Below are 57671 nucleotides of genomic sequence, written 5' to 3'. Positions count from 1 at the left end.
TATAGAGAATGCACGCTGTACACCACCCTTTCTCCGTGTATCATGTGTTCCGGCGCGATCGTCCTGTACGGGATCCCGGAAGTCGTTATCGGTGAGGATGTGAATTATCCGGGCGAGGTCGATTTTTTGCGTTCACGGGGCGTGAAGGTCACGATCCTGAATGATCCGGAGCTGATTGGTATGATGAAGGAGTATGTCGAGGAGAATCCTGCTGTCTGGAATGAGGATATCTCAGTAGAGCTCTGAGATATGGTTGAGATGGTTTACCGGTTTGACCGCACATGCCTGTTTGTCGACTTGTCAGATACTTGTCGAATCGTTTGACAACACAACAAACCTCATATCATCCTTTAAATCCAAAAATACCTTTAATTATAATAATAATTATTATATTTTACTATTTTACGCAAAAGAGAGAGAAAGGCCCGCAGTGTCTCTCTCCCGGCAAACCTGACCATCCGTTCCTCTCTCTTTCCACACCTTTGTCAAATGGGGCAAATTGACAAATACTAAAATCAAACTGAGAATGTTGCTTCGATTGCCAAAATACGCCCGCAGACACTTGACAACCCGTTTGTCAACAACTCGCTCTTTTCGGCAAGTCCGCCTCCCTCCTTTCCAGCCTGCCTTTTTGGCAAAGCTCTTTGGTCCTCCCTGTCCGGAAAATCCAACGATCTGTAAGGAGACCTGCGTATATCTTAGATCAAAAAAGAGGATCCGGGGATCCCTTGCTGACTCCTCAGCGGTTTTACCGGCGTCGTGCACCAAGGCAGGCGGCAGCTCCGAATAGGCCGATGATGCCTCCTGCCAACGGAACCGGGCTCGATGCAGCCGAGCCGTCGGTGAGACCCGCCAGATATCCGTCAGCAGAACCGGTCAAAAAACTCCAGCCGGCCAGGACCGCACTGCCGGACGAGGTCTTTGCGACCGCGTTGAACTGACCGGGAACCTCTTCAGGATACACGATATCCAGTAATGCTCCGGACGGGGTAAGGGTCATCCATAATGGCGAATTCCATCCGGTGCCGGCGATCAGATACTCATCTCCAAGTTTTGCAACGCCGTACGGGACCGCGCCGCGCAGTTCTTTTTCCCAGACGACCTTACCGTCGGAAGTGACCATCGATGCCCAGATTATACCAAACGCAGTTGAGAGATTATACGGAGCAGCCGTGCCGGCAACGAAGTATCCGCCGTCTTCTCCTTCACAGAGAGCATATGCGGTACTTCCGGGACCGTAGTATTCTGTCTGCAGGCTGTCGGTTTTTATAACCGTGTTCCAGACCACCGTTCCGCCGTCTTTTATCTGCATGATCCATGCCTCGCTGCTGGTGGAAGACGTATTGGAAGTTGCTCCGCCGACAAGAACATAGGCTCCGTCATCATTCTTCATCATGGAAACCGGGATCCTGCCCTCCGGAAGGGACAGCTGATCGTTTGCAGGTGTGCCGTCGCTCAACAGAAAACTCTGGGTAAATCCGGTGTCGGTCTCCCAGAACCAGCCGGCAAATTTGATCGTACTGCCGGATACCACAACAGGCTGAACACCTGCGCCGATACCGGGCAGCGGAAGTTCATACATGATCGTTCCCGTCTGATCAGCACGGCAAAGATAAGTGTCGGTTCCAAGAGCTGTGACATAGACACAGCCCCCGTCTGACAGGAGCGTGATCGACCGGAATTCAGAACCGGTGACATTGGCCGACCAGAGCTCTTTTCCTTTGGCATCGGTCTTTATCAAAGATAAAACGCCGTCATGGAGGATACCAAGATAATACCCTCCGTCGCCGGTACCTGACACGGCCATGATGTCAGTGTACAGATCACCAATATGATACGTCTGATTCAGATTTTCGGTGACCGCCGCCTGACCTGCGCCAGAGAAGAGAACAGCCGCAAGAAGGAGGAGGAGAACCGCATGTATTCGTCGGGACATAGAAGTATATTTCACGTTCCTTGTTAGTATCTTTTGTCGTTCTCCCTGACACACACCCCCCTCATTAATGATAATAGAGAACAAACCTTAACTCCGCGTGAAAGCAGAATTCGACGGAACCCAGGTAATCGCCCCATCCGAAGCCCTCTCCCTTTATGAGCAGAGCGGCTACGGCCGGCCGGACAAATCAGGAACCCTCCGTCTCGATCCCAAAGAGGCCCTCTATCTGATGGCACGGGGAAAAATCGAGATCCCCGGCCTCTCATTTGACGAACTCCTTGCGGAATGTGCAAAAACACCTGGCTTTTTACGAAACTTCGTTGTCTACCGGGACATCAGGGAACGCGGCTACGTGGTGACCACCGGGCCTCAGGACTTCCGTGTCTTTCCCCGGGGCCTTCGACCCGGAAAAGGTCAGTCCAGATATCTGATGCGCGTGCTCTCGGAAAGAGATATGGTCGACCTTGCGGCGATCATCAGCGATGCGGTCACCTCGGCAAACATGCGCAAACAGTTTGTCCTGGCAGTATTGGACGACGAGCATGAACTCACGTATTATGAGATCAGGATCGGGAAGCCGAAAGCCGATGAACGGTTAGAGCTCCCTGCATTGATCCATGCTAAGATCGCCGGGATCCCCTCATACGTGACTGAGGATGGAAGCGGTATCACCGAGACACTGAAAACTCTCTGGCTCGGCACGATGCTGGACGGGGTCAGACTTTTCCTTTCACCTCTGGAAACCGCGTGGCTTCTGGAAACCGGACATCTTAAAACGGAACCTTCCATGACCGCTGAAGAATACATCAGCCTCGCGGCGTCAGCCGACGGCGAGTTCATGGACAAACTCACCCTGTACCGGTACCTGAAGGGTCTCGGATTTTTCCCGCGGTCAGGGTACAAGTATGGTCACCACTTCCGCGTGTACACCCAAAGCGGCAAACACTCCGAGATGCTGGCCCACGCGGTACCTTTGGAGACGCTCATGTCGATGAGTACGATCTCAAGGTCGGTACGTCTCGCTCACAGCGTACGGAAAAAAATGCTGTTTGCTTCCATCTCCGGAACAGAGATCACCGAAGTCGAATTCGCCAGAATGAAAATGTGATGTGAAAATATATGGCAGAACAAATAAACCCCTGGTCAAGCGCCCCGAAAGTCGACATCAACCGGCTCTTTGAAGAGTTCGGGATCGAATCGTTTGCTGCCCAGAAACCACTCCTAAAAGATCAGCCGGTCTTTATCAGAAGAGATATCGTCGCCGGCCACCGCGGATACGAGGCGATATCCGAAGCAATACGAATGAAAAAACCGTTCCATGTCCTGACCGGATTCATGCCCTCAGGTCATCCGCACTTTGGGCACCTGATGGTGATGAAAGAGGTCGTCTGGCACATCGATCAGGGCGGACGCGGGTTCATTTCGATGGCGGACAGAGAAGCCCACGCGGTTCGAGGCCTCTCATGGGACGTCTGTGACAAATACGCCCGGGAATATATGGAGTGCCTCTATGCACTCGGATTCAAAGGAGAGATCTACTCCCAGCGGAAAAATAATCTCCTCAAAGATCTTGCATTCGAAGCGGCGACGAAGATAAACTTCTCCGAACTCTCGGCAATATACGGATTTGGTCCGGATACAGAGTTGGCACACGCGATGAGTGTCGCGATGCAAGTGGGAGATATCCTCTACCCGCAGCTTGTCGGGGGAGCAGCCCCTACGATCGTTCCGGTCGGGATCGATCAGGATCCGCATATCAGACTGACCCGCGATGTCACCAAAGCCCTGCGGATGTTCCTTGTCGAAGACAGAGGTTCGCATATCAGCATCCGGGCGAAAAAAGCGACGCCGGAGGCAATAGATGCGGTCGCAAAACGCTTCAAGGGAGCGAAAAAATACGAAGGACACATCGATCTTCCGGCAGGACACAACGCGGCCGAGGTCGATGAGATCGTCCGGTCCATCGAGCAGGAGTTCGGCGGATTTGGATTCATGCTGCCTTCTTCGACGTATCACAGTTTCCTGCAGGGTCTGCAGGGCGGAAAGATGTCCTCATCGGTCCCGGAAAGTCTTGTCTGGTTCGATGACACGGAAAAGGATGCAAAGAAAAAGATCATGGGCGCTCTCACAGGCGGCAGACAGACCCTTGAAGAGCAGAAAAAACTCGGCGGCGAGCCGGAGAAGTGCTCGATCTATCAGCTGAACAAATTCCATATGCAGGAAGACGATAAGGAGCTCGCAAAGATGTGCGAAGCCTGCAAAGCAGGTGAGCTGATGTGCGGGACCTGTAAGAAGGAAACACTGGAACGTGTTCTCACCTTCCTCAAAGAATTCAAAGAAAAACGTGATGAAGTATCTCACATGGCGGAGTGGTAATGTATGGATCTTACAATAAATGAAAAACGGGTTCTTGCAGCCCTGACCGGCTCCGGGCCGACGAACGCGGAGGCTCTCGCAGAAAAGATGGACGCTGCGCTTGAATCGGTGATCCAGTGGGCCCATCTCTGCGCGGACAAGGGTCTTGTGACCCTCGAAAAAACCGTCACCGAACAGGCAAAACTCACAGAGGAAGGAGAGAAATATGCGAAAGAGGGACTGCCGGAACGACAGATCCTTGCAGGCATAGACGGCTCCATTCCGCTTGCCGAGCTGACCAAGAATCCTCTTTCCAAAATCGCGATCGGCTGGCTGAGAAAGAAGAACTGGGTCACGATCAAAGACGGTATCGTTTTCGTTAACGAAAATACCGCCGTCGGCGAGGACGAACTGGCGCTGAAAAACCCGGTTCCCGGTACACCGGCCTGTAAAGAACTCGTAAAACGCGGACTCGCCGAGATCGTGGAAAATACCGAATGGAAGATCGCGCTGACGCCGGAAGGCGAAAAAATCGCCAAAGGCGGTCTTGATCTGCGTGAAGAGGTAGCTACCCTCACCCGCGAACAGATCCTTTCGGGCGAGTGGAAGAGTCTGCCGCTTCGAAAATACAGCATCGCAAAGCTCCCGAAAAAGATCTTCGGAGGCCGGATCCACCCGAACCAGCAGATCCTCGATGAGATCCGCGATCTCCTCTTCGAGATGGGATTCACCGAGTTCCACGGATCGATCGTCCAGAACTCATTCTGGAACTTTGATTCGCTGTACCAGCCGCAGGATCACCCGGCACGTGAGATGCAGGATACGTTCCATCTCGCCGAGGAACTGCCGCTCCCGGACGGATGGGAAAAGATCAGAGATATCCACAAGTTCGGCGGAGACACCGGTTCGACCGGCTGGGGCGGGGAGTGGAGCCCGGAGGTTGGAAAGAAGTGTGTTCTGAGAACCCACTCCACCTCGCTTTCGATCCAGTACCTTGCCGAGCACCCGAACCCGCCGCTGAAGGCGTTCTCGATCTCCCGTGTCTACCGCAGGGAGACGATCGATCCGACCCATCTGCCTGAGTTCGAACAGCTGGAAGGTATCGTGATGGACAAGGATCTGCACTTCGGCCACCTGCTCGGGTTCTTTAAGGAGTTCTTCGGCAGGATGGGATTCGAAGAAGTCAGGTTCCGTCCGGGCTACTTCCCCTACACCGAGCCGTCGGTCGAACCTGAGGTATGGGTCGACGGGCTCGGCTGGGTCGAGCTTGGCGGAGCCGGTATTTTCCGAAAGGAAGTTACTGCTCCCTGGGGAATCGACTGCCCGGTCCTCGCCTGGGGACTCGGGGTTTCCCGTGTCTCCATGCTCAGAATGGGTCTCAAAGACCTGCGTCAGCTGTATAAGAGCGATATTGACTGGATACGCGCAAGCCCGGTAAGGAGGTGCTGAAGATGCCGATCGTAAAACTCAACAATGCATATCTGACCCGCCTGACGGGTACTGATATCGAAAGGATCCGTGCGAGCCTCCCCATGATGGGATCCGAGGTGGAACGCGAGGAGGAGGAGCAGACTGATGTCCAGTTCTTCCCGAACCGTCCTGATCTGTACAGCGCTGAAGGCACGGCGCGTGCTCTCCGGGGATATCTCGGCATAGAAACGGGTCTGCCGAAGTATGAAGTGAAGCCGTCAGGCATTTCTTTCTCAGTCGATCCGAAGCTTGCAAATATCCGCCCGTATCTTGGATCGGCGGTCATCAGAAATGTCCATATGGACAATGCGATGATCGAATCCCTGATGGGTCTGCAGGAGTCTCTTCACTGGGCAGTCGGCCGCGGCCGCAAAAAGGTGGCGATCGGCGTGCACGATCTCGACCGGATCGAAGCACCGTTCTCGTACATCGCAGCGGACCGTAAGACAAAATTCGTGCCGCTCGATTACGAGAGGGAAATGACGATGGAAGAGATCCTTCTCGAGCATCCGAAAGGAAAAGCCTACGCAAAGATCGTTGAGGAGTTCGAAAGGTTCCCGCTGATCACCGATGCAAAGGGCAGGGTCTGTTCCTTCCCGCCGATCATCAACGGGGAACTGACGAGAGTTACGGAAAACACGCACAACATCCTTCTGGATGTCACGGGCATCGAGCCGCGTGCCGTCGGCGTTGCAGTGAAAATCCTCTGCGCCGCATTCGTCGAGATGGGCGCTTCAGTCGAGTCAGTAAACATCGACGGTGTCGTCTCGCCCGACCTCAGTCCTGACAAGCGGATCGTTTCCGTCTCCGCATGCAGTAAACTGACCGGCATTCCGATGACCGCTCCGCAGATGACCGAACTTCTTATGAAGATGAGGTTTGGCGCCGAGGTTATCGATGAGGACAGGGTCGCCGTCGAGATACCCTGTTATCGTGCCGACATCATGCATGATCATGATGTGTATGAAGATGCGGCAATTGCCTTCGGGTATGATAAGATCGAGACGAGTCTGCCGCCGAGTTTCACTGTAGGAAAGCCGCACCCGGTGCAGAAACTCTACAGCCTTGTCAGAAATATCATGGTCGGGCTGTCGTATATCGAGAACACGCCGTTCACCCTTACGAGCGGGGAACTCTCCTACAAGATGATGCACAGACCGGAAAACCCGGCGGCGCTCCATGTTCTTCACCCGATCAGCGAAGACCAGACGATCATCAGGACCGACATCCTGCCGCTTCTGATGGAGTCGCTCTCGATCAACCGTTCACGCGAACTTCCCCAGAGGATCTTTGCCTGCGGGGATGTGGTGGAGGATCTGGTCACCTCCCCGAAGATGGCAGCGGCTTCTATCCATACGGCTGCGGACTTCTCGGAGATATACGCCGTAATGGATGCATTCTCGCAGATGATGTCGATCGAATACGAGGTCCGGGAGTCGTCGGATGATGCGTTCATTCCCGGAAGACGCGGCGATATTTACGTCTCCGGAGAGAAGGTCGGCGTTTTTGGCGAGATCAATCCGGATGTTCTTGTCGGGTTCGGACTCGAACATCAGGCAGTTGCTTTTGAGATGGACCTGAGAGGGTTTGTCGAAGGAAAGTGAGCTTCTGCGGAATTTTTTTCATCTTTTTTTCTCAAAGGAGTTACGCGGCGGGATATCCTGTTTTCCTGGACCCCTATCTGGTTCCGGATACGATTTACAGCTGTCAAAGTCAGGCACTGACCTCATTACTTACTCTGATATAGTATGGAGCGATCGGCATTATGAACATATTTGCTAAAAACAGGGTTCAAAAATCAGGTCTGAGTTATAATATTTGTTATTGAGGACCTTACCAGTTACATAACTAATATATACTTATCCCCACAACGATAGTACGTTGGTGCGCCGGTTTCCAAAATAAGGAGATCTATTGCATCATTTTTGGAGAATGTGAATAGTTTATGGACCATATCGAAGAAAAGAACAGAAACAATCTCTTCCTGATGGACAATACCGCCAATCCTGCACCATTCGGTCTTTGTGCATTTGGGACGACCACGATTCTGCTCAGTCTCCACAATGCCGGAATAACTGATCTGACAAGTCCCATCATCGCGATGGCGCTGTTCTATGGCGGACTTGCCCAGCTCATCGTTGGCATCATGGAGTGGAAGAAGAACAATACCTTCGGGATGGTCACCTTCGGGAGCTTCGGGCTCTTCTGGATATCCTTTGCGGCCATCTCGATTCTGCCGGCGCTTGGTCTTGCAGCGGCACCAACCGCAGTGGATCTCGCAGCATTTCTCTCCGTCTGGGGTCTTTTGATTTTCGGGCTGTTTATCTGCACTCTGAAGATGCACCGGCTCCTGCAGGTCACCTTCGCAGCGGTCCTCCTTCTGGTGGTGCTGCTTGTGGCTGCAAACCTGACCGGTATTCACCTGATCCATACCCTGGCAGGCGTAACCGGTATCGTGGCAGGCGCCCTTGCGCTCTATATGGGTGTCGGAGCCATCATCAATGACGTCTTCGGCCGCCGGGTACTCCCGGTTTAACCAATTCCTTTTTTTTCTCCCGGAAGCGGACGCAGATCACTTCGTTCAGGACGATGCGATTCTTCGTGACGGCATTTACTCGCGAATGTTTCGAACTTGCTCAGCTGAGGTCGTCCGCGTCCAACCCGCCCACTCGCAAAGCTTCACTTTGCTCAGCTAAGGTCGTCGACTTGTTCACAAACCTTCGGTTTGCTCTCCGCTTCAGGCTTACAGCCCTCGCTTGTTCTCCGACCCGCCAACTAAAATCACGAAAAGGGGGACAGGGGCGGAAGGATTAGGTTGGTGTGTGAGATTCGGTAAGGGTAAGGTTGGGTGTGGAAACATGAGATGAAAAAAACCGCGTTCGCAAATCAGAGATTTGCTCTCCGACTCGCTTCGCTCGCTTGAATCGGCGCGAATCCAATTCGGGAAGGGTAAGGTCGGGTGTGGAAACATGAGAAAGCCCACCGCGAATAATCGCGAATCTCCGCGAATCGCATTTTCCTTACGCTGTCTTCTTGTCCTCGTCGTTTCACTCCTCGGCCGCGTTCCTACGCTGCGCCTCATCGGCTCCGCGTGGCCGGAACGTCAGCGTGGAAAATGCTGGAAAACCCGCGTCGCGGGTTTTCTCGGAAATAAAAAACTCATAGTTCTTGAAAAATCAGGAATAACGAATGCTCTTTAAGAAAACCCGCGACGCGGGTTTTCCAGCATTTTTCGTTCCGCCGTCCCGGTCACGCGGAGCCGATGAGGCGCAGCGTAGGGACGCGACCGAAGGTCAAGAGGGCGGAACAGGAAAAATGCGATTCGCGGAGATTCGCGATTATTCGCGGTGGGATTCTCATGTGTCCACACTCAGCAAACCTCTTTCCGAATTGGGCCCGGGATGTCAGGGTCGTCTTTGGGATGATCTCTCACAACGAAATTTTCTTCATTTTTCCATTCGCAAATAGGTGTTTCGATTCCAAAATCACCCTCCGCCGATCAATTTTGACCATTTTTTAATGATGATTTTTCGTGGGTAAAAATCAAAATCGGCAGGATTCGGCGTATTTTCTCCTTCATGCAGTCATAGTATATAAATCAATAGGGAGGCGCCTGGAAAAAACGATACCCCCGGAATAACTACCTACCTAGTGCGTTACTAATTTATATAGTAGTAATTTTCATTTTGGTTTTTTTCTTTCCTTCTCTCTCTCTCTCTCTCTCTTCTGTACTGTACATAAAATAATAATAATAAGAGACCAGGCGCCTAAAAAAAAAGTGATTGATGAGAGTTTTTTCTTCCGCTCTAGGTCACTACCTAGGTAGGTAGTCTGTCGGGGGTCATCGTTTTTTTCAGGCGCCTGTGTGTTAGTATATATAGTCTTAATGTTTTGCCGGAGAAATCGGCAGGATTCGGCGTATTTTCTGTTTGAGGTGTGGTATTTTGGGGTCGGGAGAGGAGTATTTTTGATCGGAGGAGGGTGATTTTCGAATCGAAATGGTGGTTTTCGAGTGGAACCCGGATGGTTTTGGGGTTTGACTGGGTGGTTTTTTGGAGTGGAAATGGTGGTTTTCGAGTGCGGGTTGGGCGCGAAACGCGGACGACCTCAGCGGAGGCCGCCCCTTCAGGGCAGCCAACGTAACTCCGGAAGTCCCTCCCGCGACGCTCAACTCATAATTTATTTACTTATATAAGACAAACCATATACAACTATGAAACATCTACGAATACTTCTGATTTTCCTGCTGGCCCTTGCCGTATTTTCAGGATCTGCTCTTGGCTGGACCCCGGTGACCATCACCGACGACTCCGGCTTTGCATCCATAATAGAGACTCATCCTGAGACGATCGTCTCACTCGCCCCGACAAACACGGAAATTATTTTTGCTCTCGGGCTCGGTGGCAAGGTCGTAGGCGTCACCGAATACTGTAATTATCCGGCACAAGCCCTGGCAATACAAAAGATCGGCGGATATGCTACCGTAAATATCGAGAAGATCGTTGCGGCAGATCCGGATATTATCTTTGCCAACCCCAAAAACGGGCAGGAGAACATCGATTCTCTCCGCCAGCTCGGCTACACGGTCATCGTTATCCAGTCAGACAGTGTTGACGGAACATATGATGCGATCCGGATGATCGGGGCCTGTACCGGTACGACCTCCGAGGCAGAGTCTATAATATCTGACATGCAGATCCGGATCCGGGCAATAACCGATAAACTTCAAGGTGTTACAGAAAATCCCACGGTCATGCACGCGATGAGTGTTGAGTCCTTCTGGGTTTCCGGTTCGAACACATTCCAGAACGAACTGATCACGCTCGCCGGCGGCACGAATGCCTTTGCCGACGTGAAAGGCTGGGGCACGATCACGCTCGAAAAACTGCTCACGACCGATCCGGAGATCATTCTGGTTGATTCAGGTTCAAAAATGGGGGAGAGCGGTGAAAATACCATTCAGAAAGCATTCCTGACAGACCCCCAGCTCAGCGGTATCACTGCAGTGAAGAACAAGGCCGTTTATGTTATGGATTCTGACACCTTCGATCGCGGAGGCCCCAGGATCGTTATCTCCTTAGAGCAGCTTGCCCAGATCCTTCATCCGGAGATCTTCGGCGAGTATAATGAACCAGGATCGACCGCGGCTTCACCCGGATTTGGTGTGTTCCTGATCATCGCCGGAATCGTCGGCGGTCTCTTCATCTGCAGACGGGATTGAACAGAGATCGATTATTACATATTTATTTTTCTTAACGCAAACAACATATACACAATTATGCTTCGCCACCCCGTCCTTCTCCTCCCTGTGCTCCTCATCGTCCTGTTGATAAGCATCGTCATTACCACCTGCATAGGGATATCGGGGTTATCCATCCTCACCTTTGACTCGGAGATGATCCGAAAACTGATCTTTGAAGTCAGGCTCCCGCGCGTGATCGGGGCTCTGCTGGTGGGAGGGGGGCTTGCCGCCGCCGGCTGCGTGATGCAGGGACTTTTCAGAAACCCGATGGCAGACCCCTATATCATCGGGACTTCGACCGGCGGCGCTCTTGGAGCGGCCTGTGCGATCGTTTTTCTCGGCGGATTATTCATGCCGCTCTTTGCCTTTATCGGAGCCGCCGCGTCAACGGTCACCGTGTATATAATCTCGCAGAGAAACGGACGGATGGCGGTCGAGACCCTGTTGTTGTCAGGGATCGCGGTTTCGCTTTTCCTTTCCGCGATGCTTTCTTTTATCATGTACATGTCAGGAAACAGTCTTCACCAGATCATGTTCTGGATGATGGGCGGGTTCTGGAACATCTACTGGGACGATGTGGGACTCGCTCTCCTCATTCCGGCGGCGGCTGTCATCCTCTACATCTTTTCCCGGGATCTGAACGTTATGGCTCTTGGGGAGGAGGAGGCGATCCATCTTGGCGTCAACACGGAGAAAACCAAAAAGATCCTCCTTGTGGTCTCCACATTTATTACTGCCATCGCAGTTTCCGTTTCCGGATGTATCGGGTTCGTCGGGCTCATCATCCCCCACATTATGCGGATCTTTACCGGACCGGATCACCGGGTCCTTCTTCCGGCATCTGTGCTTGCAGGATCCATTCTTCTCATATGGGCAGACACATTCGCGAGAACCCTTCCCGTTGAGATCCCGGTCGGGATCATCACCGCATTCCTTGGAGCTCCGTTCTTCATTTACCTGCTCCGCCGGAGGACACGCGTATGACGCCTGCCATTTCTGCAGACAATATTTCGGTAAAATACGGTGACCGTCATGTTATCGAAAGGTTCTCTCTCGCCGTTGATCAGGGCGGATTCATCGGGATCCTCGGGCCGAACGGATGCGGAAAGACAACCTTTCTGCGGGCCCTGTCCAGGATCTTAAAACCGGATAAGGGCGCTGTTTTCATCGAAGGACTTGATGCGGAATCATTCGATTCACGCGCTCTCGCAAAAACGATCGGATGCGTAGGTCAGGAAACCGATGTGGCATTTCCGTTCACCGTACGGGAGATCGTGCTTATGGGCAGATATCCGCACATTGGAAAACTCGCCCCGTTATCGCCAAGCGATCTGGCTATAGCCAATGAAGCGATGAAAACTACAAACACGTTCCACCTCGCGGACCGGCTGATCACCGAGATCTCCGGAGGGGAACGTCAGCGCGTTCTGATCGCAAGAACGCTCACCCAGCAGCCGAAGATCCTCCTTCTGGACGAACCCACCTCCCATCTCGACATCAATCATCAGATAGAGATCATGGATCTTATCCGGGACCTTACGCCAAAGATCACGGTCATCGGCGTATTTCACGATCTGAATCTGGCATCATACTTCTGTGACCGGATCGTTTTGATGAAACAGGGAAAAATTCTCGCAGTCGGGACCCCCATGGAGGTCCTGACGCCGGAAAAGATCCGGGAGAGTTTTTCTGTCGGGATGATGGTATCGACCCATCCGCTTACCGGAAAACCGCATCTCATTCCGGAATACGGCGTTTTGCCGACGTCCGCCTCCACACACATCCATGTGATCTCCGGGGGCGGGACCGGGACCGAGGTCCTCTACACCCTGACTCTGAACGGTTTTACCGTATCGGCCGGGGTGCTCGCGGCAAACGATTCGGACTGTCTTGCGGCTGTGAAACTCGGGCTTGAGACGGCCATTGAACCGCCATTTGCTGTCGTGAGCGATGGGTCTGTCCAAAAACTGAAGACGATGCTTGCCAGAGCAGATAAGATCGTGGTCACCGGCATGCCGGTAGGATACGGCAATCTGGCAAATCTCCAGGCTCTCACCGGAGTCTCTGCACCGGTGTACCTTCTCGGAGAGGGTGAGGATTACACGGGCGGCGAAGCGACCCGTATTCGCAGAACCCTCATCGAGAACGGAGCAGTTATCGTACCCGGCATCACGGCCCTTATGAAGATACTGTACGCCGGCAATCCATGAACGACGCAGGCATCTGCCGGTGACGCGACCCTGATCCTTGAAGTTCTCAGACTGGAAGACGTCGCGCCAAGTATGGATTATCTGGCGTCACTCGGTTGTTAATTGGAATAGGACTTACGCGGTGTGGGTGTGGCTCCAATTCGGGAAGGGTATTACTGGGTGTGGAAGCATGAAGAAAAACCAACCGCGAATCGGCGCGAATCCCGCAAGCCGTTGGCTTGCTCAAAGAATCGGATTTGCTGATCCTCACTCTCGCAATCCAGCTTCGCTGTCTTGCTCGTCCCTTCATCGGGAGCGGGTTGGACGCGGAACGCGGACGACCTTAGCGTAGCAAATCTTTAGATTTGCGGGACCGTTCGGGCAAATCCTGTCGGCGCCCCAGCGCCTCCCGTGAGGGAGAGATGTATTGATCAGTCCTATATATGGAAAATGGCCATTTACTGACAATCTATATATGAAATCGAGAGGTAAATTACCATTGCGAGCCGCTGGGGCGGCGACAGGATTTGCCCGAACGGTCTCGCAAATCTAACGATTTGCTCAGCTGAGGTCGTCGACTTCGTCGCCAACCCGCTCCCGATGAAGGGACGAGCCGTCGTGTTGATAGCGGGTTGGACGCTGAAAGCGGACAACCTTAGCGGAGGCGGATCGACGGCGCAGCCGGCGATCTTAGCTGAGCAAACAGAATGTTTGCGAGCAAGGCTTTGCCTTGCGAGAGACTTGCGAGAGTGAGGATCAGCAAATCCGATTCGCCTCGCCAGAAGGGCGGATTCAAGCGAGGGTCGAAAACCCGAAGCGGAGAGCAAAGCGAAGCTTTGCGGTTCGCGCCGATTCAAGCGAGCGAAGCGAGTCGGAGAGCAAATCTCTGATTTGCGAACGCGGTTGATTTTTTCTCATGTTTCAAAAGATATCCCATACACGAACTCGAAGACATCTCATAAGTACATCAGTTTATTTCGGTTGAGAATAACACCGCGTAACTCCTATTGGAAAACTGAAGAGTAGAATTGGCCGCAGTTTTATTCTCTTTCTCTGCTGAATGCGCACGCCGGCCTTTCATGGAAAAGCATAACGCAAACTCATTTAACCGCATCGAACCTACAAATATATACTGTATCTACTGGAGGTTTACCCATGCTAGAAAACGAATATCAGCTTGAATACTTTAAAGAAAACGGATTCGTCCGCAAAATCTGTAAAAAATGCGGCAGTGCATTCTGGACCCTCGACCCAAACCGGGAGATCTGCGGGGATGCACCGTGTGAACCTTATCAGTTCATTGGAAATCCGATTTTCAAAAAACACAGTCTTACGGAAATGCGGGAGGCATACCTCTCCTTCTTCGAGAGGCATGGCCACACGAGGATCAACAGATACCCGGTAGCCGCACGATGGCGTGACGACATCTATCTTACCATTGCCTCCATCGCAGACTTCCAGCCGTTCGTAACGAGCGGCGTATGCCCCCCGCCGGCAAACCCGCTGACGATCTCCCAGCCCTGCATACGACTGAACGATCTTGACAACGTGGGCCGATCCGGCAGACACTTCACCTGTTTTGAGATGATGGCTCACCATGCCTTCAACACCGACGAAAAACCGATCTACTGGAAGGACCGCTGTCTTGAACTCTGCAGCGGATTTGTCGAGTCTCTCGGCGGCAACATATTCGATCTCACCTACAAAGAAAACCCGTGGTTCGGCGGAGGAAATGCCGGAGCAAGCGTCGAGGTCTTAATGGGTGGCCTCGAAGTTGCCACACTCGTTTTCATGAACCTTTCCCGGAAAAACTCAGGCAAACCACCGGTCAGTATCGACGGCAAAGACTACTACGAGATGCCGCTTCGGATCGTCGATACAGGATACGGACTGGAACGATTTACCTGGGCATCCTGCGGCACACCGACCGCTTACGACGCGGTTTTCCCGGAGATGATCCCGCGTATCCTCACCTCGGCAGGAATGGAGGATCGTCTGGAGAATCCCGAGGTCGAGCGCATTTTAGGATTGAACGCAAAGTTTGCCGGCCTCATGGATATCCGCGGCGAAAAGATCCGCGACCTCAGACAGCAGGTGGCCGACGCAACGAACATCTCGCTTGCAAAACTCGAAGAGATCATCGTTCCGATGGAAAGCGTGTATGCGCTCTGTGATCACACCAGATGCCTTGCCTATATGCTCGGCGACTTAATCGTCCCGTCCAATGTCCGTGAAGGATATCTTGCCCGTCTCGTTCTCCGGCGCAGCATAAGGATGATGCAGGACTTAAAGCTCGACGAGGATCTCGGCGATCTTGTGGTTTCCCAGATGAAAACGATCGGTCTTACCAACTTTGAGCAGGATGAGGCAATCGTCAGACACATCATCAACCGTGAGGTCGAGAAGTACGATACGACCATCGAACGCGGGACCCGGACGGTTCAGCGGGTAGGTCAGAATTATGTCAAGAAGAACGAACCGGTCCCGCTCACCGAACTGATCACGCTGTATGATTCACACGGCATTCCGGTCGATCTGATGGGAAAGATCCTGAAAGAGACCGGCGCCGCGTTCGAGATCCCGGACGACTTCGACTCGCAGATCGCGGACATGCACTCCGAAAACGAGACGGAAAAACCGGTCTCGCCGCTCGCGAAGTACGCTGACCGGATCGCCAAGATCCCGGAGACGCGCAAGAGCTTCTATGAACGGCCTGCCGATATGGAGTTCGATGCAACGGTCCTGGATATCTTTGACAACTATGTTGTGCTGGACGCTACCCTGTTCTATCCCGAAGGAGGAGGCCAGCCTTCCGATACCGGCATGCTTGTGACGAAGTCGACGATGGTCCGTGTTGACGAGGTCGTCAAATCGGAAAACGTCATCCTTCATAAAGTTCGTGAGAACACCCTGAAGCGCGGCGACAGAGTAAAAGGCGTCCTTGATGAAGACCGTCGGTGGGCGCTTATGCGTCACCACTCGGCGACCCATATGCTCCTTCGCGCCGCAAAGGAGGTCCTTGGCCCGCATGTTCATCAGGCAGGATCGCAGCTCTCGACCGATGTCGCACGCCTGGATGTCCGGCACTATACCCACATCACGCCTGAGGAGCTGAAACAGATCGAAACTATCGCCAATCGTCTGGTGATGGAGAATCTCCCCGCAATGGTGAAGATCGAAAACAGGGTGAAGGCGGAACAGAAGTTCGGATTTGCCCTGTATCAGGGTGGCGTTCCGCCGGGAAAAGACATCCGCGTTGTCCAGATGGGAGCAGAGGTCCAGGCATGCGCCGGAACACACTGTCAGTGTACCGGTGAGATCGGGCCGATCAAGATCCTGAAACTGGAACATATCCAGGACGGTGTCGAACGTATCGAGTTTGCGGCAGGGTTTGCAGCGCTTGATGCGATGCAGCATATCCAGAATCTGCTGAATACGTCCGCAGACACTCTGTCTGTTCAGACGGAAAATCTCCCGGGTTCTGTAGAGCGGTTCTTCACCGAGTGGAAAGAACAGCGTAAAGAGATCGAAAAACTTCGGGCAAAGATCGCCGAACTCGAGCTTTCCCGGATCGAAGGGATCGACATTAGCGGTGTCGAGGTCGTTATCAAACAGATCGATGTCTCCAGAAAGGAACTCGTCACGGTCGCAGGAAAGATCGCCGAGCGGGGAGGCGTGGCTCTTTTGATCACGACCGCAGACGGTCTTGGCGTTGTTGCCTCGTCAGGAAACGGCAGGATCTATGCCGGCAAACTGGTCGGCGAAGTCTGTGCTGAACTTGGCGGAAAAGGCGGAGGTAAGGAAAATCTCGCCCAGGGAGCGGGAACAGATCCTTCAGCAGTCGGAAAAGCGCTTCTCAAGGCCGAATCAGTAATTCGCACCGCGTTAGAGTCATAACTACCATTTTTTTCGCAGTTTAGGAGAGGGTTATTACCCCTCGCGTCCATACTGTTAGTGTATCTATCATGCAGGAAGAGAACGTTATTGTGCTGGAACATGGATCCCTTGAAGCACAGAAAGTTGCCAAGGTGATGGCGTCTCCCACATCCGCGGATCTACTTAACGCACTCACCGGCAATCCGCAAAGTGCCACTGCTCTTGCCGAGCGTACCAGTCTGCCCCTGACAACGGTAAAATATCATCTGGAAAATATGCTTTCAGCAGGGCTGGTCGAGATCTCCAATACCCGGTGGAGTCAGAAGGGACGTGAGATGAAGATCTATGCGGTCAAAGATCAGGTCGTTGTGTTCGCTCCGCGAAAGACCGTCGATGTCAAAGGTATCGTCGAGAGATACGGAACCATGGCTGGTGTTATCGCGATCGGGTGTTCTCTCGTTATCGCTATTCCCCAGACGATGAATCAGGTGATCGGAACACGATATCTGATGAAAACAAGTGATACGGCGGAGCTATTAGCCGTCCAGGCGTCCGGCAGTTCTCTGGCGGAGGGGGTTTCGTTTATGCCGCTGATCCATAACGTCGCACAGGGATTTTTGGTCATATCTCTGGCGGTTTTGGCACTGATGATGGCCTATGAAATGTATAAGGTCAGAAAAAACGGATAAACCCGAACCTTCTTTTTTCTCACAAAAAATTATAAAAAAAATACCAATCTTAAAGATTGGTACGATAGTTGGGTGCTTCGTCGGTGATCAGAATATCATGCGGGTGGGATTCCTTGAGTCCTGCGGAGGTGATCTTCACGAAACGTGCGTTTTTCCGCATGCTCTCGATATCCTTGCTTCCGGAGTATCCCATCGCGGATTTGAGCCCCCCGATCGTCTGATAGATGACATCAGTCACAGAACCGACATACGGGGTTGCCCCTTCCACGCCCTCAGGCACATATTTTGTTGAACCGATCCCTTTCTTTTGGAAGTACCGGTCGCTTGAGTTCCCTGAGGTCATGACGCCAAGAGACCCCATGCCGCGGTACTGTTTGTATCTTCTGCCTTTGACGATGATCGTCTTGCCAGGCGCCTCATCGGTCCCGGCAAACATGCTTCCCATCATTACTGACGAAGCGCCCGCAACGATTGCTTTGGCCACATCGCCGCTGTATTTGACACCGCCGTCAGCGATGACCGGAACGCCTGCGGGATCTGCGACATCACATACATTTGCAATAGCAGATATTTGCGGAACGCCGACACCGGCAACGATACGTGTCGTGCAGATCGAGCCGGGGCCGATACCGACTTTGATGCCGTCAACGAAGTCTGCAAGTTCCCCGGCAGCCTTTGAGGTCGCGATATTTCCGGCGACTACATCACAGGAGACGGAACCTTTGATATCTTTCACTCCCTGGACCACATGCATATTATGTCCGTGCGCACAGTCCACAACGATCGCATCGACGCCAGCGTCAGAGAGCTGAAGTGCACGGTTCATATCGAAAGGTCCGACGGCGGCAGCTACCCGGAGTTTTCCGTTCCTGTCACGGTTGGCTTTCGGATACTGCTGTTTTTCCAGAAGATCCTGCATCGTGATGATCCCGGTCAGTCTGCCTTTGTCATCGACGACCGGAAGACGCTCGACCTTTTTCGTGTACATCATGTTGATGGCGTCGTCTGCTGTGACATCGTCTTTCACCGTGATCGGTTTACGCGTCATGATTGTCTCAACCGTTTCGGTTCCGATTTTATTGACCAGACCGCGAACATCACGGCGTGAGACGATACCGAGAAGTTTTCCGTGAGGGCCGACCACCGGAACGCCGCCGATCGAGTAACGGTCCATGAGATTTGCAACTAGAGCAATGGTCGTGTCAGGGGTCACGTATCTGACATCACGTTCGATGACATTGTCAGCTGATTTAACGCGGGTGACGAAGGCGACCTCTTCTTCCGGCGTACAGTTTCTATGCAGAACGCCGATACCTCCGGCGCGTGCCATCGCTATTGCCATTTCTGCTTCGGTGACTGTATCCATCGCCGCACTCACCAGAGGGATGGAGAGGGAAATATTTTTAGAAAATCTGGATCGAACGTCCACATCATTTGGCTCTATCCAGGATTCTGCCGGTTCAATCAGCACATCATCGAAGGTGAGTGCTGTAGGGATGTTGAGTTTTTCTCCAAACATGTTGTTTACCTAACCATCTGAATCGCTTTTTTCACGAGTTCTTCCTGAACCATCGTCGATCTGTCTCCGCCGCAGACCATCCCGCGGACGCCGATGATCTCCGGATCGATCTCTTTGAGAACCGGAATGTCAGCAAACTTCAGAGATCCTGCAAGGGCAGTCCCGATGCCCAGAGATCGGTTCAGATCGGTGAATTCAGAAAGAACCGTCTTGTCCATAAACTCGAACGTGCTTTTGCCGTCTTTCATACCGGTATCGATCATAGAGAAATCAGCGCCGCACTCTGCTGCGAGCGGTGAGATGTCAAAAGGACTGATCGCGCCGAGTCGTTCAAAGTCTGAGTAACCGGCGATGACGACGGTCTTTTCCGGGAACGGCTCTTTGACAGCACGGACGACCCCTTCAATGACTTCCTTTGCGGCCTGTTTATCACTGAACATCAGACCGATCTTGACAAAATCAGCTCCGGCGCATGCAGCGCCGTATGCAGCAAGTGAAGCGTTTCCCGGAGTCGGGCGGTAATCGCCGATCGCCGCAGAAACGGGAGTTGAACCGGCCATACGTTTGATCTCGCGGATGACCCACGGAAAATTAGCGCCAAGCGATCCTTCTGCAGGACGCTTGACATCAATAATGTCAGCATCAAGGCAGTACTTTGCCTCGTCTATTGAGCTTGGGCTGACTAAGAGTTTCATGTATATTATGTGGAGGTTCGGGTTAATAGGGGTTGCGTCTGAGTCGGCGCAGAACCCTCAGATTCACCGGATTAATCGTGAAGATGCATGCCGGCGCGACGAACCGCGAGTTCTTCTTCGACCATGCTGAAATCAACATCAGCTGCTTTCAGGGCAACCATCAGATGGAAGATCAGATCGGCCGCTTCTCCGACGGTTTTTTCCGAAACACCGTTTTTTGCGGCGAGAATGAATTCAACGGCCTCTTCGCCGACTTTCTCAAGGGATTTATCGATTCCCTTTTCATGAAAAAGGAGATGGCGGACATATGACTTATCGGTGCCGGAAGAGACCGCACGTTCACAGATCACCTGCCATAACTCATCAAACACTTTTGCATCGGTCATACGTTTCCTCTGTTCGGTATAAGGATATCTCCAACCTCTTTCCCATAAAACCTTCTGACCAGGATCCGGGCTTTTTCGATCGTTGAACCGCCTTTTCCAATAGCAAGGCCGAAATCTCCCCGTTCGGGAACCGTGACCATGACCGGCTCGTCACGCTCACCGAATGAAACGGAAGCGACCTCAGCCGGTTTGAACATATTTGCTATGAAAACCTCGCGGTCCTCATCGAACTCGACCATCTCGATCCTTTTGCCGAGAACACGGGACATCTTTTTAATGTTGTCGCCGCCTTTTCCGATCGCTATCCCCATATCACCCTGACGGATGACATAGATGATCCGCTCGAACCGGTCATCGATGATACAGTCGATCGCGGTCGATTTCGTCAGGATGCGGAGCTCTTCGATATATCGTCGTTCTTTGAATCCGAGGGTCCGGTCAAGTTCATGCATTTCATCTATCGGCATGGCGGACCCCGGTTTTTCTGTTTTTGATTTGGAATATGTATCGTTGTTTTGCATGATATCCTCTGTTTTTATATGGATGTTTTTGATACTGATGTATGATATGTTTAGTATGATCTGCCGACGAGAGCGGTTTTGCCTGCTTTTCCGCAGATGATACACGGGCCGTCGTCATCAACGACATATTTGCTGCGAACCCCGGTCCCGAGAAGGGAGGAGTTGGTGAGTTCTTCGAGCTTATCAGCGCAGGCTTTCTCACCGCACCAGTGGACAACGACGATGTTCTCTTCAAGCATCTCATTACACGCTTCAACGGTAGTGACCGTCTTAAGGTGACTGCTCAGGTGTTCTTCGGCTTTGTCAAGGATCTGATCATGTGCCTCGTCAAGCAGGCGTTTCACGGATTCAGCGGCATTCTCCCGGGGGATCGTGGTCTTGATGCCAAGTCTGTTCGCACAGACAAGCTGGCTGTTGTCAAGATCGCGCGGACCGAGCTCGACTCTGAGGGGAACGCCGTGAAGCTCCCAGTGATAATACTTGGCGCCCGGGCGCATGTCGCGTGCATCCGTTTTCACGCGGAGACCGGCAGCTTTCAGTTCGCTCTCGAGTTTTTCCACCGCAGCCATGATCTCATCGCCGCGTTTTCCAACGATGATCGGGATGATAACGACCTGGGTCGGGGCAACGGTTGCCGGAAGGACCAGGCCTTTGTCGTCACCGTGAACTGCGATGATAGCGGCGATGCATCGCTCGGAGATGCCGAAGCAGGTCTGCGAGGCGAGTTTCTGTTCGCCGTTCACGTCCTCGTAGGTGATGTTGTAGGTCTTGGAGAAGTGGTCTCCGAGATGGTGAACGGTACCGATCTGGAGAGTCCGTCCATCGGGCATGACGGCGTCGATTGCCATCGTAAAGTCAGCTCCGGGGAACTTGTCCCAGTCCGGGCGGCGGGAGATGATGATCGGAACGCCGAGCTCACGGTAGAACTCTGACGCGAGACCCAGTTCATACTCGACCTGCTTATTCGCATCGTCCCAGTCGGTATGGACCGTGTGCGACTCCATGAAAGAGGTGATCTCCCGAAGGCGGATCAGAGGGCGGGTGTGTTTTGTTTCATAGCGGAAGGTATTGACGACCTGATAGAGCTTTAAGGGGAGGTCTGCGTGAGAGCGCACCCAGAGAGCATACATCGGGTAGATGGCCGTTTCACTGGTCGGGCGCAGAGCAAGCTTCACATCAAGAGGCGAGAGACCGCCGTGGGTGACCCAGTAGACTTCGTCCTCAAATCCTTTGATGTGTTCGGCCTCTTTCATGAACTCGGTTTCCGGGATCAGGAGGGGGAAGAGCGTCTCTTCATGATCTCTGTTCAGCAAACTGCGAAGAAGCGTGTAGGTATGATTGCGAAGCGCAAACCCAAACGGATACCAGACATACAGTCCTTTGACCGGATATCTGACGTCCATAATGTCCGCTCGACGGATAACTTCGTTGTACCATGCGCTAAAATCGCTGCGGGAGGGGAGTGCCCCGGTTTCTTCTGCCATATATTCACCTGAAGTAGTTAGTATTAGGTCCGTGAGAGTATTAATCCCACGTTCCACACGCGCAGGGCGGGAGTCTGCGGATGTATCCCGCAAGATATATTGAAAAGCCGGACCAATACTGTTTCCATAAATGACGGAGCCTGTAAACATCTCGATAGTAAAAATCGGCATCGACATCGGCTCGACCACCGTCAAAGTCATCGTGCTGGACGAAACAGATACCATACTTTATCGGGCTTATGAACGTCACTTCTCCAAAGTCAGGGAAAAAACCGGTGAACTGCTGAAGAGAGCAGCAAATGTTCTGGATGAAAGAAAGGCGAGGATCCTGATCACGGGCTCCGCGGGTCTTGGTGTTGCTAAATCAGCAGAGCTGCCGTTTATCCAGGAGGTTTTTGCCACAGCAAAGGCGGTTAAAACCTACTTTCCAAAAACCGATTCCGTCATCGAACTCGGCGGAGAAGATGCAAAAATTATTTTCTTTAAGGGCAGCCTTGAAGAGCGGATGAACGGGAGCTGCGCAGGCGGAACGGGAGCCTTCATCGATCAGATGGCAACACTGCTGAACGTGACCGTCGAAGAACTCGATGAACTCTCACAGCATTTCGAAAAGATCTATCCGATCGCTTCGCGCTGCGGTGTTTTTGCAAAAACTGACATCCAGCCGATCCTCAATCAGGGCGGACGAAAAGAGGATGTGGCGGCATCCATCTATCAGGCGGTCGTCGACCAGACGATCGCCGGCCTCACGCAGGGAAGAAGTCTGGGCGAGACGGTCGTGTTCCTCGGCGGACCGCTGTATTATTTTAAAGGACTGAGAACACGATTCACCGAGACCCTTCATCTGGACGAGAACCATGCCGTCTTTCCGGAAAACGGCGACTGTTTCGCAGCCCTCGGAGCAGCCCTCTCGACTGACGGATACGATATCTTCGAACTTTCCGACATCCAGAAGAGGATCGAAGAAAGCGTCGATGACACGACGCACACAAATCCCATGCCCCCGCTGTTTACCACGCAGGAAGAGTATGACGTATTCGTAAGACGGCACAACATCAATGAGCCGCCAAAGACAGACATAACCCGGTATTCAGGGGATGCATGGCTTGGGGTGGATGCGGGGAGCACTACCACCAAACTTGTTCTGATCGATGAAAACTGCGGGATCCTCTACTCGTACTACGGCTCGAATCAGGGAAATCCTGTCGGTATCGTGCTTGCAGAGCTGAAGAAGATCTATGGTCTTGCAGAAGACAGGATCAAAATACGGGGAAGCGCTGTAACAGGATATGGCGAAGATCTCATCAGGAACGCATTCGATATGGACATCGGGCTTGTTGAGACGATAGCTCATTACCGTGCGGCCAGGCACTTCAACCCGGACGTGGACTTCATCATTGATATCGGCGGTCAGGACATGAAGTGTTTCAAGATCCGAAACGGGGCTGTCGACAGTATTTTTCTCAACGAAGCATGTTCGTCAGGATGCGGCTCGTTTATCGAAACGTTTGCCCGCGCTCTCGGCTACGAGATCGAGGAGTTTTCCAGACTCGGTCTGTTTGTCCAGCATCCGGTGAATCTCGGGTCGCGATGCACGGTTTTCATGAATTCATCGGTCAAACAGTCACAGCGTGACGGAGCCACGGTCGCTGAGATATCGGCCGGACTGTCCATCTCTATCGTGAAAAATGCCGTCTACAAAGTTATCCGCGCAGCCAGCGCCGATGATCTGGGCAAACATATCGTCGTTCAGGGAGGGACGTTCAAGAACGATGCTGTTCTCCGGAGTTTTGAACAGGAACTCGAGCGTGAGGTCACCCGGCCGGTCATTGCCGGGATATCGGGAGCGTATGGCGCAGCGCTGTTTGCAAAGGATGCTGAGCTGAAAAATTCAGCCCTCCTTACCCGGGAACAGCTCGAAAGTTTCACTCACAAAGCCCGCCCCATAACCTGCGGTCTTTGTACGAATCACTGCAGTCTTACTGTGAACACCTTCGATAACGGACGCAGGTTCGTCTCAGGAAACAGATGCAGCAGACCTCTTGGAAAACAGAAAAACGATCTGCCGAATCTGGCGAAGTGGAAGTATGACAAGCTTCGTTCTCTGACCGGTGTTCCCGGACCGCGCGGAAAGATCGGGCTGCCGTTTGGACTCAATATGTTCGAGAACCTTGCGTTCTGGCATGCGTTCTTTACAAAACTCGGATTTGAAGTGATCCTGTCGCCGGAATCATCCCGCGCCGTCTACCGGCTCGGGCAGCACACTATCCCTTCGGATACGGTCTGCTATCCGGCAAAACTGATGCACGGTCATGTTATCTCCCTGATAAATGACGGTGTCGACACGATCTTCTACCCCTGTCTGCCTTACAACTTCGATGAAGGAGCGGGAGACAACCACTTCAACTGCCCGGTCGTCGCCTACTACCCGGAACTTCTCGCAGCAAACATCTCCGAGTTAGCAAACGTCAGATTTTTGGATCCTTACTTCGGTCTGCACAGACCCAAAGATTTTGCCAAGCGGGCCGCCGCCTACTTCAAAAAAGAGTTCGGGATCCCGGAACGTGAAACGAAGGCGGCGGCGCTTGCTGCGTATGAGGCTTATGAGAAATATAAAGACGAGATCCGTGCAAAAGGCGAGGAATATATCAGGTTCGCGAGAGTTAACGGCCATAAAATCCTTGTTATGGCGGGCAGGCCCTATCATATAGATCCGGAGATCGGACACGGAATAGATGAACTGGCCGTTTCCTATGGATTTGTGCTCATAAGCGAGGACTCAATCTCCCATCTTGTGGAAAAACAACCCAGAAAAGTACTGAATCAGTGGACCTATCAGTCAAGACTCTACTCTGCCGCCAGATATGTCTGCACGCAGGCAGATATGGAACTTATCCAGCTGGTTTCATTCGGATGCGGGATCGATGCGATCACGACGGATGAGACCAGAGACATACTTGAAGCCGGCGGAAAACTCTATACCCAGATCAAAATCGACGAGATCACGAATCTCGGCGCTGTCAAGATCCGGCTCCGCAGTCTGATCGCGGCAGTAGAAGCGCGGGAGAGGAAATAATATGGCAGAACTGATGTATGATGAGACCGGGCGTCTCCTCTTCACCGAGGAAATGAAGCGCGAATACACGATCCTCATGCCCCAGATGCTTCCGGTGATGTTCCATCTTTTGAAGAGGATCATCGAACTCGAAGGATATACGATCGAGATCCTCACCTCAACTGACCGGAAAATCGTGGAGACCGGATTAAAGTATGTCCACAATGACACCTGTTATCCGGCCCTTCTTGTCATTGGTCAGCTGATCGAAGCGGTCCAAAGCGGAAGATATGATCCCCACAAAGTGGCCCTCCTTATCAGCCAGACCGGGGGCGGCTGCCGGGCCTCAAACTATATTCATCTTCTCAGGAAAGCTCTGAAGAAAGCAGGTCTCGAGTACATTCCGGTGATCTCGATCAACCTTTCCGGTCTGGAGGAAAATCCCGGATTTAAGATCCCTGTATCGGTCGGCCGCCGGATGATCTATGGTATGATGTATGGGGATCTCCTGGTCCATCTCGGAAATCAGTGCAGACCCTATGAGCTGGAGAAGGGAGCGACCGACACCCTGATCTCACGATGGACCGATGATCTCGTGGACCTTTTCGTTCATGGAAAGGGTATGAGCCGCGGGCAGATGAAACGATATATGGAAAAGATTACCCGCGACTTTGCAGCGATCCCGCGCAGCACGGAAAAGAAGATCAGGGTCGGGATCGTCGGGGAGATCTATATCAAGTATGCTCCGCTTGGAAACAATAATCTGGAGGATTTCCTTCTCAACGAAGGAGTGGAAGTCATCGTTCCGGGCATTACTGACTTCATGCTGTTCAAATTCAATAACCGGTCTGTTGACGTGGATCTGTACGGCGGCAGCAGACTGAAAAAATTCGCGATCGGTGTTGCCCAGAGATACATCGAGAGCTGTCAGAAGATCATGATCGGCGTGATCAGAGAGGAAGGTACGTTTCGTGCGATGGGAACGTTTGCTGATTTGCAAAACGTCATCAAAGGATATCTCGGATACGGAAACAAAATGGGGGAGGGCTGGCTTCTCACTGCCGAAATGCTGGAACTGATCCACTCGGGAACTCCGAACATTGTCTGCACGCAGCCTTTTGGCTGTCTGCCGAACCATGTGGTCGGGAAGGGCATGATGAGAAGACTGAAAGTCGATTTTCCGGATTCTAATATTGTTGCTGTCGATTATGATCCGGGGGCAACACGGATCAATCAGGAGAACCGGATCAAACTGATGCTGGCTAACGCGAAATCCGGGTAATCACAAATGAATATATTAACTAGAGGGGACTACTTAAAGTAGAGAGACGAGAGGTACAATGTCATGAAAATGCTGATGAGCAGCGGCCGAACGATCGAACAAGGAAAAGCCCTCTACCACAAAGAGGCGGAGTGTTACTCAAGGAGTACGTCGGTCTGTTATCTGCATCCTATGGACATGATGGACCTTGACATCGAAAATGGCGAGACGGTCCTCGTGTCTTCTCCGGTCTCATCCGTCGTTTTTACCGCTATCCAATCGCCTGAAACGCCAAGAGGGATCATCTATATGCCGCTTGGTCCTTACTGTAATGCGCTGCTGACGGGAAACACCCATTCAACCGGGGCGCCTGATTTTAAAGGGATAACTGTCGATGTTTCATCCACGACAGATACTTCTGTCTCTGCTACGGATCTTATGACCGAGCTTGGCGGAGTGCCCTTCGATCTTCCAACTGCCGATAAAGTTCCCGGCTGTCCTGACGGAGAGGTCGTCGTCCAGCATGCTGTCTGTCCGATGTGCGGATGCGTATGTGATGATCTGGAGATTCATTTTTCCAACGGCAAGGTGACTGAAGTCGTAAACGGATGTACGCTTTCTGCTGAGAAGTTCAAAGCAGCCGGCCGGCTGCTGTCCCCTGCTGTCCGTGAGGGGGATACCTGGCGGTACACTGATTATGATGAAGCGATAACTAAAACCGCTCTCTGCCTTGCCCGCGCAAAGAGGCCGCTTTTATACGGCTGGAGCAGCACCTCGGCCGAAGCAATGCAGGTAGGGATCGAACTTGCTGAAGAGGTGGGCGGGGTGATAGACAACTGTTCTTCCGAGTGCCACGGACCCACGGTCCTTGCGATCCAGGAGGTGGGTCATCCGGGATGCACCCTTGGTCAGGTCAAAAACAGAGCTGATGTAGTGGTCTACTGGGCGTGCAATCCGCAGGTAGCCCATCCGCGGCATATGTCGCGTTATACTACCTATACGACCGGCTACTTCAGAAAAGAGGGGAGAGAGGACCGGACCATAATCGTGGTGGATATACGCGAATCAGAGACGGCAAAACTGGCGGATGTTTTTCTCAAAATAAAACCGGGCAGCGACTTTGCCATATTCAACGCTCTTCGGGCAATCGTTTCTGGAAAAGGTGATATTCTTCCGGATGAAATCGGCGGGGTCGAGAAGGGCCAGCTTCTCAGACTTGGCGACATCCTTCTAAGTGCGCAGTTTGGGATCTTCTTCACCGGTGTCGGTCTCACTCATTCAAGAGGCAAATACAAAAATGTCCGTGCCGGTATAGAACTCATCGATGAACTGAGCCGTCACACCAAATATGCCCTGTCTCCACTCAAAGGTCACTGGAATGTTGACGGAACCTGCCATATCTTCTCACTGACAACCGGATATCCGTTTGCCATCGACTACTCACGCGGTATTGCGTATTACAATCCCGGTGAAACGAGCGGGATCGATCTCCTGGAACGCAATGAAGTTGACTGCTGTCTTGTCGTTTCTACAGATATCGGCGCACACTTTCCGCGAACAAGCATCGAACGGCTGGGGAAAATACATACTATCGTTCTTGATCCGTACGTGTCTTTGACCACGCCCTTTGCAAAGATCCAGCTTCCCGGCTCTGTTATCGGAGTCGATGCAGAAGGTACTGCATACCGGATGGACGGGATCCCCATTCACGTAAGAAAAATTCTCGACTCATCTGTCCCGTCAGATAAGGAGATACTAGAGCGTATTCTCTCTGAAGTCAGAAGAATCAAAAAAGAGCAGACAGAAAACGATCTTAATTCAGGCGAGCTTATGTGAAACGGGGTGCCCGCTCCACATAAGGGTATGTTCAACTATTTTTTCCTTCAGAAACGAGGCCGCATTACTTGCGGTTTCCTTTCTTTGAAGGTGCGTCGCGTGCTGGGGCTGCTTTCGGGGCTGCGTCTGATTTAACAGGTGCTGCGTCCTTTTTGCCTGCCATAGGTTTGTTCTGCATGTGGTTTTCACCTCGGTTTTTAATGAGTGATTACGCAAATAGTCTGGCTACCTGTCAATGGATAAGTTTCCATGGCGAAACGATTTTCCGTCTTCCCGGCACCTCGTTTATCGCAGTGACTGCAGCATTCAGGGGCTGGTCAGACCCCCTATCCGGCTCCCCGGTGTAAGTTAACCCACGTCGCCTCAATCCTGTGGAACTTCCTATTTTTCTAGTTGATTTGTCACTGTAAATAGTTTTGTGAGAGGCTTGGAAACTCTCTGCAAAATACGTTCAATAGCGCCTTATTTGGGAAGTTCGGAATGAAAAAAGGAAGAGCGCGGACATGATGACAGTCAAATTGCATGCGCGTGCGGCAGTGCTGTTTTTGGGCTTGAAATCTTCTGCAAGACGTTATCCACACGTTAAAACACGAGATATACCAGCACCGGGAAAAAAACGATATATCCTGCCCCGAACAGAAGAAAAATCCACTCGGCAATAACCAGAGGTTTTCTTGGAAAGTGCATGGCCGAGTTGGCCGCATATCCGCGGCAGCACATCGAAACATAGGTTCGTTCGCCCTGATCCATTGCGCGAAGAAACAAGGATCCGGCAGCATTTCCGATCACGTTCAGCCGGTATCCCAGAGGGAGACGGCGGTCGGACCAGCGGAAACATTTGCAGGCAAATGCGGACTGGATCTTCTGAAAAATCAACGCGAAGACAAAAATGTATCGAACAGTCAAACTCATTACTGTGATGAAGAGTCGGGGAACATGAAGACGTGAAGCCGCCTCAAGCATGCTCTGCATGGTTGTAGTGGCTGAAAGAAGAATAATGAATGATAATGAGATGACGAATTTGGCAAAGAGTGAGAGGCCGAAGATCAGCGATTCCCAGTATATATTCACGCCAAACGGAAGAGAGAATATGACGTGGTAGACGTCATAGTAAGGATTTGCGAAGAACGGCTGGAGAAGGATAAAAAATAACCCAAACGGCATGATCAGAACAAGCCGGACGATATAATATCTGATCGAAGCCCCTGACAGGAGATAGAGCCCGGCAAAGAGCAGATATATTACAGCAAAGGCAAACACTAAAGGCCAGGGAATGATCTGATCGCCGATCCTGACATAGGGCAGGAGAACCGTTACCAGAAGGCCCAGCAGACAAAGAATAAGTTTGACTCGTGAATCCAGTGAATGGACCGGGCTTTTTCGGTAAGCCTCATGTTCAATATCAAACAGTTCATCGATGAGCGTCATTTTTGGTGCGGATGGGGGTGGGGGTGAACGTGCTGATGACCGCAGACGGATTCAAATTCAGAAAGAGGCGAGGGATCCTTCTTTGGTCTTTGGACCGGATCTTTCCCAAATGCTTTCATGAAGGAATCTTCAGCATCCTGATATGTGTAGGCTGATTCAATACTGACTCCCTGCGCCTGCAGCGCGCGGATGAGTTTGGGAAGTGCCGGAAGGTCGAGATGGGCGCGTTCGATCAGCGCGTCCTGAAGAAATATCTCCTGAGGAGTGCCGTATCCGGTGATCGCGCCTTTCTCCATGACGTAGACACAGTCCGCCATCTCCGGAACCAGCTCGACCTGATGCGTTGAGTAGATAACCGTGAACCCGTACTTCTCCGGAAGGGTGTTCAGGAAACTGAAAAGTTCTTTGACACCCTGGGGGTCGAGACCGGCTGTCGGTTCGTCGAGAATAAGGACCTGGGGTTCCATTGCCAGAACGCCGGCGATAGCTACGCGTTTTTTTTCGCCGCCTGAGAGGTGATGGGGAGCCCTGTTCCGCAGATCCTCAAGACCGAGCATCTGAACCACAGAATCCACACGGTGTGCCACGGTCTCCTCGTCCAATCCCAGATTGCAGGGACCAAATGCAATATCCTGTTCGACCGTTGTTGAAAAGACCTGGTCATCCGGGTTCTGAAAGACGAGCCCGACAAACTTCCGCACCTCATGGATGTTTGCTTTGGTAATGGGCTCCCCCCTAATGAGAACTGACCCGGATTTCGGTTTGAGAATGCCGTTGAAATGACGAAAAAGTGTGCTTTTTCCTGCACCGTTCGGCCCAAGAACGGCGATCCGCTGTTTTCTGCCGGCAATGAAGTTGATATTGCTCAGAACCGGATCTTTGGATGTGCTGTATGAGTAACAGAGGTCCCGGGTTTCAATGAGGTGCATTGTAATGAATTATGTATGCTTTAAGGACATAAAGATGGTAGCATTGGTGTTACAGAGAGAGGGTGATTAGCACATCAGGCAATTCACCCGAATACTCCTATCCGCATTACCCGAAGAATGACCGCACTATCCCTTTGAATCCGAGTCTGCCAAATGTTCCGTAAAGGGATGGTTTTGCCGCCAGACGTTTCAGAAGATCCGAAGGTCTGTCCATATCTCCGAAACGTGTGATCAAATCAAGGTTGTCGGGGGTGTTCAGCGCATCGATCAGCGCATCGATGTCCTGAGGATCCAGATTCCGGCGGAATTCAAGAGCTTTCAGCCCCATATCCAGTTCTCTGCCGAAGTCCTGACGCCAGAGTGATTCATATCTGGAAAGGAAAGCATCCGATGTATCTCCCGCTTCGAAGGATTCTATCGCCGTTTGTGCTGCGAACCGGGCAGAGCGGATGCCTGTATATACCCCGCCGCCTGATGTCGGTTTTGGAAAACCGGCAGCATCCCCGATCAGCATGCATCCTGATCCAAACGTCTTGCGTCTGATCCCGATTGGGATCGTACCCGTTACCGAGTGGATGGTGCTCCCGGGAAAACGTGAAAGGAATTCTGTAAAAAGTTCCGGTACATTTTTCATTCCGCAAAGACCCACCCGTGCTCTTTTTTCAGACATAGGGATGACCCATGCAAAAAATTCGGGAGCGGCGTTTGGATGAAGTTCGACGAGCGAAGGATCGCCGTTCCATGGAACTTCGGCCTGGATCCCTGAGTAAATGAAGGGCGACGGCGGGATCCCAAGACTGCGGGCAGCAACGCTCCGCGGACCGTCCGCCGCGATCAGAATGTTATACGGAAGCTCCTCCCCGCCGGCTGTATGAATGATTTTTTTTCCCGGATTGATCCTGGTCACACAGGTCTTGAGAGAGAATTCCGCGCCGGCCTCTGCTGCTGAGATCCCCATCTCATGATCGAGTCTGCCTCTGTCGACAACATATGCCTTCGTCATTTTTGCATCGAAGGAGAGGGAATGTCCCTCTGACCCGCAGATTTTTGCTCCGCGGACCGTATTATACACGGATCGGTCCGACACTTCGCACTCGGCAAAGGCATTATTCGAAAGGAGGCCGGCACACTGGACAGGATACCCTAAAGAAGCATGCTCTTCAAGGATCCGCGTGGACAAGCCGGCTTTGGCACATATCCGTGCAGCCGCCGATCCGGCCGGTCCTCCCCCTATGACGATGACATCAGACACGTATGATTCTGTAGGTCATACAAAAATAAAAATACGAGGGACTTCGGGCAGAGGTTTGGGGTGGAGACGATTGATAGATGCGCGGAAAGATCCTGCGAGGATAAAATATTGCGGAAAATGATTTTTGGTGTTAAATAAACAGTGCTGATATGGGGATTCGAACCCCAGTCGCCGGCGTGAGAGGCCGGCATGATTGGCCACTACACTATATCAGCAGACAAAAGTGCGTAATAAGATAGACATCATGAATATTTATAGCTGACGAAGTGTGAGGCGCCATCCTGAGAGATTCTGAAATAATACGTCTGCATATCTTCATCATATCCGAGTACCAATAAATATAGACACTATGGGACTCGAAGAAGAAATTCGTGCAATTGAGGACGAAATAAAAAATACCAAATACAACAAAGCAACCTCGCAGCACATTGGGCGTCTGAAAGCGAAACTCGCAAAAATTAAAGACGACATGATCATGCGGGCAATTAAGTCCGTAGGCGGGGGAGAAGGGTTCGCGGTTAAAAAATCAGGGGATGGGACCATCGTTCTGGTCGGGTTTCCATCCGTTGGTAAATCGACCCTCCTGAATAAGCTTACCGGAGCGCAGAGTGAAACCGCGGCCTATGCTTTCACCACACTTACCGTAGTTCCCGGATTGATGGAATACAAAGGCGCAAAAATCCAGATTCTTGATATTCCCGGACTGATCGCCGGCGCCGCGATGGGAAAAGGCAGGGGAAAGGAAGTCATCGCAGTCGTTCGAACGGCCGATCTTATCGTGATCCTGGGGGATGTGTTCAACGCAGTCCATGTGGATGTTCTGATGCAGGAACTTTACGATTCAGGTATCAGGATCAACAGACCCAAACCGGATATCACGATCAAAAAGACCGGCGGAGGGGGTATCCGGCTGAACAGGGTGGGTGCCGTAAAACTTGGGCTTGAGGAAGTCCGCGCGATTCTTGCCGAGAATAAAATCATGAATGCTGATGTCCTGATCCGCGGCAGTAATATAACCCAGGATGACCTCGTGGATGCGATGCAGGGAAACAGGCTCTACATTCCTGCATTCATTGCCATCAACAAAGTTGATCTGATCAGTGAGGAACAGCGCAAAGAAGTCGAAGAGCATATGCGGGAGAAATATGGTGTCGACCCCATCATGATCTCCGCACATAAAGGGTATCATATCCCGGAGTTGCAGGATGCGATCTATGAACACCTTGGGTTCGTCAGGATCTACATGAAGCCCTACGGCGAAGATGCGGACATGGAAGAGCCGATGATCATGCGTAAAGGAAGTACCATCGAAGATATCTGCCACCGGCTCCACCGTGATTTCGTCGACCAGTTCAGGTATGCAAAAATATGGGGGACCTCAGTCAAGCATGACGCAGCCAAAGTCGGTCTGAAGCATGTGGTCGAGGATAATGATGTCGTAACGATCGTTACGAAGTTGTGATCAGCGCACTCAGTTCCTTCAGTTCATGTGCCGCTGCCCGTAATCCTTCCAGCATCACCGGAATGTTGACTGCTGTAAGCGAAAAAACGGAGGCGGCAAAAGCTGCGTTCTCTACAAAACCGGGTCTCATCTTTCTCACAGCAAGTATCCGCCGGACGATTAGAAGCAGAAGGCCCGAGATGAATGCAGAGGTCAGCAGGGAGAACAGCAGCCTGACCAGGCGCTTGATCGGTCCTTCCATCATCTTTTGGATCTTCTCCCCGGTGTCTTCCCCGTCACCTGAGAGATAAACTGCTCCGGTGACAAGATACGGCGATGCGGCATCCGCAAGCATATCATACGCTCCGTTATCCGAAAATATCACTTCCGATACTGTTTTTTGTCCATTCAGGAGATCGATCAGGATTTTCAGAAGAGAGATGTCATTTTCCGGATCCTTTGGCATTTCATCCGGCGCGGTATAGATCAGCTTAAGGGCTTCCACGATCTCCTCGGCCGAAAGCGGATCAGCAGACTTGTCCGCGAACTCATCACCAAGAGATGCAGGAATCCCGGTAATACTTAGTATTGTCGCAAAATTCTCCGGAAGAAGGTCCGCTCTTTCTGCAAGCCGCCGCAGAACAGTCGCCAGATGTCCGTCAAGCGCCGCCACATCCGTTTCCGGTATGTCGGACAGTATGCCCGATCCTGTGCTGCAAAGCTTTGATACGGCCGTCTCAAGAGAGGAAAGTGCAGCAGGGGTATTTCCTTGATCACAATATCTTTCTGCCTCATCCAGCAGAGATTCGATTGATGCAAAGTGATTCCGGGACGTATCCTCTAAAGACATGGATACAGTAATGTACGCGGATTAACGTGATAAAGAATTCCCAGCGGGAACAAAACAGATTTATTCGAACAACATCCTTTCACTTCACATATTCTATGAAGTTGAGCACAACCCTTGCAGCTTTTTCACGTTTTTTGGCAGTTCACCTCCGTAAACTGTCTTACAAAAATAAATAGTTTTATAATGATATAAAGATGTTGGTCAAAATCTCCAAAAAAAGCGTTATACGGGCCTGGAGGGATTCGAACCCCCGACATTCGGGTTAGAAGCCCGACGCTATATCCTGGCTAAGCCACAAGCCCACGTTTGTAACGCCTTAACCTATTCGTTTTTCATCAAGATAAACTCTTCCTTAGATGCCGGGGTGAGAAACCCCTCCTTTCATTCTCAAAATTCAGCCATGAGAGAAAAGATGAAGAGAATTCGGATTATCCGTACATTACATCTTCATCATATGAAGTTGGCGGCACATCACTTTTTTTCACGTCCTCAGCCAGCTTCTGAAGCATGGGTTCGATTGAGTCGGCTTGTGCAATAAGCGGCGCGGTGTCTAGTCCAAGTCCGTAAATCCCGCTGATCACGGAAAGACCTGCCGCCGAGGCGCGGGAATCGACATCAAAGTTCGTTTCAACAAGAAAACCTGTGGCCGGTATCTTTCGCATACAGGCTTCCGTCAAAAACCCGCCGGTGATCCCGGTGATATTGAGAGCAGGAAGGATCAGACAGTGTGATTTGATTTTTTCAACACCTTCCGTCGTTGTTGCAACACCAAACACGCGTTCACCGTCGCCTCCCGTGACCACGCCGCCGACGAGAATGATCTCGGTAACAACTGTACGGGCGCAAAGCCACTCAAGCAGTTTGGCGGGTATCACACAGGACCCTTCATCCGATATCGGCACGTCAGAGAGGACAACAAGCATATTCCCTTTTTCATAGAGACGAAAAGGAGCCTGGGCAAGTCCCGATGTCGCAAGGGAACCGGCTGGAAGGAGAGGGCTGACAATATTGCCTATATGGGTGAAGGCTAAGGATTCCACAAGATATTGAACTGCTATGCTCCCGACAAGACCGGATCCGGGAAATCCTGCGACGAGGACGGTCTCTTTGGACGAGGGGATCTCCGCCGATACACGGACGAGCGGGGCATCACCTGCCTGAAAGGCGTTAACCGCACATCTTGTGCCGCCGTCACTGGCTTGTGAACTTTTTTCCATACAATTTAGTCTCTTTTTAGAGGGATAATACTTCGGATAGAGCCGAAGATCAGATATCGGTTGTCCGCAGATGATCCAAAACAAAACCGTACTGGAAAGCAACTAATTTTAGAATGGCCGACCATACTATATGGTATGCAGGAGTATGAAGTCAAGCGAGGAAACACAAGCACCCTCGAAGAAAGGATCAAAGCCGGATTCTCGGATATTTTCGGCGTCAAACCGATAGTAAAAGACGGGCATTATACGATCTCCTACGGAAGCATGTCACGTCTTGAGGTCTGGGCGGGCGAGAAGAACAAGACATTAATGGTCGATACAGAAACGGATGCTGCAGTTCTTTCAATGCCGGATGAACAGGCAGATCCTATCATTCTGGATACAAATAAGAAATTCAGGCTGTATCTTGATTTCGTCACCTGTTTCACCACAAAGGAACGGGTCAAACGGGCAAAGAAAGCGGCTGAGAAGGAAGAGTAAGAACCTATAATCCATCTCTTTTCAGGAGCCCGGCTCCTTACCCATATTTTTTAAAAAAAGAAATATTTGAGTGAATACTCACTCAATAACAAGTGCCGGTTTGAACGGCAACGCCGATTTTGCTTTCGGGTGGGCGCTTCCCTCTGCTGAAACGATCTCAACTGCGAGTCTGCATTCCTTTTCGATGAATGCGGAAGCTGCCTGGAAGATAGCGGTCTCATCAACACCGTCTGCAATAGCAGAAACCAGTTCCGGGGACAGGGAGTGGATCAGCTTTACTGTCTGGAGAGAAGCTTCAGTTGCCTCTTTTCCTTTTGCACGGAGTGACTCGTCAGCCATGACGGTTTTTATCACATTTCTCTTGTCTTCGGCACCGGCGACGATGGAGAAGAGATGACGCTTCCACTGCGGAGCGATGAAGAGGGTAACTTTGACCGCCTCGATCTGCACAAGTTTTAAGATCGACTGGATGTCTTCCAGCGTTCTTTGAATAAGTGACTCGGAGATCTCCACGGATTTGTTGATCTTTGACTCATCAGCGACCGGCCATTCTGCAAATGAGACAAGACCTGGATGACCGGTCTCTCTCCAGAGTTTCTCGGCAGTGTACGGGATGACCGGGGCCATCAGACGGATCCATGCGGACATGATCTCCATCTGGACTGCGCCGCCCGATGAACCTTCCGGCAGCCGTCTGCGGTACCATGCCAGATCCGAAACAACGCCGTTATAGGCTTCCTGGAGGGCCTGTCTGGTCTGGAAGGCGCACAGACATTTGGTAGCCGCTGCGATCCTCTGCTGCATACGGGATACGAGCCATGCATCGATCGGCGTGGTCCCGGATGCATCGGAGGAATCCAGAATGATCTGCCACATCCGTTCGATCTGTTTCTTGACCGAGAGAACAAGTTCATTTCTCCAGTCAAAGTCCTGCCAGGGTTCGGCAGAGCCGACAAGGAACATACGAACCGTATCTGCTCCGAACTCGTTTGCCGCATCCTCCAAGAGGAAGACGTTTCCTTTTGAGGAGGACATTTTCATCCCGTTTAAAAGGCCCATCCCGAAAACGACCATGCCTTTTGGCTGGAGGTTGTCAGGGAAGATCGCCTTGTGATGGAAGAGCTGGAAGGTCAGGTGATTGGAGATCAGATCCTTTGCACTGAACCGGTAATCATACGGATACCAGTACAGGAACTCGGAACGGAGTTCATGCAGCGTAGCCTGATCGACCGGCATGGTTGTCGGATCGCCTTTTCCAAGGAAGATGAAATCAAAGACGGCCGGCGTCAGTTTTTCGGACGGTATTGTCGAAATCTTATGGGCGATGGTGTAATACGCCATATAGACGGTCGAGTCCGAGAGGGGTTCAAACAGCCACTTCGGATCCCACGGAACATGCGTCCCGAGACCGACACGGCGGGAACACGGCCACTCTTTGAGCCAGTCGATCGTCCGCTCGAACTCGGCGCGAACTTCGGCCGGAACAAGTTCAACCTTCGGAAGCTGTTCGTGGACCTGAGCTTTCCAGGCCTGATCGCCGTAGTTCAGGAACCACTGATCATCCAGGATCTTGACATACACGCGCCCGCCGCAGCGGCAGATCACGCGTTTTTGACTCATCTCATGGAAAATGATCGAACCGCGCTCTTCAGTAAACTCGCGGGTCACATCTTCACGCGCCTGACGAACGGATTTTCCTGCATGGATACCGCAGTTATCGTTGAGTTTTCCTTTCGAGAACTCGGCGGTGTAAAGCTCCTGCGTGAGATCGTCCATCCGCGGATCATCCTGGTTGGGGATCTTGTTCTTTTCGACGATGTCCTGTGCCGGGACCGTTCCAAAGTTTGGAACGGTGACCAGAGGGATCGCTTTGATATCTGTATACTTTCCTTTTTCCTGAAGATCACGAAGAGCGATATAATCGAACGGCGCGTGGGCCGGAACGCTCATTACAAGACCGGATCCCATGTCCGGGTCTACGAAGGAAGCGGGAAGGATCGGAACATCGGCACCGGTATAGGGATTCTTTGCGGTCTTGTCGATGAGTTCGGTTCCCTGAAGCGTCGAGAGTTCGACAACGATGTGTTTCTGCATCCGGAGTTTTTCCGCTGCTTCCGTGCTGATGATCCATTTCTGACCGTCGACTTCAGCTTTTACATACGTGGTTTCTGGATTTGCCCAGAGATTTGTTACGCCGAAGATGGTCTCCGGACGAAGGGTGGCGCACGGGATCTGGAACTCGCCGAACTGATACATCACAAACACAAAGTGCATGATCTCAGCGGATTCGCCCTCAAGAAGATCATGATCACCGACAGGCTGATCACATGCAGGACAGTATCTGACCGGATACTCTCCCTTCTGCACTTTTCCCTGCCCGTAGATATGCGTGTACTGCCATTCGATGAATTTGCTGTATTGGGGGATGATGGTCGTGAACCGGCGTCTCCAGTCGATGGAAAGCCCGAGCTGTTTCATCACCCGTTCATATTCATCAGCGAAGTAATTCACGATCGTGATCGGGTCGGTGAAGTTCGCAAGAGTTTCCTTTGGGACCCGGTAGAGTTCGCCGTAGAGCTTGAGCGTTTTTTGATCTTTATTCGCGATGCGTTTTGCGATGCCGAGAACCGGAGCCCCGGTAACATGGAACGCCATCGGGAAAAGCACCTGTTTTCCCTGCATTCTCCAGAAGCGGGCAACCACGTCGGGGATGATGTATGTCCTCCCGTGACCCACATGCATTGCGCCGCTCGGATAGGGGAATGCCACGTTTACGTACAGCTTGTCTTTCGTTTCATCAGGATTTGATTCGAATGCCGGTATCCACTCGTTGCGGATCTCCGGTTCAATTTCGGTCATTGCCAGGGTATTTGCCATTGTTGTTTTCACCTATTGTGTTAATCGACGGGACGGATCTTCAGTTCCTCATCGGCACCGTAGCGCCGTATCATTTCCATAGCGATACTTGAGTTTCGTGCGAGATGGATTTCACCGTAATCATCAACTGTTGCGGTAAACAGGTACTCTTTTCCTGAGAAAAGGTCTACGATTTTACCTGCATAATCCGGACATATGATGGACAGCTGTTTTTTCTCGCTCTTGATCTTAAATCCGGCTGATCCGCTAACGGGCGCCGGGACATCATTGATGAGGACCTCCCGTCCCGGAAGGTCGCTTAGTGGGCGGACATCGATTCCAACGCCGACTTTGCTGACGACCGCCGCGATGTTTTTCCCTGCTTTTCCAATGGCGGCAGGTACATCCGCATCCTCGATATAGACGGCGGCTTTGGTGTCGGTGATCATGCGGACAACGATATCTCCTTCGGTGAACCGGCGGATCTCATTCTGGATCTCTTTTTCCAAAACGACCCATGCAGGATTGTCATCGGTGACTTCGTAGGTTGGCATGCTGTGGACCGGAGGAGCGGAGCGCTCTTCCTGAGCCGTCGGTTCAGATGTGACCGGCGCCGGAGCTGGAGTTTTTGGTGCCGGAGCCGGTGCAGAGACCGGGGCTGGAGCTGATTTTGGAACAACGACCGGCGTTGCTTTGGGAAGTCCTGCTGCCGGCGTGACCATGACCTCGCCTTCATATCTGAAGGCTTCGGCGGCAGTTTCCTGAGTAATGATGTTGGTCAGTCTGACAATGGGCCGGATCTGCGGATCACCGATCTGCTCAAGCGCTTTTGGCACGCCGAATCCTGATGACACGTTATATATTTCTGAGATGTCGCCGGTTTTCACAAAAACCATCGTGGCGACGATCTGCGGGATCAGATTAAGGTCGACGAGGCTTGCAAGGCGGATCATTGCATCAAGAGCCGACTTCGCGTGGAGTCCGCCGATCACTTTGATGCCGGACAGACGGAGGTCTGCAAAGACCGAAAGCTCCTCACTTCTCCGCATTTCATCAAAGATGACGTAATCGGGACGCAGCAGGGTCAGCACTTCGCCGGTCGCTGCGATACTGCCGTCAAGAGCTGTATACTGAGTGATATTGTCCGGGACCATCAGATCACGCGGGGACTCGATCGTCTTGACGATGAAGTTCTGACTTCCAAGATAGATCGCTATGTTCTGCTCAAGCGTGGATTTCCCTGAACCCGGGGTGCCGACGATGAGCATCCCTCCTGCCCCCTCCTTTAACCGGTCTTTTAAGGCAGCTGCAAAGTTGTATGATTCGAAGGAGACCTCACGCGTCGGCCTGACGACTGTGACCTCGATCCCGTCTGAGAACGGCGGACGCGTGGTGGTGATCCGCATAGAACCGATCTGGGAAACCGTAACTCCCGGCATCTCGACCTCGACAAATCCGTCAGGGTGACGTTTTGCGCGTTCAAGGCATTCCTGAGCGATAGCACGAAGCTCATACTCAGTAGCGGGCGCCTCCCTGATCTGCACAAGCCGGGATTCTTTGATCGTTCCTTTCCGGGCGCAGGGAGCCACACGCTCCTTGAGATAGACGGCAAAGGTGTTTTCATCAAAGAATTCATCGATCTGGAGCGGAGCAAAATTGTCGGTCGTTTCAGACTTCAGATAAATGACGTCAAGTCCTTTTGCGCGGGCAACTTCTGCCTGCACATAGTCGCTTGTAAGGAACGTGGCTCCATGTTCGATGGCAACTGCCCGGATCATTGAGTCGATCTCACCCCCTCCTGCCAATTTCACCTGCTCGAGTCGGGGTCGTTCACCGACATATTGTAGGGTGATCCTGCCCTGTTTGGCAAGAACGCAAAGTTTCTGCAGCTCGGCGAGGCCGGAAAAACCTATTTCTCTGCCCTGATTCGCCTGTGCCTCGAGTTCGGCAAAGACTGCTTCAGGTATTATTATCGTTGCGTCACGGTATTCCCCTTTCTCGATCAGGGCGGTAACGCGGCCGTCGATAACGACGCTGGTATCAGGTACGAGTATCATAAAATATTCAACCAATATTTATGGGGTTTCAATAGGATATTAGTATAGTGTTCCAAAAGGCGCAGTAAATGATTCACCGGGAGTAGATATCTGCCGGATCCTTAAATCTTGGAAGGATGACCTCGCCGTCGATCGTCCGGAAAAAACAGCTGACATATCCTTCATGACAGGCACACCCGGTCTGCTCGACCTGATATAACAGACAATCCTCATCACAGTCAACACAAACCCGGACGATCTTCTGGAGGTGGCCTGACTCCTCGCCTTTTTTCCAGATCTTACCGCGTGAACGGCTGAAGTAGTGGGCATACCCTGTTGAAAGCGTCAGGGATACCGCTTCCTGATTGGCAAATGCAAACATCAGGACCTGAAGTGTTTTTGCATCCTGGACAATTACTGGAATGAGCCCGTCCGTAAAGGTGAGTGAAGGAACAAGATCCGGCATAATTATTCAGTATTGGTTTTTTTATGAGATAAGAGGATCTCTTCTCTATGGTTGTCCACGCCCTTTATCCGAAGGACCCAGGATGCGGTCGAGATAGCCGACGGACCGAAAAGATCTGCGAGTTCTTCAGGCTCAAAGTAATGCGTGATGATCCCGTCACCCCGCAAAAATGAAGACGATTCCACTTCAGTTCCTTTTCCATAGCGAAAATCGTTTCTGGAAAAATCTTTGAAATATAAAACACCCTCAGGCTTCAGGACCCGAAGCATCTCCCTGGCCGCGGTATTGCGATCCAGAGATGAAAGATGCCCCAGAACATGCCAGCAGAATATGATGTCGAATACCGAATCTTTGAACGGAAGAGAGCGAATGTCTCCGACAATCGCCGAGGGTCCGGCAAGTCTCACTGCTGCCGGGGAAATGTCGATCCCGATCGCGCCTTGCCTAAGTGAACGAAGTGTCTTTCCATTCCCGCACCCAGTCTCAAGAATGAGAGCGTCGGCAGGCATCTCCGGGAGAAGATAGGAAGCTCCTCCCCACCTCGCACCCCGCGTCTGATAATCAGTCTGCCAGCTCATTACAGCCGGACCAAAACGCCCCGTGATGCAAGATACTCCTTTACGGACTGGATCGTCAGCTCGCCGTAATGAAACACGCTCGCCGCAAGGCAGGCATCGGCTTTTCCTTTGACAAACCCGTCATAAAAATGCTCCAGAGTTCCTACCCCGCCGGATGCGATCACCGGGACATCGACATTTTCCGAGACGGCTGAAGTGATCTCCAGATCGAAACCGGTCTTAACGCCGTCAGTTTCCATGGAAGTGAGCAGTATCTCTCCCGCTCCTCTTTTCACCGCGTCCTGCGCCCAGGAAACGGCATCGATCCCGGTCCTCTTACTCCCGCCGTAGATAACGACTTCATACCAGCATTCCCTCCCGTCTGCAAGACGGATAGGGGTCACCCCCTCACGCATCTCATAATTTCTCCTGACATCTTCGGCAAGTACAATACACTGATTTCCAAATAACCGGGAACCTTCCGTGATTACTTCCGGCGTTTTTACTGCAGAGGTGTTCAGACTCACCTTGTCGGCACCGGCACGCAGGATCTCCTGGATATCTTTGACCGTGCGTATGCCTCCGCCGACCGTTAACGGGAGAAAAAGCTGGTCGGCTGCGCGCCCTATCACATCGACCATGGTGTCACGATTATCCCTGGAGGCAGCTATATCCAGAAATACGACTTCATCGGCTCCCTGCTCATTATATCGTGCGGCAAGCTCGACAGGATCGCCTGCATCGCGGAGTCCTTCAAAATTTACGCCCTTTACCACCCGTCCAGCTTTCAGATCAAGACAGGGGATGATTCGCCGGGTAAGTCCCATAGAATACTGTTGGCGTTTTTTGGAGAAAAGTCTGTTTGAAAAAAAAGAGAATGGATCACTTTTCCAGAAACGCGATCAGATCATTCATTCTTTCCATCGTTTCACGGTATCCGTCATCATAGAGGGCGGCAAGTTTCGCTTTGTTTGTCTCGATCCTGCCGATCTTCACCGGTTTTTTCGGACGGAGCACAAACGCCCGGTCTGCAGACTCCTCCTTTGCAAGAAGATCCAGGGTCTGATTATACCGGAGATGGCGGGTGGCAAGCTGCTGAACGAATTTCGGATATTTTCTGTAAACAAGATTCAGAATCGGTATGATCTTCATCGGCTCCTTCCTATAGGAAGCGTCCTGAGTCAGAACGATGACGTTTTTGAAATTTCCGTCTGCAATGGAACGCTGAAGAGGGATAGAATCAGATACGCCGCCGTCAAGGTATCCTTTCCCATCGATCCTGACGATTTCTGCAAGGAGCGGGAGTGAACTTGAGGCCTGAAGCATGTCCACCTCTTCACGCATATTTTTCAGATGGAAATATTCAGCTTTCCCTGTTTCACAGTTCGTGGCAACGACAGATAATTTACCAGTATATCGGGTAAAAGCCTCATAATCATACGGATCGAGCTCTTCGGGAATGATATGATAAAGCATATCGGGGCCGAACAAATTCCCGGTCTTCAGAAGATTTTGGATACTGCAGTATCGTTTATCTCCGATATACTCAGTCGTTACCCGGTATGCCCGCCCGCGCTGTCTGGCGATGAAGGATGCAGCATTGCATGCCCCGGCGGATACGCCGTAACAACTGGAAAACGCCAGATCATTGTCCAGAAATGCATCGATGACTCCGGCTGTATATACTCCGCGCATACCCCCGCCTTCAAAGATCAGTCCGGCAGAATACATCCGCATAAACGGTTACTTCTCCAGAAATGCGATCAGATCATCCATTTTATCTATCGTATCATGATATCCGTCGTGATAGAGTTGGGCAATTTTTTCCTTGTTGAACTTAATTCGGGAAACACCGACCGGGTTTTTTGGACGGATGACAAATGCTCTTCCGGCAGCTTCTTCTTCGGCAACAAGTTCCAGAGCCTCGTTATATCTGATATGGCGGGTAGCAACCATCTCAACCATCTTCGGATACTTCGGGTAGAAGATGTTCAAAATGGGCACCGACTTGTCATATTTCTTCTGATAATCCGCATCCTGCGTCAAAACAAGAACATTCTTTGTATTTCCATCGGCAATTGAACGTTTGATAGGGATAGAATCGGATATTCCTCCATCAAAATAATAGTTCTCACCGATTTTCACTTTTTTGGCAAGGATCGGGAGAGCACTTGATGCATGGATCATCTCTACATCCTCTTCCATGATTTTCGGATGGAAATATTCAGCCTCGCCCGTCTCACAGTTTGTCGCAACAGAGTAAAACTTGCCGGGATATTTATTATATTCATCATAATCAAAGGGGTCAAGTTGTTCCGGGATTATATGGAAGACCATTTCAGGACCTAAAAGATCCCCTTTGGTTAATAAATTCCAGTAGCTGAAGTACCGTTTGTCCCCCATATGCTCGGTCATCGTCCTGTATGCCCTGCCATGCTGTTTGGAGAGATAACTGGCAGCATGACATGCCCCGGAAGAGACCCCGTAGCAGGAGGAAAATTCCAGTTTGTTTTCGATCAATGCATCGATGACCCCGGCCGTATATGCTCCGCGCATCCCGCCCCCTTCAAAAATCAGTCCTGCAGAATACATCTGGTTAGTAATGTGCTCTCTTATGAATAGTATATTTTCCGAAGGCACCTAATCCTGCAAGCAACGAATAATACTCCGGAAAGCTAATTGTTATGGCATGACACATTCTGGCGAACTGAAAATACAGTGGGCTTCACAGTATATGCCGGTATTATCGGCGATCAAAAAGCGCTTTGAAGAGGAAAAACCTCTCAAAGGGCAGAGAATAGGGATGGCTCTGCATGTTGAAGCGAAGACCGCATGTCTTGTTCGAACACTGCAGGCAGGGGGAGCTGAGGTGTATATCACCGGATGCAATCCGCTTTCCACCCAGGATGATGTGGCAGAAGCGCTTTCAGAAGGCGGCATCGCCTGTTATGCAAAAAGAGGCTGCAACACCGAGGAGTATTACGCGGCGATCGATAAAGTACTGGACGCAAAACCTACTCTGACCATTGATGACGGCATGGATCTGATCAACCGGGTCCATCTCGACAGAAGGGATGCTCTCCCGCAGATCATCGGGGCATGTGAGGAGACGACGACAGGAATCCACCGGCTGAAGGCGATGCAGGCTGAAGGAAAGCTTGAGTTCCCCGTATTGTCGGTAAACGACACGCCGATGAAACATTATTTTGACAATGTTCACGGGACCGGCGAAAGTGCTCTCGCCTCCATTATGCTTACAACAAATGTCCTGATTGCCGGAAAACACGTGGTCGTTGCCGGATACGGATACTGCGGGAGAGGCGTCGCCACCAAAGCACGCGCTCTTGGAGCACGGGTCATCGTAACAGAGGTCGACCCGCGCCGCGCCCTTCAGGCACACTTTGACGGGTTTGATGTGATGTGCATGGATGAGGCCGCAAAACTTGGCGATCTGTTCATCACGACGACAGGAAACTGCGACATCATCACCGACCGTCACTTCCCTCTGTTAAAATCCGGAGCGATCCTGGCAAACGCAGGTCATTTCAATAATGAGATATCCATTCCCTGGCTTGAGGAACATGCATCATCAGTCGAACACCGTGACGGGATCGACACCTACGTTGTCGGAGACAAAAAGATCCATCTGCTTGCGGAAGGAAGACTGGTCAATCTTGCTACGCCGAAAGGCATGGGGCACCCGGTCGAAGTCATGGATCTGAGCTTTGCTGTCCAGGCGCTTGGGGTTGAATACATAGCAAAGAATGGGAAAAACATGTCGCCCGGAGTCCACGATATCCCCTCGGAGATCGATGAATATATTGCCCGTCTGAAACTTGCCGCAGTCGGCGCAACGATCGATTCGTTGTCCGGCAGTCAGAAAGAGTACATGTGCTCGTGGAATCACGGCACATAATATTTTATTCAGCTTTTTCTTTTTTCCAGATCAGCCGCTTCTCTACGACCTCTTCTGCAAAGATCAGAAATGCATGTGAGGCATAGGAAAATACGGCCGGCACCAGCAGATGTTCATCAGGAATCTTGCGGGCATTGGAATTGCCAATGATCCTGACAAAATCAAGAGCATATAACGCATCATCACTCAGAATGCCCGATCGGCCGATCGAACCGCAGAGTGTCCCGAACTTTGTGTTGTCTGCACGGATCTTCTGGTGTTTGCAGATAAGTTCTGCAGCCTGGGCCGTGATATCGCAGAGTTTTCTGGTCGCGGTCTCGGATTTTTTCTGGCGGGAGATCGGTTCAAGATCGCGGAACACCGGATGGAACGCGGCGATTTCGGCAAACCGTTTCATCCGCATTTCATAACCGGATAGGACAGCTGAGCGTTCATAGATGCTTTTTTCCAGATCGATGCCTCGTTCTCTCGGCAGAGAATACCGAATCAGAAGCGATGATCCGACGCCGCCTGATGGGACGGAGAGGATCGCATCGCCGATGTTTTGCATATCGTACAGGGCGTTGCTGCACATCGAGAGCCTGTTTGAAGCTTTGAGTGTTTTATGCAGTTCTCCTGCCGTGACTTCGAGTTGTGCTTCTCCGCGGGCGGCTGCCGCATCAAATCTGCGGTATAATTCGTGATGAAAGTCAGCCGCTGTAAGATTTCCGTTTTTTTCTGTCATGTTTTATCCAAAAAGCCCAAAGAGCCCTTTTTTCTTTGCAACCTCAACCTCGATGATGATGTTGCCTTTTTTCTTCGGAGACTGAACTCCGAGACCTTTTCCTTCCGGCGGGGCGAAACGGTCTCCTGTTTTTACACCGGCAGGCACAGTGATTTTGATTGTTTTCTTGAAGAGAAGAGTGAGGGGAATCGTCCCTCCCTGTTCTGCGATTTTTGGCGGGATCTGCAGACGGCATATCAGATCGTTTGCAGCGTCATCGATCTCCCAGTTTTCTTCCGGGATCACTTTAAGGGTTACATACAGATCTCCGCGCGGTTTTCCTTCGACAGGTACGCCTTTGTTCTCGATCCGGTATCTCCTGACTCCGGGGTATACTTTGATAACGACTTTTTCTCCGGCGACCTTCATCGGGATCTTGCCTTTTCCATACGCGGCAATCGTCATGGACACAGGATACTCCGTTTCAATGTCGCCGCTTTTTGTGGGCATCCCTGACATTTTTTTACCGCGGGGTGAAGGGGCCGCAGGTATGCCGGCACGCTCCTGATCGTACGCCGCTTTGGATTCCGGATTGCTGAGGATCTCATAGGCCGCCATTATTTTGAGCAGCCGCTCGTTGTACTCCTGCTGTTTGTCCTCGTTTGAACCCGCATGATCCGGGTGGAACTCTTTTACGAGAGAAACATAGGCTTTTTTTATCATCTCCGGCGCAGCATTTTCGGCTACGCCGAGCGTATCATAGTGGGAATCGCCCATTTGCTTATTCTATTGACGTTATAAAGGATAGAACTTATCTCATATTCGAGCTATACAATACCAGTATGTATATCGGAGTCGACCATGGGACAACGTCTCTTCGGTTCGCAACAGAAAACGGCAGGCATCTCAAAATATCCAGAGAAGCGGCAAAAAAATTTGAACTGTCATCTCTCGAAAAACTCTGTCCCGTTGAAGAGATAGATGGGTTTGCCGTATGCTACTCTATGGGCGATAATTTTTCGAAAATAACACCGATTGCTCAGTTGAAAAACCGCGGGGTCATCACCCGTGACGGAGCCGGTGAACATATCGGCGGCGGGACGCGGGTATTCGATGTCATAAAAGAATCAGGAATTCCCGCAGTAGTCATCCCGGGAATTCACCGGGGGTCTGATACGGATCCCAGATTCAAAGTGTATTCCCATCAGACAAGCCCGGAAAAACTCGGGATCGCCTATCTTGCAAAACAGACGCTTCATGACACTTTTATCGTATCCGACATCAGTTCGAACACCGTTTCACTTCTTGTCATCAACGGAAAGATCGCAGGAGCATTCGATGCATGCGTCTTCGCGCCGGGAACCCAGCATGGGGCCCTGGATGTGGATGCGATCAGAAAAATCGATGAGGGAACGTGTACGGCCAACGAGGCGTTTACTACGGCGGGTGCCTCCTACCATCTTGAGGCGAAGTATCAAAAGCCGGCTATCGCAATGTGGGCTGCAATGGAATGCGCCTCACTTCTTCTTCTTGCCCGCGAGGCTCCGATTGCCCTGGCTGGAAGTCTTGCTCCTGAATTGGCAGAGGAGATCTCCGCTTTACTCCAAAAGCCGGTCATAGTGTATGACGAATGGGCAGCATCCGAAGGTCTCGCGCTTATGGCAAGAGATATTTTCGGCGGAGCAAAGGAGATATTGGGAATATCGGCTGTACAACCCTGCAAATAATTATTCACCCCCACTCCGCATCTGTTTTTCGTACGTTCGGTCTTTTTTGGAAAAATTTGCAAACAGTAAATTCATATTGATTAATCGTGATAAATATAAGTGTTATGAGAGAACTACGCATCCACGGAAGAGGTGGACAGGGCTCGGTGACTGCTGCAGAATTAATAGCAACAGCAGCATTCACCGCAGGCGTCTATTCACAGGCATTTCCGGCGTTTGGTGTCGAACGCCGCGGAGCTCCCGTGCAGGCATTTGTGCGGTTCAGCGATGAAAAAATCCGCCTTCGAAGTCAGATCTATGAGCCGGACTACATCATCGTTCAGGACAGCACGCTTATTCGCGATGTGAATGTATTTGCAGGCATGTCTGATGGCGGTATCGCCATTATCAACACCGAGAAAGACGGGTCAGGCTACAATCTCCCAAAAGGTGTCAAACTGATCGTCATTGACGCGACAAAGATCGCTCTTGAAGAAATAGGACTCCCGATCACCAATACAACTCTGATGGGAGCATTTGCCGCCGCAAGTGGAGAGATCACTCTCGAAGCTCTTGAAGGCGCAATCAAAGAGAGATTCGACAAGAAACTTGCAGACACCAATATCGCCGCAGCAAAACGTGCATATGCTATGGTAAAGGAGGGACGCGTATAATGGCTCTTGGAATTGGCTGTACGGCACGTCCCGGAAACAGCAGAAACAACAAAACCGGTTCATGGAGAGTATTCTACCCCGTAATGGACACGGAAAAATGTACAAAATGCGGAACATGTCAGCTGATCTGTCCGGAGGGCTGCATCAATCAGAATCCTGACAAAACCTATTCTATCGATCTTGACTTCTGTAAAGGATGCGGCATGTGTGCCGAAGAATGTCCTGACAAAGCGAAGGCGATCACTATGATTAAGGAGGAAAAATAAATGACGATGGAAATTATGGAGGGCTCGATCGCCATCGCGGAGACCGTCCGTCTCTGCAGACCGCAGGTCATATCCGCATATCCGATCACCCCCCAGACCCACATCGTCGAAGGACTCGCATCGATCGTTGCGGACGGAAGACTTGATGCCGAATACATCTGCGTGGAGTCTGAATTTTCAGCGCTCTCTGCCTGTATCGGCGCATCGGCCGCAGGAAGCAGAGTCTACTCGGCCACAACTTCACAGGGTCTCGCCCTGATGGCCGAGGTCGTGTTCAACTCAGCTGGTATGAGACTCCCGATCGTTATGGGTATCGCAAACCGCGCGATCTCCGCCCCTCTCTCGATCTGGAACGATCAGCAGGACTCCATCATGATGAGAGACTCGGGCTGGATCCAGCTGTATGCAGAAGACAACCAGGAAGCAATCGACATGCACATCCTCGCATACAAAGTCTGCGAAGATCATAACATTCTGCTCCCGGCTTTCGTCTGCTTTGACGGATTCATCCTGTCCCATGTGTATGAGCCGGTCGATCTTCCGTCACAGGAACTCGTTGACTCATTCCTCGGACCATTCAACCCCTACCAGAAACTGGATGCAAAGGATCCGATCTCCTTTGGTATGTATGCCACACCGGAATACTATCTGGAATTCAGATACGAACACGACCAGGCAGTCCACCGCGCAGCAGAAGCCATCAAAAAATACGGCAAAGAGTTCGGCGAACTGTTCGGTCGTGACTATTCTGAACTCGTCGTCGGTTACAAACTTGAAGATGCAGAAACCGCGATCGTTGCAATGGGTTCGATCTGCGGGACCGTTAAAGACGCGATCGATGAGATGCGTGCTGAAGGAAAGAAGGTCGGACTCTTGAATCTCCGCTGCTTCCGTCCATTCCCGTCGACTGATTTGGCAAAAGCTCTTGCTCATGTCAACACCATCGCAGTTCTCGATAAAAATGTCAGTCTGGGTGCAAAAGGAGCCATCGCAATTGAAATCAAGGAGGCATGTTATGGTTCGAACATACCGGTCTACGACTACATCCTTGGTCTCGGCGGCCGCGATGTGAGAAAGAAAGACATCAAAAAGATTGTCGAACTCGCTGAGAAAGGTGAAGGCGACATGTTCTACGGATTACGCGAGGAGGTGCTCTAAAATGGTAGACAGATCAATTGAAAACTTTGAGTGCGGGCACAGAGCCTGCGGCGGATGCGGAGCATCATCTGCAGTCCGTATGATCCTGAAAGGCTACGGCGAAAACACGATCGTCGTCAACTCGACGGGATGTCTGGAAGTCTTTTCCACTCCTTACCCGGAAACCGCATGGAAAACTCCCTGGATCCACTCACTCTTCGAAAACGCTTCCGCAGTAGCATCGGGTATCGAAGCATCCCTCAAAAAGCAGGGACGCCTGGACACCGAAAAGATCCTCGTCTTCGGCGGGGACGGCGCCACGGTGGATATCGGAACGCTCTGTATCTCCGGTGCATTTGAACGCGGACATGACTTCACGTACATCTGTTACGACAATGAAGCATACATGAACACGGGAATCCAGCGTTCAGGGGCAACACCCTACGACGCTGACACGACCACATCGCCCGCAGGTGTCTGCTCGACCGGAAACAACCTCCCTAAGAAGGATTACCCGCAGATCCTCGTCGCGCACGGGTCACCTTATGTTGCCACTGCATCAATGGCTTACCCTGCGGATCTGATGAAAAAGGTCGAAAAGGCACGAAATACAAAAGGCCCCTGCTATATCCAGGTTCACACACCCTGCTGCACCGGATGGGGATTCGACGGCGCCAAGACGATGGAGATCGGCAGAATGGCAGTCGAATGCGGACTCTGGGTCAACTACGAAGTTATTGACGGAGAGCTTGCGACTGTTAAGAAAGTCAAGAGAGTGCCGGTCGATGATTATCTCAAAGCCCAGAAACGTTTCCGCCATCTCTTCAAACCCGTAAGAAACGATGCCGAGATCGCAAAGATCCAGGCCATCGCAGATAAAAATGCCAAGAAATACGGCATTGATATTGAATAAGATCAGTATCAGAAAATACTTCCAATCTCTTTTTTTAATCAGTTCACCTGACCCAAATACATTTGCCGACGCTTACACAAATCAATGAAGTCGTGAGTAAATAAAAAACAAAAAGAAAAGGAGGTGGGTTCGTTTTTTTAGAAATCCCTGATCGGCTTTCTTTTCAGTCTGAAATACCTGACACCGGCAATGACACACACAACTCCCCATATCCCGAGGAAAAGATAGAGCAGAGGTTCGCGCACGTCATCATAAAACGTGAGAGAGGCAGTATTCGTATTCTCAAACGTTACCATCGAACCATAGGACGAGTTGTCCGATGAAGATACGACCCCTCCGTTCCCAACCGTGCCTAAGATCAGATGTCCTGTCTGAAACTTCTCCGGCAGATAGATGGATACATTGTACGGCTCGGCATATCTCAGATAGATCAGCCCGTTCTCGATCTTCGCAGAGTAATTCAGCGTATAGTTCCCTGCTGGAAATGAGACGGTTTTTCCATTCTGGGTAAACTCGACAACACCGCTCTCGTTTTGGATCGTCAGATTGTCTACCGGAAGGGCGATCTCCTCACCTAAAAATCCGGGTTTCACCAGCAGAAATGTACTCTGGTTGATAAGAGTAGCATTCGCCGTAAGAACGGTCCCGTCCTCAGATACAAAATACTCTGCTGAGTTTGCAGCCGCAGGGACTGCAAACAAAGCAAGCAGAATCACAAAGATGCTTACAATACAGCAAGCAGTGCTTCGATGGTTGGATCGATCTCGATTGGCGGGGCGCATTGTTTGATTACGGTTTCTGGGTCTTTCAGCAGGTGGCCGGTCACGACGCAGACGATCTTTTCATCCTTGTCGAGAAGTCCCATCTCTGCCATCTTGCGAATACCTGCAACTGAAGCTGCAGATGCGGGTTCTACACCAATACCTTCGTATCTGGCAAGATCACGCTGCATAGCAAGGATCTCGGCATCGGTCACGGACTCTGCAGTTCCGCCGGTCTCGCGTATCGCACGGAGAGCCTTCTCAGCGTTGACCGGAGCACCGATACGGATCGCCGAGGCAACCGTCTCAGGGTTCTGCTCAACAATAACTTCCGGAAGCTGACCTTTGATCGCAGCAACGACCGGAGCTGCGCCTTCTGCCTGGATCGCGGTCATTTTTGGAAGGCGGTCAATGTATCCGATCTCCTTCCACTCGCAAAGTCCTTTGTAGACTGCAGAAATATTTCCGGCATTTCCTACCGGCAGAACGATCCTATCCGGAACGCAGCCAAGCTGATCGACTACCTCGAATCCAATGGTCTTCTGTCCTTCAAGACGATAAGGGTTGATGGAGTTCAGCAGATAGATGCCGTGGGAAAGACAGAGTTCATGCACCATCTCAAGCGCGCGGTCAAAGTTGCCGCGAATCGAGATGACCTTTGCTCCATGCATAAGTGCCTGGGCAACTTTTCCAAGAGCAACGTGACCTGCAGGAAGTAAAACAACAGCCGGCATTCCTGCTTTTGCTGCATAAACCGCCATAGATGCTGACGTGTTTCCAGTGGATGCGCAGGCAACGATATTTTTGCCGAGCTGTTTTGCCATGGAAACACCAAGCGTCATGCCGCGGTCTTTAAATGATCCCGACGGATTCATTCCCTCGTGCTTTGCATATAGATTGGTCAGTCCCATCTCCTCACCAAGTTTTTTCAGATGATACAGAGGTGTGCCTCCCTCCTGAAGGGTGACGGGTTCGATTTTCACCGGCAGGAACTCTTTGTAGCGCCAAAGGGAGATCGGGCGCTGTAAAATCTCTTCGTGGGTGATCGTGATCTTGCTCAGATCATATTTTACTGCAAGCAGATGGCCGCATTTCTCACAATTATACACTATCGCGTCGGGGGGATACTCGGCGCCGCAGTGTACACAGACGAGTTTATACATGGATATATATTTGGTTCTTCAGGATTAGAAGCTTATTCCCGGATCTCTTTTTTTGCAGGAACGCCGGACGCTTTCAGGAAGATGACCCAGAGCACGATCGGGACCATAAGTGCTGTTGGATAAGCGAATTCCGGAGGAATAATGCGGGTCATAGAGAGAGGAATAAGAACAACGGCAGCTGTCAGCAGAATGACGACAAAGATCTTTGGCTGGACATCAGTCCCGTCTCCTTTGATCCTGCCGCGAAGGCGGCTGAAACTGAACGGATAAAAGTAATGGATCCCGGAATTATCGCAGGTATCTTCGAGTAAATGAAGGAAACATCCCAGAAGAAATGCCGAGCCGAACACATAGATGAGGAGGTTATTATACAGAAAATTCAGATACGGAACGAATGAAAGCACAAAGCAGATGAGCCAGATATAGGCCGTTACGAGAACTGAGATGAGCACTATCCCGATTGGCGAGTGGGGAAGCTCGCGGTGTCCGTGTACGGCATATATTTTTTTACCGAAGAGTATGCGGAACAGAACCTGAAGAGGTTTGTAGCAGGTATAGTAGAGGGCATAACCGAATACCGGAGTGAGATGAAATTTTCTGCCGCCAGCTCCGGGAATTTCTGCATGATATATCGCAGCTTCCTTTCCTTTATCAATATCGGGGGTGAGCGAGCCGAAGAAAGCGCCAAGGAGGAGAAGAAGCACCGCCGGAATCGATTCCCATGTGAGGAGAGACGGAGTTAACGGCGCAAGGATAACAAGCATCGTTGCCAGAGTGAGGGTGATGTGAGTGATACCTTTCATTTGTTGGAGAAGTATTTCTTTTATAGGGAAATAAGGGAAGGGGTCACAGCCATTTCGGCCAGGGCAGGCCGAAAGTTGTTACCATGCCGGCAATTTCATCACGAATGCCGTGATCAAGTTTGAGTAATACGAAGACGTAGACGAGAGCGCCGATGATAACCGGGATAAGGGTCACGAGAACATTGTCAAGAGAAACGAACTGCATGTAAATGAAAACAAAGAGGCCCATTATCAGGGAAGCTATGATGATGTGGGCAATCGGGAGGAGTTCAAGACGGATGGTGATGTAGCGTTTCAGGAAATGCGAGATCAGAATGGCGTTCAGGGTGTAACTTATCAGTGTTGCGACCGCGGCGCCGTTTATCCCAAAGATCGGGATCAAGGTTACATTGAGAACAATATTAAGCAGGGCGGCAATACCGGCGGCATAGAATGCCTGGCGGGCGTGATCGGAGGCGGTAAGCCCGACGCCAAGAAGCAGGGTGAACACCGCGATGATCTGCATGACAAGAAGAATCGAACATACTGTAGAACCCGCGGCGAAATCAGCGCCGTAGAAGAAGTAGAGGAGGCGTTCAGAGAGGAGGATCCCGCCAAAAGCAACAGGAACTGCCAGTATCAGAGAAAAAGTGATACCACGTGTGACCACAGGGGCTATTTTGTCCATCTGATTATTTGCACTCCAGTGACTTATCTTTGGGGTGAGGGTCGTAGCAATTGCGGCACAGATGAAGATTGATATTGAAGTAAATTGATAGGCAGTTCGGTACACACCCACATCACCATTAGTCATAAAATAACCAATGAAAATCGTATCAGCATAAGCGAAAACTATGGAACCAGTCCCTATTAGAAAAATCCAGAATCCATATACGGCAAGGCTGCTGATGTGACGGAAACTGAATTTTGCAGGTTTGAAGGTGAAGTATTTGAGGCAGATAATTCCGGAAATGATAATACCCGCAATGAATCCCCCATATAATCCGAAAACAGAGAACCCTAAAAGAACAGCTCCGATTTGAAATACTATCCTGAGAAACTCACTGATTCCGTTTGCAATGCTGTATATTCCCACATGACCAAGACCATAAATCCCATATGTTACCGTATGACCAAAAAATGAAGCAGTAAGCGCAATGATGATCCATAGAACAAAATCATATGACTGCAGATCGACAAAATACGGACTGATCAGAAGAAGAATCAGGGTCGACACTATGATGAGAAGGGCACGAAGCGAGGCATACGCCGTGAGATATTCATTCTGTTCTTTTCCTTCGGAGATTCGTTTAACCGCCGCCTGCCCAAATCCTCCGTCGCCGATCATGTTGAATACCCCATAATATGCGAGGAAAAGGTAGTAAACACCCATCAGGTCTTTTCCAAGAAGGTGAGAAAAGAGCATGGTGGAGATGAATCCAAAAAAGGTGATACATATTGTCGATAGGAGATAGAGGGTACTCTGACGTTGTATTACCGGAATACGCATGATTTTGGATATCTGAGAGATAGACATGTGATACTGAATGAGTATTTCTAATATATGTGCTGATTAAGATGAAATAAGTATACTATTAACCAGAAAGAGATTATGAGTCGGTCCAATTAATATGTCAATCCGTTAGACAGACTCAATGTAATATAAGGTGTTGGGGCATACTTCATTATTACAGACAACTTATTGCTCTATCAAAAAAATATTATAATTGAATTTGAACATGTATCTCGGCAAAAATTCGAAAGTTCATACCAACAGGGACATTATAAAATTATAGCGATTCTTCAAAACTTCATGTAGAATCTCCCAATAAACTGCTAACACGCAACACACTATCGTAAGCCATATGTATCATAATATTCAAAACAACTGTCTAAGGTAATCTAAATGAAGTATTGTACTAAATGTGTTATGCCGTCAACACGTCCGGGAATCACTTTCGATGAAAATGGCGTATGTTCAGCTTGTCAGTCATATGAACGCCGCAAGACCATAGACTGGGATGCCAGATTTAAAGAATTCGAAAAACTCTGTGACAAATACCGGGGAATCAATGGAAACGCATATGACTGCGCAATTGCAGTAAGTGGAGGCAAAGACAGTCATTATCAGGTTCATCTGATGAAAGAAGTAATGGGCATGAATCCCATTCTTTTTAGTGTTGAAGATAATTTCCCGATGACGGAGGCGGGAAAACACAATCTGAAAAATATATCAGACGAATTTGGGTGCAATATTATTAGTTTAAAACCTGATATTAAGACACAGAAAAAACTAATGCGTTATACCTTTGAAAAATATGGTAAACCAACGTGGTTTATCGATCGTCTCATATATACGTATCCCATGCACATGGCAGTAAAATTCAATACACCTCTTCTCGTATATGGAGAAAATGTAAGCTATGAGTATGGGGGTGCAGATTATATTGAGACATATTCTGCAAAAAATCAGCTTTCAAACGGTGTGGCATCAGATATTGATTTAAATGAATTGATCGCCAACACCGGTGTTTCAATGAAAGATTTAGAGATGACAAAAGCACCATCTAAATCAGAAATGGATCTGCTTGATCCAATGTATGTCTCTTATTTCCTTCCATGGAATAGTTATGCGAATTATAAATTTGCATCCTAATCCCCCGCTTCTCTTAACCTAGACCACCCCCGCTCCCCGCCAAATCCTCCCTCTTTTCCAAAAAAACCCCAGATTCAAGTGCCAACTCCTCGCGCCCATTCATAGTTAAAGATATGTTTTTATCTATGGATGACCAATATATCTACAAACAAAACCACCCCTCAAAAAATGACTTCCATCATCAAACAGTACGACAAAAAAACCGGAAAAACCTATGCTGTAGAAAGTACATCCCGCTGGGACAAAGAAAGAAAAACCTGCATCTGCGACCGAAAAGTCATCGGCCACTTCGACCCCGAAACCGGGGAAATCCTTCCCAACAGAAAACGAAAAGAAAGCACGAAACAAACCGCAATCGCAAAATCTGCCGGATGCAGCCTGCTCTTTGATCATGCGGGAGAAAAAACCGGATTGGTCTCAGCACTGAAAAAAGTCTATCCTAACCACTGGGAGAAACTCCTGACCTGTGCTTACTACCTCCTTGCTGAAGGGAACGCCTTATCGCACTGTGAACAGTGGACAGAACGCAACATCACCCCGCTCAACGAACGCTTCCCCGCACAGCGGATCTTTGAGATGCTTCCTGACTTCAACCGGGACACCCAGATGGAATTTTTCCAGTACTGGGCACACAAAATCCGGGAAAACGAATACTTTGCCTTAGACATCACCTCCATCTCATCATACAGCAGCCTTATCAAAACGGTCAAATACGGATACAATCGGGACAAAGAAAACCTGGAACAGGTCAATCTTGGCATGGTTGTCGGCATAAAAACGGGTATTCCGGTGTATTTCCATACGTATCCGGGAAGTATTCATGATGTCTCCACATTACAGCAGAATCTGACGGTGTTTGACTGGCTGGCGTATAAGAAACTGCATCTGGTGATGGACAGAGGTTTTTGCAGCAAGACAAACGTTTCTGATCTGTATGCACATGGATTGCGGTTTACGATCGCGCTTTC

Annotated in this window: 49 protein-coding genes and 2 tRNA genes (1 of these 51 running past the window's edge); 25 read left to right on the top strand and 26 right to left on the bottom strand. The window is 50.9% G+C overall.

Features of this window, described 5'->3' with window-relative positions:
• Positions 1-246, top strand: partial view of a nucleoside deaminase gene (locus tag H575_RS05630; RefSeq protein ID WP_245554497.1) — the 3' portion only. It extends 225 nt beyond the left edge of the window; the window shows 246 of its 471 coding nt (coding positions 226-471); the start codon falls outside the window, past its left edge; the stop codon is at positions 244-246.
• A 502-nt stretch (positions 247-748) separates the two neighbouring features.
• Here the strand turns inward: H575_RS05630 and H575_RS05620 are convergent.
• Entirely contained in the window at positions 749-1936 is a 1188-nt protein-coding gene (locus tag H575_RS05620; protein ID WP_042699217.1) for a PQQ-binding-like beta-propeller repeat protein, read from the bottom strand.
• Positions 1937-2033: 97 nt separating this feature from the next.
• On the opposite strand from H575_RS05620, the gene endA reads away from it, so the two are divergent.
• The 11 genes from endA (at position 2034) to H575_RS08955 (ending at position 17757) form a co-directional block, all read left to right on the top strand.
• Positions 2034-3044 (top strand): tRNA-intron lyase, encoded by a 1011-nt coding sequence (endA, locus tag H575_RS05615; protein ID WP_042699214.1) that lies wholly within the window; start codon positions 2034-2036, stop codon positions 3042-3044.
• Between the two features lie 11 nt (positions 3045-3055).
• Positions 3056-4312, top strand: a complete 1257-nt coding sequence (locus tag H575_RS05610) for a tryptophan--tRNA ligase (protein WP_042699211.1) — start codon at positions 3056-3058, stop codon at positions 4310-4312.
• A 3-nt stretch (positions 4313-4315) separates the two neighbouring features.
• Complete coding sequence (pheS, locus tag H575_RS05605) at positions 4316-5740, top strand: phenylalanine--tRNA ligase subunit alpha (RefSeq protein ID WP_042699208.1); 1425 nt, start codon at positions 4316-4318, stop codon at positions 5738-5740.
• Between the two features lie 2 nt (positions 5741-5742).
• Positions 5743-7365, top strand: a complete 1623-nt coding sequence (gene pheT, locus H575_RS05600; RefSeq protein WP_042699205.1) for a phenylalanine--tRNA ligase subunit beta — start codon at positions 5743-5745, stop codon at positions 7363-7365.
• A 341-nt stretch (positions 7366-7706) separates the two neighbouring features.
• Positions 7707-8297: an acetate uptake transporter gene (locus H575_RS05595; protein ID WP_042699202.1), complete on the top strand. Its 591-nt coding sequence runs from the start codon at positions 7707-7709 to the stop codon at positions 8295-8297.
• Positions 8298-8730: 433 nt separating this feature from the next.
• Positions 8731-8961 carry a hypothetical protein gene (locus H575_RS05590; RefSeq protein WP_042699199.1) on the top strand — a complete coding sequence of 77 codons (231 nt, stop codon included), beginning with the start codon at positions 8731-8733 and terminating at the stop codon, positions 8959-8961.
• A 1013-nt stretch (positions 8962-9974) separates the two neighbouring features.
• The gene (locus H575_RS05585) at positions 9975-10982 is read left to right on the top strand and encodes an ABC transporter substrate-binding protein (RefSeq protein WP_052319982.1); all 1008 of its coding nucleotides are present in this window, start codon (positions 9975-9977) and stop codon (positions 10980-10982) included.
• Between the two features lie 57 nt (positions 10983-11039).
• Positions 11040-11987, top strand: a complete 948-nt coding sequence (locus H575_RS05580; RefSeq protein ID WP_042699197.1) for a FecCD family ABC transporter permease — start codon at positions 11040-11042, stop codon at positions 11985-11987.
• Entirely contained in the window at positions 11984-13213 is a 1230-nt protein-coding gene (locus tag H575_RS05575) for an ABC transporter ATP-binding protein (RefSeq protein WP_042699195.1), read from the top strand. The genes H575_RS05580 and H575_RS05575 overlap by 4 nt, the downstream gene beginning before the upstream one ends.
• Positions 13214-14347: 1134 nt before the next feature.
• On the top strand, positions 14348-17089 hold the full coding sequence (gene alaS / locus H575_RS05570; RefSeq protein WP_042699192.1) for an alanine--tRNA ligase: 2742 nt from the start codon (positions 14348-14350) through the stop codon (positions 17087-17089).
• Between the two features lie 68 nt (positions 17090-17157).
• Positions 17158-17757: an ArsR/SmtB family transcription factor gene (locus tag H575_RS08955; RefSeq protein ID WP_052319981.1), complete on the top strand. Its 600-nt coding sequence runs from the start codon at positions 17158-17160 to the stop codon at positions 17755-17757.
• A 49-nt stretch (positions 17758-17806) separates the two neighbouring features.
• On the opposite strand, the gene guaB is transcribed toward H575_RS08955, so the two are convergent.
• The 5 genes from guaB to proS all read right to left on the bottom strand — a co-directional run bounded on the left by guaB (position 17807) and on the right by proS (position 22362).
• Complete coding sequence (gene guaB, locus H575_RS05560; protein WP_042699190.1) at positions 17807-19276, bottom strand: IMP dehydrogenase; 1470 nt, start codon at positions 19274-19276, stop codon at positions 17807-17809.
• Positions 19277-19281: 5 nt separating this feature from the next.
• Entirely contained in the window at positions 19282-19971 is a 690-nt protein-coding gene (locus tag H575_RS05555) for a (5-formylfuran-3-yl)methyl phosphate synthase (RefSeq protein ID WP_042699188.1), read from the bottom strand.
• Positions 19972-20042: 71 nt separating this feature from the next.
• Complete coding sequence (gene hisE / locus H575_RS05550; protein WP_042699186.1) at positions 20043-20357, bottom strand: phosphoribosyl-ATP diphosphatase; 315 nt, start codon at positions 20355-20357, stop codon at positions 20043-20045.
• Positions 20354-20824, bottom strand: a complete 471-nt coding sequence (locus tag H575_RS05545; RefSeq protein WP_245241123.1) for a NusA-like transcription termination signal-binding factor — start codon at positions 20822-20824, stop codon at positions 20354-20356. Before H575_RS05545 ends, hisE begins: the two co-directional genes overlap by 4 nt.
• Before the next feature lie 104 nt (positions 20825-20928).
• Positions 20929-22362: a proline--tRNA ligase gene (gene proS / locus H575_RS05540; RefSeq protein WP_042699183.1), complete on the bottom strand. Its 1434-nt coding sequence runs from the start codon at positions 22360-22362 to the stop codon at positions 20929-20931.
• 130 nt (positions 22363-22492) lie between these two features.
• Here proS and H575_RS05535 point away from each other — a divergent pair, with 130 nt between their 5' ends.
• The 3 genes from H575_RS05535 (at position 22493) to H575_RS05525 (ending at position 28514) form a co-directional block, all read left to right on the top strand.
• A complete protein-coding gene (locus H575_RS05535) occupies positions 22493-25438 on the top strand; it encodes an acyl-CoA dehydratase activase (protein ID WP_042699180.1) in 2946 nt (981 codons plus the stop codon).
• Between the two features lies 1 nt (position 25439).
• Positions 25440-26699 carry a 2-hydroxyacyl-CoA dehydratase gene (locus H575_RS09620; protein ID WP_042699177.1) on the top strand — a complete coding sequence of 420 codons (1260 nt, stop codon included), beginning with the start codon at positions 25440-25442 and terminating at the stop codon, positions 26697-26699.
• Between the two features lie 63 nt (positions 26700-26762).
• Positions 26763-28514 carry a formylmethanofuran dehydrogenase subunit B gene (locus tag H575_RS05525; protein WP_042699174.1) on the top strand — a complete coding sequence of 584 codons (1752 nt, stop codon included), beginning with the start codon at positions 26763-26765 and terminating at the stop codon, positions 28512-28514.
• Positions 28515-29096: 582 nt separating this feature from the next.
• Here the strand turns inward: H575_RS05525 and cbiQ are convergent.
• The 4 genes from cbiQ to H575_RS05505 all read right to left on the bottom strand — a co-directional run bounded on the left by cbiQ (position 29097) and on the right by H575_RS05505 (position 32338).
• On the bottom strand, positions 29097-29942 hold the full coding sequence (cbiQ, locus tag H575_RS05520) for a cobalt ECF transporter T component CbiQ (RefSeq protein WP_042699171.1): 846 nt from the start codon (positions 29940-29942) through the stop codon (positions 29097-29099).
• Entirely contained in the window at positions 29939-30871 is a 933-nt protein-coding gene (locus H575_RS05515) for an ATP-binding cassette domain-containing protein (protein WP_042699168.1), read from the bottom strand. Before H575_RS05515 ends, cbiQ begins: the two co-directional genes overlap by 4 nt.
• 106 nt (positions 30872-30977) lie before the next feature.
• Entirely contained in the window at positions 30978-32123 is a 1146-nt protein-coding gene (locus tag H575_RS05510; RefSeq protein ID WP_042699165.1) for an NAD(P)/FAD-dependent oxidoreductase, read from the bottom strand.
• A gap of 142 nt (positions 32124-32265) precedes the next feature.
• Positions 32266-32338: transfer RNA gene (locus H575_RS05505), tRNA-Glu, on the bottom strand.
• A gap of 134 nt (positions 32339-32472) precedes the next feature.
• Here H575_RS05505 and H575_RS05500 point away from each other — a divergent pair.
• On the top strand, positions 32473-33585 hold the full coding sequence (locus tag H575_RS05500) for an OBG GTPase family GTP-binding protein (protein WP_042699161.1): 1113 nt from the start codon (positions 32473-32475) through the stop codon (positions 33583-33585).
• Here H575_RS05500 and H575_RS05495 read toward each other — a convergent pair.
• From H575_RS05495 to H575_RS05485, 3 genes are all read right to left on the bottom strand, one after another.
• On the bottom strand, positions 33572-34414 hold the full coding sequence (locus H575_RS05495) for a hypothetical protein (RefSeq protein ID WP_042699158.1): 843 nt from the start codon (positions 34412-34414) through the stop codon (positions 33572-33574). The genes H575_RS05500 and H575_RS05495 overlap by 14 nt on opposite strands.
• A gap of 227 nt (positions 34415-34641) precedes the next feature.
• Positions 34642-34716, bottom strand: a tRNA-Arg gene (locus H575_RS05490).
• A gap of 126 nt (positions 34717-34842) precedes the next feature.
• On the bottom strand, positions 34843-35631 hold the full coding sequence (locus tag H575_RS05485; protein ID WP_052319980.1) for a proteasome assembly chaperone family protein: 789 nt from the start codon (positions 35629-35631) through the stop codon (positions 34843-34845).
• Positions 35632-35766: 135 nt separating this feature from the next.
• Between H575_RS05485 and H575_RS05480 the strand changes: the two genes are divergently transcribed.
• Positions 35767-36111, top strand: a complete 345-nt coding sequence (locus H575_RS05480; RefSeq protein ID WP_042699155.1) for a DUF5611 family protein — start codon at positions 35767-35769, stop codon at positions 36109-36111.
• Between the two features lie 78 nt (positions 36112-36189).
• On the opposite strand, the gene leuS is transcribed toward H575_RS05480, so the two are convergent.
• From leuS to H575_RS05445, 7 genes are all read right to left on the bottom strand, one after another.
• Positions 36190-38988 (bottom strand): leucine--tRNA ligase, encoded by a 2799-nt coding sequence (gene leuS / locus H575_RS05475; protein WP_081406680.1) that lies wholly within the window; start codon positions 38986-38988, stop codon positions 36190-36192.
• A 20-nt stretch (positions 38989-39008) separates the two neighbouring features.
• On the bottom strand, positions 39009-41024 hold the full coding sequence (locus H575_RS05470; protein ID WP_042699152.1) for a PINc/VapC family ATPase: 2016 nt from the start codon (positions 41022-41024) through the stop codon (positions 39009-39011).
• A 73-nt stretch (positions 41025-41097) separates the two neighbouring features.
• Positions 41098-41469 (bottom strand): phosphoribosyl-AMP cyclohydrolase, encoded by a 372-nt coding sequence (gene hisI, locus H575_RS05465; RefSeq protein WP_042699149.1) that lies wholly within the window; start codon positions 41467-41469, stop codon positions 41098-41100.
• Between the two features lie 2 nt (positions 41470-41471).
• On the bottom strand, positions 41472-42047 hold the full coding sequence (locus H575_RS05460; RefSeq protein WP_042699146.1) for a class I SAM-dependent methyltransferase: 576 nt from the start codon (positions 42045-42047) through the stop codon (positions 41472-41474).
• A complete protein-coding gene (gene hisF, locus H575_RS05455; protein WP_042699143.1) occupies positions 42047-42853 on the bottom strand; it encodes an imidazole glycerol phosphate synthase subunit HisF in 807 nt (268 codons plus the stop codon). The genes H575_RS05460 and hisF overlap by 1 nt, the downstream gene beginning before the upstream one ends.
• A 55-nt stretch (positions 42854-42908) precedes the next feature.
• Positions 42909-43763 carry a patatin-like phospholipase family protein gene (locus H575_RS05450; protein ID WP_245554496.1) on the bottom strand — a complete coding sequence of 285 codons (855 nt, stop codon included), beginning with the start codon at positions 43761-43763 and terminating at the stop codon, positions 42909-42911.
• Positions 43764-43769: 6 nt separating this feature from the next.
• Entirely contained in the window at positions 43770-44618 is an 849-nt protein-coding gene (locus tag H575_RS05445; RefSeq protein ID WP_042699140.1) for a patatin-like phospholipase family protein, read from the bottom strand.
• A gap of 97 nt (positions 44619-44715) precedes the next feature.
• On the opposite strand from H575_RS05445, the gene H575_RS05440 reads away from it, so the two are divergent.
• Positions 44716-45942, top strand: a complete 1227-nt coding sequence (locus tag H575_RS05440) for an adenosylhomocysteinase (RefSeq protein WP_042699138.1) — start codon at positions 44716-44718, stop codon at positions 45940-45942.
• A 4-nt stretch (positions 45943-45946) separates the two neighbouring features.
• Here the strand turns inward: H575_RS05440 and H575_RS08950 are convergent, their stop codons facing one another.
• Positions 45947-46666 (bottom strand): hypothetical protein, encoded by a 720-nt coding sequence (locus H575_RS08950; RefSeq protein WP_052319979.1) that lies wholly within the window; start codon positions 46664-46666, stop codon positions 45947-45949.
• 3 nt (positions 46667-46669) lie between these two features.
• Positions 46670-47422: a DnaJ C-terminal domain-containing protein gene (locus tag H575_RS05430; RefSeq protein WP_042699136.1), complete on the bottom strand. Its 753-nt coding sequence runs from the start codon at positions 47420-47422 to the stop codon at positions 46670-46672.
• Between the two features lie 65 nt (positions 47423-47487).
• Here H575_RS05430 and H575_RS05425 point away from each other — a divergent pair, with 65 nt between their 5' ends.
• The 5 genes from H575_RS05425 (at position 47488) to H575_RS05405 (ending at position 51341) form a co-directional block, all read left to right on the top strand.
• Positions 47488-48372: a methanogenesis marker 12 protein gene (locus tag H575_RS05425; protein ID WP_042699134.1), complete on the top strand. Its 885-nt coding sequence runs from the start codon at positions 47488-47490 to the stop codon at positions 48370-48372.
• 104 nt (positions 48373-48476) lie between these two features.
• Entirely contained in the window at positions 48477-49025 is a 549-nt protein-coding gene (locus H575_RS05420; RefSeq protein ID WP_042699131.1) for a pyruvate ferredoxin oxidoreductase subunit gamma, read from the top strand.
• Positions 49025-49291: a 4Fe-4S binding protein gene (locus H575_RS05415; RefSeq protein ID WP_042699127.1), complete on the top strand. Its 267-nt coding sequence runs from the start codon at positions 49025-49027 to the stop codon at positions 49289-49291. Before H575_RS05420 ends, H575_RS05415 begins: the two co-directional genes overlap by 1 nt.
• A complete protein-coding gene (locus tag H575_RS05410) occupies positions 49292-50449 on the top strand; it encodes a transketolase C-terminal domain-containing protein (RefSeq protein ID WP_042699124.1) in 1158 nt (385 codons plus the stop codon). It abuts the gene before it with no gap.
• 1 nt (position 50450) lies between these two features.
• Complete coding sequence (locus tag H575_RS05405) at positions 50451-51341, top strand: thiamine pyrophosphate-dependent enzyme (protein ID WP_042699121.1); 891 nt, start codon at positions 50451-50453, stop codon at positions 51339-51341.
• Positions 51342-51478: 137 nt separating this feature from the next.
• Here the strand turns inward: H575_RS05405 and H575_RS05400 are convergent, their stop codons facing one another.
• Genes H575_RS05400 through H575_RS05385 form a run of 4 tightly spaced genes read right to left on the bottom strand, consistent with a single transcriptional unit; the run spans position 51479 to position 55557 of the window.
• Positions 51479-52057 carry a DUF5803 family protein gene (locus H575_RS05400; protein WP_042699118.1) on the bottom strand — a complete coding sequence of 193 codons (579 nt, stop codon included), beginning with the start codon at positions 52055-52057 and terminating at the stop codon, positions 51479-51481.
• 8 nt (positions 52058-52065) lie between these two features.
• Complete coding sequence (thrC, locus tag H575_RS05395; protein ID WP_042699115.1) at positions 52066-53265, bottom strand: threonine synthase; 1200 nt, start codon at positions 53263-53265, stop codon at positions 52066-52068.
• A gap of 32 nt (positions 53266-53297) precedes the next feature.
• Positions 53298-54068 (bottom strand): metal-dependent hydrolase, encoded by a 771-nt coding sequence (locus H575_RS05390; protein WP_042699112.1) that lies wholly within the window; start codon positions 54066-54068, stop codon positions 53298-53300.
• A 43-nt stretch (positions 54069-54111) separates the two neighbouring features.
• The gene (locus H575_RS05385) at positions 54112-55557 is read right to left on the bottom strand and encodes a flippase (RefSeq protein ID WP_281166569.1); all 1446 of its coding nucleotides are present in this window, start codon (positions 55555-55557) and stop codon (positions 54112-54114) included.
• Between the two features lie 396 nt (positions 55558-55953).
• On the opposite strand from H575_RS05385, the gene H575_RS05380 reads away from it, so the two are divergent.
• Together H575_RS05380 and H575_RS05375 are read left to right on the top strand one after the other, a co-directional pair.
• Positions 55954-56703 (top strand): N-acetyl sugar amidotransferase, encoded by a 750-nt coding sequence (locus tag H575_RS05380; protein ID WP_281166568.1) that lies wholly within the window; start codon positions 55954-55956, stop codon positions 56701-56703.
• Between the two features lie 168 nt (positions 56704-56871).
• Positions 56872-57671 (top strand): IS1634 family transposase (locus H575_RS05375; protein WP_162139399.1); only part of this gene is annotated, 800 nt, incomplete at its 3' end.

The organism is Methanocorpusculum bavaricum DSM 4179 (genome assembly GCF_000430905.1).
Lineage (GTDB): Archaea > Halobacteriota > Methanomicrobia > Methanomicrobiales > Methanocorpusculaceae > Methanocorpusculum > Methanocorpusculum parvum.
This window is presented reverse-complemented; position numbering and strand designations above follow the sequence as displayed.

Excerpts from the sequence above, each read along its gene's own strand:
- H575_RS05610 (WP_042699211.1), top strand. The coding sequence starts at position 3,056 with ATGGCAGAACAAATAAACCCCTGGTCAAGCGCCCCGAAAGTCGACATC.
- H575_RS05500 (WP_042699161.1), top strand. The coding sequence starts at position 32,473 with ATGGGACTCGAAGAAGAAATTCGTGCAATTGAGGACGAAATAAAAAAT.
- H575_RS05470 (WP_042699152.1), bottom strand. The coding sequence starts at position 41,024 with ATGATACTCGTACCTGATACCAGCGTCGTTATCGACGGCCGCGTTACC.
- H575_RS05575 (WP_042699195.1), top strand. The coding sequence starts at position 11,984 with ATGACGCCTGCCATTTCTGCAGACAATATTTCGGTAAAATACGGTGAC.
- H575_RS05590 (WP_042699199.1), top strand. The coding sequence starts at position 8,731 with ATGAGAAAGCCCACCGCGAATAATCGCGAATCTCCGCGAATCGCATTT.
- H575_RS05425 (WP_042699134.1), top strand. The coding sequence starts at position 47,488 with ATGTATATCGGAGTCGACCATGGGACAACGTCTCTTCGGTTCGCAACA.
- guaB (WP_042699190.1), bottom strand. The coding sequence starts at position 19,276 with ATGTTTGGAGAAAAACTCAACATCCCTACAGCACTCACCTTCGATGAT.
- H575_RS05415 (WP_042699127.1), top strand. The coding sequence starts at position 49,025 with ATGGCTCTTGGAATTGGCTGTACGGCACGTCCCGGAAACAGCAGAAAC.
- H575_RS05380 (WP_281166568.1), top strand. The coding sequence starts at position 55,954 with ATGAAGTATTGTACTAAATGTGTTATGCCGTCAACACGTCCGGGAATC.
- H575_RS05620 (WP_042699217.1), bottom strand. The coding sequence starts at position 1,936 with ATGTCCCGACGAATACATGCGGTTCTCCTCCTCCTTCTTGCGGCTGTT.
- thrC (WP_042699115.1), bottom strand. The coding sequence starts at position 53,265 with ATGTATAAACTCGTCTGTGTACACTGCGGCGCCGAGTATCCCCCCGAC.
- cbiQ (WP_042699171.1), bottom strand. The coding sequence starts at position 29,942 with ATGACGCTCATCGATGAACTGTTTGATATTGAACATGAGGCTTACCGA.
- H575_RS05410 (WP_042699124.1), top strand. The coding sequence starts at position 49,292 with ATGACGATGGAAATTATGGAGGGCTCGATCGCCATCGCGGAGACCGTC.
- proS (WP_042699183.1), bottom strand. The coding sequence starts at position 22,362 with ATGGCAGAAGAAACCGGGGCACTCCCCTCCCGCAGCGATTTTAGCGCA.
- H575_RS05555 (WP_042699188.1), bottom strand. The coding sequence starts at position 19,971 with ATGAAACTCTTAGTCAGCCCAAGCTCAATAGACGAGGCAAAGTACTGC.
- alaS (WP_042699192.1), top strand. The coding sequence starts at position 14,348 with ATGCTAGAAAACGAATATCAGCTTGAATACTTTAAAGAAAACGGATTC.
- H575_RS05525 (WP_042699174.1), top strand. The coding sequence starts at position 26,763 with ATGAAAATGCTGATGAGCAGCGGCCGAACGATCGAACAAGGAAAAGCC.
- H575_RS05430 (WP_042699136.1), bottom strand. The coding sequence starts at position 47,422 with ATGGGCGATTCCCACTATGATACGCTCGGCGTAGCCGAAAATGCTGCG.
- hisI (WP_042699149.1), bottom strand. The coding sequence starts at position 41,469 with ATGCCGGATCTTGTTCCTTCACTCACCTTTACGGACGGGCTCATTCCA.
- H575_RS09620 (WP_042699177.1), top strand. The coding sequence starts at position 25,440 with ATGGCAGAACTGATGTATGATGAGACCGGGCGTCTCCTCTTCACCGAG.
- H575_RS08955 (WP_052319981.1), top strand. The coding sequence starts at position 17,158 with ATGCAGGAAGAGAACGTTATTGTGCTGGAACATGGATCCCTTGAAGCA.
- H575_RS05460 (WP_042699146.1), bottom strand. The coding sequence starts at position 42,047 with ATGAGCTGGCAGACTGATTATCAGACGCGGGGTGCGAGGTGGGGAGGA.
- H575_RS05535 (WP_042699180.1), top strand. The coding sequence starts at position 22,493 with ATGACGGAGCCTGTAAACATCTCGATAGTAAAAATCGGCATCGACATC.
- H575_RS05595 (WP_042699202.1), top strand. The coding sequence starts at position 7,707 with ATGGACCATATCGAAGAAAAGAACAGAAACAATCTCTTCCTGATGGAC.
- pheT (WP_042699205.1), top strand. The coding sequence starts at position 5,743 with ATGCCGATCGTAAAACTCAACAATGCATATCTGACCCGCCTGACGGGT.
- H575_RS05580 (WP_042699197.1), top strand. The coding sequence starts at position 11,040 with ATGCTTCGCCACCCCGTCCTTCTCCTCCCTGTGCTCCTCATCGTCCTG.
- H575_RS05495 (WP_042699158.1), bottom strand. The coding sequence starts at position 34,414 with ATGTCTTTAGAGGATACGTCCCGGAATCACTTTGCATCAATCGAATCT.
- hisF (WP_042699143.1), bottom strand. The coding sequence starts at position 42,853 with ATGGGACTTACCCGGCGAATCATCCCCTGTCTTGATCTGAAAGCTGGA.
- H575_RS08950 (WP_052319979.1), bottom strand. The coding sequence starts at position 46,666 with ATGACAGAAAAAAACGGAAATCTTACAGCGGCTGACTTTCATCACGAA.
- H575_RS05405 (WP_042699121.1), top strand. The coding sequence starts at position 50,451 with ATGGTAGACAGATCAATTGAAAACTTTGAGTGCGGGCACAGAGCCTGC.
- H575_RS05485 (WP_052319980.1), bottom strand. The coding sequence starts at position 35,631 with ATGGAAAAAAGTTCACAAGCCAGTGACGGCGGCACAAGATGTGCGGTT.
- H575_RS05585 (WP_052319982.1), top strand. The coding sequence starts at position 9,975 with ATGAAACATCTACGAATACTTCTGATTTTCCTGCTGGCCCTTGCCGTA.
- H575_RS05385 (WP_281166569.1), bottom strand. The coding sequence starts at position 55,557 with ATGCGTATTCCGGTAATACAACGTCAGAGTACCCTCTATCTCCTATCG.
- H575_RS05480 (WP_042699155.1), top strand. The coding sequence starts at position 35,767 with ATGCAGGAGTATGAAGTCAAGCGAGGAAACACAAGCACCCTCGAAGAA.
- H575_RS05545 (WP_245241123.1), bottom strand. The coding sequence starts at position 20,824 with ATGCCGATAGATGAAATGCATGAACTTGACCGGACCCTCGGATTCAAA.
- H575_RS05450 (WP_245554496.1), bottom strand. The coding sequence starts at position 43,763 with ATGCGGATGTATTCTGCCGGACTGATCTTTGAAGGCGGGGGTATGCGC.
- H575_RS05440 (WP_042699138.1), top strand. The coding sequence starts at position 44,716 with ATGACACATTCTGGCGAACTGAAAATACAGTGGGCTTCACAGTATATG.
- H575_RS05515 (WP_042699168.1), bottom strand. The coding sequence starts at position 30,871 with ATGCACCTCATTGAAACCCGGGACCTCTGTTACTCATACAGCACATCC.
- H575_RS05445 (WP_042699140.1), bottom strand. The coding sequence starts at position 44,618 with ATGTATTCTGCAGGACTGATTTTTGAAGGGGGCGGGATGCGCGGAGCA.
- leuS (WP_081406680.1), bottom strand. The coding sequence starts at position 38,988 with ATGGCAAATACCCTGGCAATGACCGAAATTGAACCGGAGATCCGCAAC.
- H575_RS05420 (WP_042699131.1), top strand. The coding sequence starts at position 48,477 with ATGAGAGAACTACGCATCCACGGAAGAGGTGGACAGGGCTCGGTGACT.
- pheS (WP_042699208.1), top strand. The coding sequence starts at position 4,316 with ATGGATCTTACAATAAATGAAAAACGGGTTCTTGCAGCCCTGACCGGC.
- hisE (WP_042699186.1), bottom strand. The coding sequence starts at position 20,357 with ATGACCGATGCAAAAGTGTTTGATGAGTTATGGCAGGTGATCTGTGAA.
- H575_RS05390 (WP_042699112.1), bottom strand. The coding sequence starts at position 54,068 with ATGAAAGGTATCACTCACATCACCCTCACTCTGGCAACGATGCTTGTT.